We start from the raw sequence: 57,671 nt of genomic DNA on the forward strand, positions 1-57,671 counted from the left end.
CGTCGGGGACCATCCCCGGCGGCGGAGCTCGACCAGCGCCGGGCACAGGCGCGGTTGCGCACCCGTAGGGCCGCAGCGGAGCGGAGGACGGCAACGCCGTTGCGCCAGCGCGCCGACCGGCGCAGAGCCTCCGCCGTCAGCCGGGGATGGCCTCCGGCGGCGCGGGACCGATGGCGTCGATCACGGTAGTGAGCCGGTTGATCTCGGTGGCGAGTGCATGGCGTTGAAGATCCGACAGACGTCGTTCGCGCAGCAATGCCCTGGCATCATCGGCCGCGCGTTCCCAAGCTGGCCTGTGACGGGCGGTGATGCAGGCGTTGGGACAGCGGGTCGGCTCGCACAGCGCCGTGAGCGGCTGCTTGGGATCGGGGGTGGTCACGCGCTTGAGGCAGAGCGCGGTGGCGGGATCGAAGAAGCAATCCGCGAGGAGGCCGACATGGAGGGTTCGCGCGACGCTGGCGAGCATGACACGTAGCCGGGAGCGGTCGGCGATCATGGCGGGCAAGGGCCCGAGCTGCGTGGCCGCATCGTCGAGCGTCCGCGCGATGCGTGGTCCCGCCGGCCCCGCGAGTGAGGCACCGCCCTGCCGCCGGTCGAAATAGTCCAGCAGGTCGCCCTGCTGACCGAGCCGGCGCTGCGCCTCGACCTCGGCGCGAAACCCCGATGCGCTGGTTCCGGCATAGCCCTCGAAAGCGGCGACCGAGGCGTGCTTATACTGGATCATGCCGGCGATGGTGCCGAACGGACGGTTGGCGATGTGCCATGCGATGGTGCGGCGGAACTGCCGCGTCGTTATGCGCCACGGCTTGCCACCGGGTCCGGACGGGATGACCGGCACATCAGGGCTGCCGAAGGCAGCGTTGAGGTGGTCGCGGAAGGCGTTGAGTTGGCGGACCACCTCGCTCGACAGATGCGTCTTGGTGGCGGCGCCGGGGCGTAGCACCGGCCAGAGCGTATCGCTGCCGCTGGCGCGCGTCGGTCTTGCCGACAGGCGTTCCAGCACCGCTATCGCGTCTGCGACCGGCTCGATCGTCACCCAGCTCGCCGCCTCGCCCATGGTCGACCGACGCTTGTAGATGGTCGATCGAATGCGATGCCGCTCGATCAGGCCGTCCTCGCTGCGCGCGATCGAGAGGCACCCCCGCCGCATCGCCTGCACCTCGCAGTCGCGCATGCCGGTCAGATAGGCGCACACTATATAGGCGGCCGCCTGAAGCATCCGTTCCTCTTGTGCGAGCGTCTTCGCATCGAAGCGTGCGCGCCATGGCCGACCGCTATCGGGATCAATCGAGATCGGCGTGTCCATGCCGCCCACTTCGACGCCCAGGTCGGCGGCAGCGGCTTCGATCAGGGCGGAGACGCCCTTGGCGAGTCCGAAATGCATGGCCGGTTCCGCCTCAGCATCGACACCGGCATGAAGATGGAGAAGATGGACGTTGATCGGCGGCGTCGCTTCTCCGGTGCGGGGATCGGTGCGCGTGACGCCGTTATGCGCGGTCGTCCAGATCGGCACGCCGCGGCCTTGCCGGGCTCGACGCGCGATATGGCGCTCGAGGCGCGCGCGCTGCCGCAGGCGGCGCTCTGCGCCAGGCAGTCCGCGCTCGGCGGCAAGCAGCCGGGCGCGGCGCGCCTCGAGCCGATCCAGCGCGGCCCGAGCCGATAGAATATCGTGCGCGAAGACGGTGACGTAGCGCAATGACCAGGCGAGCAGTGCGGCGATGACATCTTCTGGAAACCGCGGGGTACGGTTCTCAACGACGTGCCGATAGCCTGCGACGCGGGCGGGTGCCTGTCCGGCCCAGGGCTCGAACGCGAGGCCTCCGCCAGCGAGGTGGTCACGATAGTGATAGAGATCGGAGACCACTTCGAGGAGGTGGCCGACTATGACGGGTCGCCGGGCAGAATCGTCGCGAAGATGCCGGGCATAGGCATGGGCCAGCGCCTGATCGATGCGGCCAAGGTCGAGCCGTCCAAGCGTCAGGCGCGCGAAGGCGAAGAACCGGCGTGCGCGGTTGAATGCGTGGCGGATGCTCGCCGGCGGCAGCTTCGGGCGGTAGCCGGGAAGATCGACGTTGAGGCGGGCGTAGAGATAGGCACGCATCGCCGCCTGCACATCGGCATGTTCGAGCACGTCGAAATGCACGGTGGCGTGGCAGCGCCGGGCGTTCTCGCGGAAGACGGCGGGACCGAGATCCCAGCTTGGGTCGCCGACCCGCGACAGCTCTTCGCGGACGTGGCCCGCCTTGAGCGGCGCAGTGGCCAGCACGGGCCGATCGTCGAACGCGGGTGCGCGGGCATGGGCGGGCGTGATCATGCGCGTGCCTCCGGCGGCAGATAGAGCCGCTCCCTCTCCATCTGCCGGCGCGCATCGGCGATAACGGCATCGGAGAAGACCGGCAGGACCTGGGTCGTGATGCGGGAATGGACGCGGCCGAACTTGGCCGCCCAGTCGCTCGCCGGCAGGCTCGGTCGCTGCTCTTCGATGAACGCGAGGAAGGCGAGGATCGCGGGAAGCTTGCGCGCGGTGATGACGGCGTTGGGGCAATCGAGGCAGCCCCAGAAGGGCTGCGCGCAAGGTGAGCCGGCCTCGGCGAAGGGGCTGCTATGGAAGCCCGCGCAGGCGGCGAGCCAGACATCCTGTTCGCCGTCGAGCAACGGACCCACCGTATCGGCCGACATCAACGGCGCGGCCTGCTCGGGCGCTTCGCGCAGCGCCTGCTCGGCCGTGGGCGCGAGGACGGTGGGAATCGCCGCGGCGACCGCCTCGCGAAAGGCATCGGCGACGGCCGCCTCGTGCAGGGGCCGGAGCGACGGCAGGTCGGCATAATGGCGCGCCGCGACCTCGCGCGTGTGACCGACCGCGAAGCGGGCCATGTGCCCCTCGGTCTTGGTGTACCACAGCGCCTTGTGGGTCTTGCGCAGCCGGGAAAGCAGCAGATGCAGCGGCTTGCCGTTATCGTCGACAATGCCATGGCGGCGAGCCCAGGCGGGGAGCTGATACTTGAGGTCGACTATGCCGGCGCGAAGGCCGCCGACGTTGTGATAGGCCCACAGACAATCGCCGGGCAGGTGCTCGCAGGCAGCCGCCGTGGCGTCGATCAGGCGGCGGATCAGCCCGCCCGGCGTGCCGCCACCGCCGTCGCGGATGCGCATGCTCTTGTGCTCGGCGCCGCGAGCCCGGCGCTTCAGATAGCGCAGCTCCACCGTGCCGGCATGGGCGTTGGCGAGACAATCCACGGTCAGCGTCTTCATGCACTCGGGCTCAAGGCCGGTATCGAGCGTGAGCAGCACGAGCAGCGCCGGCAGGTCGCACGCGAGCAGATGATGCCGGCCATGCAGGTCGTCGATGAGCGTCGCGGTTGGCAGGTTGCGGCGCACGCGCATGAAATAAAGGCTCTTCAGCTCGGGCTGGTCTGCGACGATAAAGCCCTGCCGAGCGATGATCGCTTCGACATCGGCGCGCGCGGTGGCGATGGCCGGATCGCCCTCGTCGGTACGATCGTCGGCGCCGAGACGACGGAACATCGCTTCGACATCGGCTCGCGCCGCGTCGCGCAGCGCGCGGGCGACGAAGGGGCTGTAGGCATCGCGCGGGGTCGAGCGGCCCGCCGAAGTGGCCAGCGTGTAGCGCAGCCGCTCATGCAGCTCGGGCGCGATCCGATCGGGCCGGTCTGCTTCGATCGCGCGCAGTGTGTTGATGATCTTGCTGACCGTCATGTGGCGGTGGATCGCGCCCATCCCACGCCGTTCGAGCGCGGATGCGAAACCATCGATATGGGCCGCGCGCAGGTCGCTGACGCCAACCACCTTCAGTCCTTCGTCGGCAAGCCAGGCGAAGAAGTGACGATAGACCTGGACATACTGCTTGATGACGCTGGCCGCACCGATCGATCCCCCGAGCGCGGCCGACCGACGCAGCGCACCGGCAAAGGCGATGGCGAGCGGGCGAGGATCGAGCGCGGTCATATCGACCAGGACCGTCCCGCCATGCCGCGCCTCGATGGTGAACTTGAGGCCGAACACCGGATCGGCCTGCGGTCGCTCCGGCGTGATGGGCGCGAAGGCGACAGGCCGGCCCTTGCGGGGACGCTCGCTCATGCGCCCTGCGGTCCCGGCAACAGCGCCAGCAGCTCCTCGACGGCCGCATCCACCGTATCGGCGCGGGTCGCGATATGGTCGAGATAGACATAGGTGGTGGCGAGGCTCGCGTGGCCGAGCAGGCGTTGCACCTGTTGCAGCGGGTCGCCCAGGATCAGCCGATAGCTCTCCACCGGCCCCACCGGCAGTGCGGCCTCGCGCAGTCGCTGCTGGATCAGCAGAGCGAGCATATGGACTGCGAAGGTGTGGCGAAGCTGGTGCGGGCTGATCGACAGCGGGAAGCCGTTCTCTTCGCACCGCTTGCAGGCCCGGGTGAAGATCACCTCCCACGAGTTGGGGCGGACAGGCTGCCCGACCTCGGTCAGCCATAGCGCCACCGGCTCGCGGGGCGTTCCATCCTCGTCGCACAGGATCAGGCGGCATCGTTCCTCCGGGGTGCAGACATCGCGCATGCGGTCGAGACCGGCGCGGGTGACGTGGATCGGTCGCTCGAAGCTGGCCGCACCGTCGCGCGCGGCGAACTTGGTCACGCCCGCGGCGCGCTCGACGGCGACATAGGCGGTGATCTGACGAAGGAGCCGGCGCGGGACCAGGACGCTGCGTCCGCGGTCGCCCTTGGTGAGCGGCGGCGGCAGGCGCAGCCAAAGCTGCTGAGCCTGATCGTGGTCGTGATCGATGGCCGCAAGCTCATCGGCGAGCAGGCCCGACGCCTCTTCGAGACGCAGGCCGGTTGTGACGAGAAGATCGGCGAACAGCGCGTTGCGCAGCCCGTTGCGATCGCGAGCGCCGGGGCGTTCCGTACCGTCAAGGGCGAGGCCGCGCAGACCGACCTCGCGGAAAATGCGGTAGTCGTCCATCGTGACGAACCGCACATCCGATCGCTTGGCAGTGCGTTCATAGGCGTCGTTGCGCGCGGCGATCATGCCCCGACGGCCCCCATGCGCCGGTCGCCATATAGCGCGCCGACTGAACGGCGCTTCGGCGATCAGCCCTTGGCTCTCACCCCAGCGGTAGAGGCGATCGAGGCTGGCGACTGCCCGGTTCCAGCTTGCCGCGCTGATCCGCTGGGCGGCGTCGCCGCGCCGCCGCGCGCGGTGATAGGCGGTCACATCGTCGCGGGCCGCGTCCCATATCGTCGTGCCGCAGGCATCGAGGAAGCGAAGCCACACCGCAACGTCATAGGCGTAGGCGCGCAGCGAATGGCGCGAGCGGATCCCCGCTAGCGGCAGGTCGAGAAAGAAGCGGTCGAGATCGGGATCATAGAGAGCGTCTCCCCGCAGGATCAGCGGCACATGCGCGTCGAGCCCCCTGGCGTCGCGGCGCTCGCAAACGGTAATGATCGACACCGGCACGAAACCCTCCCCCCGGACCCCCCACCCGGAAGCTGACCTCACACCGATGCGCCCCATGGCCCGGTAGTTATCAGGCTGGCCTCCGCCAGCTCTTGGGTCAGCGCTACGGCCAGCCTGATAACTACCTACCGTGGGCGTCCATCGCCGACCTTACTGCAATGTTGCGGGCGGCGCAGACTGTCCAGATAAGGCAACAAGCTCCTCGCGGGCATAGCCTTCATCGCCCCATTTCTCGCGGCCAAACCTGCGATCAAGGCGGCTCTCGTGGCGAGTCCAATGCACGGTTTCATGGCCCCTCGTGGTGTAATATCCGTGGGCATCGTGGAACGCGGCAAACGACGGAAGCTGGATGCGGTCGGCTGACGGAATATAATATGCCTTGTCGCCGCCGTGGTTCACGGTTGCCGGAATGCTGGCAAAGAACGCCTCCGCTGCTTCAATGCGCTCCGCCTCCGGCGCGGGCGCCGGCACGATATGAAATCGCTCGGGCAATCCGTCGATCTGAACCACGTTGAACACAGTGTAGGTTTTCAGGAAACGAAACGCCTGCGCCCGATCCTCGCCGCTGGCCTCGTCGCGGACTGTCTTGCTGCTGTCGCCATAGTAGACCACGGTTGCGCCATGCTCGCCCTTGCGGACCTGCGCGCCCAAGGCTTGCGCCTGCTTGTAGGTCATCCATGAGGGACTGATAAAACCGGACGCCTGCGCCTCGATCCACAGTAGCAGCACATTGATCCCGCGATAGGGCTGGCCGGTGGCGCGCAAGGGGCGGGTCTGGCCTGATGCAGCCATGTCGCCGCCACTCCACGGTTTGAGCCACGGGCGAGTGCCTTCCTCAAGCTCCGCCAAGATGCGGTCCGTGATGCGGCTGTGAGGGTCTTGCTTGGTCACGATGTTCACTCCCTTCCAATCCGCGCAGCGGGTCATGCCGCGCATGACCCCTGCCGACCCGGCGAGGGGCGGAGAGAGTGGGGGCAAGGTCCGGTGCCGGGGGTGGTGCGGGCGCAGCGCAGCGAGCCACGGCCCCAAGGCGGCACCTTGCAGGGAGAGAGAGGCAGAGCTTCTTTCTCCCTCGAAACAGGGAAAGGGTCGCGCCGCTTTCAGCGCTCAATGACCGGAGGGCTTGCCCGCCCTATTCCGCGTCAGGGATGTCAACCCGCATGGGCGGAAACGGCATGCCGGTTCCGTTGCGCCAGCGATACAGCCCGGCCCGAAGGGGATGCCAAAGTGATAAATGGACATTAAGCAAGCCGTTGGCACCATAGGTAAACTGAATCGACTTTTCCGAAATCCGCCGGGATGAAGGCGGCACGCCGGGCAAACCAATGACGGGGGCAAACATCACATGGCGGGATCAACCTTCCAGACCAATCCTATCGATCTTCACCGGCTGCTCGACGAGTGCCATCGGGGCATCATCCAGTTGCCGGATTTTCAGCGGAGCTGGGTCTGGGACGAAGATCGGATCAAGAGCCTGATTGCTTCGATTTCGCGCGCGTTTCCCGTAGGCGCGCTTATGTCTCTGGACACTGGCGGGCCGGTCAATTTCAAGCCGCGCCCCGTCGAGGGCGCACCGGCGGAAGCCCGTCAGACTGCACCGCAATCTCTACTGCTCGACGGGCAGCAGCGCATGACCTCGCTCTATCAGGTGACGTTGCGCGGCAAGGTCGTGGAAACCGTCACTCCGAAGAAGAAGCGCGTGAAACGCTGGTTTTACCTCGATATTCGCAAGGCGGTTGACGATAGCGTTGACCGTGAGGAAGCCGTGATCGGCGTGCCTGAGGATCGCGTGGAGCGCACGGATTTCGGGCGCGAAGTCGCCCTTGATCTCTCCACGCCGGAAATGGAATACGCGGCGCTGATGTATCCGGTTAGCCAGGTATTCGATTGGGACAAATGGCAGGACGGATTTGACGAATACTGGTCAGGGGACGAGCATAAGGCGGTGCGCGAACAATTCCGAGTGTTCAAGCGCGAGGTGCTGGAAAACTTCAAATACTACCGCGTGCCGGTGATCGCGCTCGACCGCTCGACCTCCAAGGAAGCCGTCTGCGTGGTGTTCGAGAAGGTCAACACGGGCGGCAAGCCGCTCGACGCCTTCGAACTGGTCACGGCAATGTATGCGGCTTCGGGTCACGAGCTGCGCAAGGACTGGTATGGCGATGAAGGTATCAAGGGTCGCCACCAGCGACTTGCCGATACCCTACGCCCTGCGGATTCCGATGCAGGTATTCTGACGGGTGTCGGCAACACCGATTTCTTGCAAGCCATTTCCCTCTTTTTCACCCGGGACCGGCGGCGCGCCACCGAACAGGCGGGCAAGGAAGGCAAGGAATTGCCTGCCGTATCGGGCAATCGTCAGGCGCTGCTCGATCTTCCGCTGGAAGCCTACAAGCAATATGAAACGCAGGTAGAGCGCGGTTTCATGCAGGCCGCCAAGTTCCTGCACATGCTCCATATCTATCGCATCTTCGATCTGCCCTATCAGTCGCAGATTGTGCCGCTGGCGGCGATCCTTGCGGACATTGGCGATGCGTGGGAGCATGAGGCCAACCGAGCAAAACTGGTACAGTGGTATTGGAACGGGGTGTTTGGGGAGCTCTACGGTTCCGCCGTGGAAACGCGCATCGCCAAAGACTTCATGGAAGTGCCGCGCTGGCTGAGCGGCGGGCCGGAACCTTCGACGGTCAGTGAAACCATCTTCCGTGCCGACCGCCTGAAAACCATGCGGATGCGGCTTTCAGCGGCCTACAAGGGGATGAATGCCCTGCTGATGAAGGAGGGCGCGCAGGATTTCCGGTCGGGCCAGAAGTTCGACCATACAGTGTTCTTCGGGGAGAACGTGGATATTCACCACATCTTTCCGCAGGACTGGTGCAAGGCGCAAGGCATCACGCCTGCCGTGTTCGACTCCATCATCAACAAAACGCCGTTATCCTATCGCACCAACCGGATCATCGGTGGCGTCGCCCCGAGCGAATATCTGGCCAAGCTGGAAAACGGCAACAGCTCGACGCCACCGATCGCCGGTGAGAAGCTCGACGGCTATCTGCAATCGCACCTTATCGACCCCGCCCTGCTCCGTACCGACCAGTTCAAAGCGTTCATGGAAGATCGGCAAAAGCGCCTGCTTGGCCTGATCGAACAGGCGATGGGCAAGGCCGCCTACAGCGGCAGCGTGGCGGAAGAAGGGGAGGATATCGAAGAAAGCGAGGATTCCGCAGAAGCCGTTTTCACCGTCGCGGCTGACTGAAGCGGAACAGCGTCGCAGCGGATGTTGAAGCCCTTGCCGTCGCGGTTAGGCCAGCCGCGCCGATTTTGCTCCAGCTCGCATTCTCGCCCCTCTAGGGCAACCGTGCCGCATTCTGCCGCTGGCGGAGATTATCGGCCCAAGTGGTCAGCGCGTTGATTTCGTCGGTAAGGGCATCCGGCCTCGGTAGTGGCCGGTTCAATGCCGGTGCGGCGCTGTGCAGCAGCTCGGAACACCGCTGGAAACCGTCGCGCATGGCTTCGCAATCGGCAACGGTGATTGCCGTCAGCTTGACAAGGCCTGGCGTTTTGACCTCGTTGGACAGGCGGCGGATGACGTGGCCGACCGCCTCCTCCACCGCGATTTCCCACGTATCGCGCAGCGATCCGGCAATGGATTTCACCGTATCGCGCCACTTGTCCTGATCGCCCTGATCGAAGTGGAAGCGTTCGTTGGCAAGCTGGTTGGTTAGACTGGCGGTGATGTCAGCAACTCGCCGAGCCTTGAAGGGCGGCTCGCTGCGGCAAAAGCCTGCCTTGTCGCTGCCGCGACTGACGGAACTGACGGCAACCTGCGGCTTCGGGTCCACCTCTTTCGCAGCCCGATCCAGCTCGAACAGGAAAGCTAGATCATGCGTGAACACGATGACCTGCCGAATCGCCGCTTCCGCGATCAGCCGCTTGGCGACCGCCTCGCGGTGCATGTGATCGAGCGAGGACACGGGATCGTCAAAGACGATGCCGGATTTGTTCTCGGTCGTGGCGAGTTCGGCCATGAACGCGGCCAAGGCGACACAGCGATGCTCGCCCTCGCTCAAGACCTGTCCAACCGATGCCGTGGGCTTGCGGGTCAGCGCGACCTTGAAGCGCGGCACGCCCTGCACGCTGTTCTGCTGGCGCAGCTCCACGGCAAGACCTGCGATCTCGAAGCTCGCCACCTCACGCGCAAACTGCGCACGCAGCGCGTCCGTCACCAATGCCTGCGCGATTTCCGTGCTCTTGGTGGTGATGCGGTTGGTGGTAGTGTCGCGCTGCGCCGTCTCAATCGCCTTGATCTGTTTCAGGCGTCCAATCTGCGCCAGTACGTCGGCCTTGATGCCGTTGAGCCATTGGCGGTCGGCCAGCTCGGTGCGCTCGGCGATCAACGCGGCGCGCGCCGGTGAATCGGCCTCGGCGACAAGCCCCTCGCCGCGCGCCTCAAGGTCCGCGACCTGATCGGCCAGCGCCTGACGTGGCAAAGCGACCAACTCCGCGCCGATGACGGCGGCGGGATTTGCATGACGGCGGCTGATCTGGCGATGACGCCAGAGGGCGTGCAGGCCCGCGCGCCTGACCTCGGTTGCCAGCGCATCCTGACGCAAATCGTCACGGATGGTCGCCACGATGGCGTCAAGCTCGGCCAGCGTCAGGCCGCTTTCGGCGAAAGCGGCAACGGCTTCGTCATAAGCCGCGCGCGCAGCATCGGCCCGCAGCTGGCTGTCGTCGCGCACGAAAGCCTCGAAGCGATTGAGGCGGTCGGCGGCTTGCGGTGACAGCTCCTGCTGGCACAGGACGCAAACGCTGCCAGGTTCGGTGACGGGAAAATTCCGCTCGGGATAGGCCGCCTCTACCGAAAAGGCCCGCGCGCTGTCCCACAGCGACTGCCATACCTCGGAGCCGATATAGGGCAGCGGCTCGCCCGCAAACAGCGCGCCGGACGCAGCCTCCGCCGCCCGCCGCGTTGCATCGCTCTCGGTCGCCAGTCGGCGCAGAGCGGCGGCGCTATCATTACCGATGGCGGCAATCAGCCGGTCCAGCCGCGCAATGTGTCCCTCGACCTTGGTTTTGAGGGCGGCGAGTTGGCGGGCCGCACGCGAGGGATCACCGGCCAGATCGGCAGTGAGTTGCGCCAGCCGGTCCCGTTCGGCCTGCGTGAGCGTCGCCAGCGCCTCCACGGCGGCGGGATCGGTGTTGGCGGCGAGACGCGCGAGAAGCTGGCCGACCTTGCTGAGCGGGCTGCATGTCGGGGCTTTGATGCTCTGCGGCGTCTGCGCCTGTAGCTGGGTGATTTCAGCGGCGAGCTTGTCTTTAATCAACTTGCAGAGCTGGGCCAGCGAACCCAGCAGTTTGAGCGGAAACGGCGTGTAGGCCACGTCGTTGGTTTCATCGACGTGGATATTGGCGGTGCGGGAATCAAAGACGCTGACGGCGGACAGCGCCGTGTCGGCCGGCTGGCCCAGCTGCCATGCGCAGGTGCGGTTCTGGCCGCTGATGGCATACTCTATATTGGCGCTCGGCGTGCCGGGCTGCGCCTCGTAGATGTCGGGGATGATTTCCTCGCCTCGGCCCGACATGCGCGCGCGGCACGCCCTTTTCAGGATGCGTGCGTAGCCGGATTTTCCTGAACCATTGTCGCCATAGATGATGGTCAGGCCGACTCGGTGCAGGGTCAGCCGCTGGTCGGGGGCAAGGGCATTGACGTGGCGCACGCCATGCACCTGCCGCAAATAAACTTCGCCCTGCTCGCGGTTGGGATCGCGCAGATGTGCGGCTTCCAGCGGCACGGCTGGGCTGTCGCCCTTGCAAATGGCCACAAGCTCCTCGAGTCCGGCTGCATCGACACCACCCTGTGTCGCCAGCCTACGCAGCGCGTCACTCTGCCAGCCCGCACAATCGGCGGACCATGTAAGGATCGTGGCCAGCGCCTCGGCTTCGGTTGTCATGCTGCTGCCCCCCAGCCCGCTCAATCGCGCCGCACGAGCCGGGCAGCGCTCGGGTCGTATATATAATGCGTGATCGTGCCGTCCCTGATCTTCTCCACCGCGTCATCTATGACGAACACCGGCACGAGGAACCATTCGCGCGGGATGACGGGATTGCCGAACCTGTCCTTGATCTTGATGTCGAGGCGGGCCGGATCGAAGATGCGGTGGATCAGGTTTTCGAGCTTGGTGCGGTTGATGTTGTAGAGCGTGTAGGTGGCGACGATCTCGACGTCCGCCAGCAAAAAGGTCGCGTCCAGCTTGGCATTGGCGATGCGCTTGGCGACATCGCCGCCGGTGACGCCGATCTTGTGCAGCACCTCGCGGTTGGCCGCGACGGTCGGGTTGTCGGACTTGCTGCGCAACACATAGATGGTGCCGCTGGCCAGGTCGCCATCGTCGCTCTCCCCTGCGAACAAGGGTCCGGCGCTGGGTTCGGACACGCGGCGGCTGGTATCGTCCTTGTAGAGCGCGCGTTGCAGGGAACGGAGCAACAGGTTGCTCTCGGTGCCATTGGAATAGATGACGCGCAGGCGGGCATCGCTTTCGCCATTGGGCGCTTTGAAAGGTTCGCCGACTTCGGCGACATAGGCGATCTGGCCGCCAAGGATGAAAAACTCCCCCGCCCTGATGTCGGTTTTCAGGAATCCGGCATCTTTGCGGATAGGTTGAGTGATGCGCGCGCCGCTGTCGATGTCCGCCTGCACGGCATCGAACAGCGGCTTGAAGCGCTCGAAGTCGTCGCAACGCTCGCGGTTGGCTATTTCTTCGGCGGCGCGTTTTTCGGCGGCGGAACGGACATGGCGCAACGCGGTGATGTCATCCGCCTCGGCGTCAACGCCAAGCTGCGCCAGAAGCTCGTCATCGCTGATGTCCTCGGGGGTTTCGGCGATGGCCGGAGCCGCGCCGCCGAGCAATTCCTGATAGTCGAGCGGTTCCAGCAAGGCGCGACTTTCCGGCTGGGCGCGCAGCCGGTCGAGCCGCACGGCATACAGGCGCTGGAAGATGTCGAGTCCCTCGCCGTGGCGGGGGCTGTGACCGTGCTGTTCGACAAATCGCTGGATCTCCTCAAATCCAGAGATGATGCGTTCCTCGCGCGGAGTGCGGGCGGACTCTTTCTTCGCCTCGACCTCAACGCCAAGCTCGGCCAGCAGGGCGTCATCGTCGTCGGTAAAAGCATTAGCCACGCGCGGCCTCCGCCTTCATGCGGGCAAGGAAGGCGACACCTTCGGCCATGCGCTTTTCCCAAGCGTCGGGCGACGTGATGGACGGAAGGCGTCCGCGCTCCTGCTTGAACTTCAATGCGCGCTTGGCCAGCTCGCGCGCTTCCTCCGGCGTCAGGCTGGTGCGCTTGGCGGCGATGGCGGCAGCCACGGTTTTCAGGCTGTCCTCGCTCATGGTTTTGGCGAGGATGGCATAAGCCTCGCCAAAGGGATTGATGCGGTCGATCAGGTCGATGTCGAGTTCGCGCACGTCCATCGCAAACCGGCGCACGCCGTCGATCAGCGCGGTGTTAGCGCTCGGTTCCCCACCGTCGTCGCCAAGAACGACCTTCTTGGCCTGCTGGGTGAGATTGATGGCGGCGATGGCGTGCTGGCGCACGGCCTCCTGATCTTCCTCGTCCAGCTCGGGGTATTTGTCCTTGATGATCTTGCCAAGGCGCACCTGTGTCAATTCCTCGGGGATCAGCTCCTCATCGAACAGGCCGCGCTCGATGCTCGGCTTGTCCTGAACGAAGGTGGCGATCACCTCGTTCAAATCCTCGCGGCAGATGCGCGCGGCCTCGGGGGACTTGGGTTCGGCCAAGCCCTTAATCTCGATTTGGAAGACTCCGCGCTCCTCGTGGAATCCGACATTGCACTTGTCGGGATCGTAGCCGCCGTCGCCATAGTCGAAGCCCGGCGTGGCGGTGCTGGTGGCGGGATTCTTGGGCTTGAACTCGAAGCGCGGGGCCAGCACTTGTTCCATCAGCAGGCTGGCGGCGATGGCTTTGAGGGTGTCGTTCACGGCCTCTGTCACGGCGGATTCCACCGCGTCTGGCTCCGCGATAAGGTTGGTGAAGCGCGCGCGGGTCTTGCCCGGTGCGTCGCGGGTCGCACGCCCGATGATCTGCACGATCTCGGTCAGGCTGGCGCGATAGCCGACGGTCAGCGCGTGTTCGCACCAAATCCAGTCAAAGCCCTCTTTGGCCATGCCAAGGGCGATGATGATGTCCACATGATCGCGGTTGTTCTTCTGCGCGGGGTCTTTGAGCGCGGCGGCAACGCGGTCGCGCTTGGCGGAATCGTCGTCAACAAGGTCGGCGATGCGCAGGGTGCGGCCTTCCGGCGTCCTGACCAACTGAAATCCAGTCGTGGGATCGGTCCCCTGCCAGTCGCCCAGCGCCTCAATGATAAGCTCCACCTCCCTGATCTTGTCCTTCGTGCTTTCGCGCGAATTTACGTTGGGGATGTGGATTATGGTCTTTTCGGCGGGATCAAGCACGGCGAGGATGTCGTCGGCATAGGCACCGGAATAGAAGAAATAACCGATGTCGAGCTGTTTCAGATACTCGTAGCCGTTAAGCTGCTCGTAGTAGGTATAGGTGACGCTATCGAACTTGGACTCGTCCTGCGGGGCAAGGACAGCCTCGGCGTCACCCCGAAAATACGAGCCCGTCATGGCTACGATATGCACCTTGTCGCGGGCGATGAACTGGCCCAGGTGAAGGCCCAGCTTATTGTCGGGGTTGGCGGAAACGTGGTGGAACTCATCCACCGCGATCAGGCGGTTATCGAATGCCTCCACGCCGAACTTGTCGACGGCAAAGCGGAAGGTGGCGTGGGTGCAAACTAGCACCGCATCGTCGCTGTCCAGAAACGCGCCAACGGAATTGACCTTGCCGCCGTTGTCGGAACCGGGTGCGTTGCACAGGTTCCATTTTGGCTGAACCTCCCAGTCAGCCCAAAAGCCGAATTTGGACAGCGGTTCATCCGCGAAGGAAGATCCGATGGTTTTTTCCGGCACGACGATGATGGCCTGTTTCAATCCCTGATTGGCGAGCTTGTCGAGCGCGATGAACATGAGAGCGCGGCTTTTGCCGGACGCAGGCGGCGACTTGATAAGCAAGTATTGCTCGCCGCGCTTCTCATAGGCGCGTTCCTGCATCGGCCTCATGCCAAGGGCGTTGGCCTTGGTGGAATTGCCGTTGCGGGCATAGGAAACCGATACCGAAGGAACCTGTCTTGTCTCGTCCGTCACGCGCTCGCCCCCGCCTTCTGCTTCCGCGCCGCTCCCGCGCCTGCGGTCATTTTGTTGTATAGCTCGAACAGCTTTTCGAGCCGTTCGGTGTCGTTCCTGAATCGCCGCCCGAGGTAGATGCGCTCCAACACTTCGTCGTTGCGCTCGTGTGCTTCGCGCAAGTCGTCGGGCATCGCCTCGGGATCATAGAGGTCGGCAATGGTGGAGGGGAAATGCGCTTCCCGCGCCAACAGGATGTCCTCGGCGCAGCGGGTCAGGTCATCCTTGTTCTTCTCGGTCAGCGTCGGCACCGGGAAGGTGTTCCAACCCAGCGTGTTGGAATAAGAAAAGTCCGTGCGCAGGCGCACGCAGACCGTGGCAATCCAGACAAGGTGAAGGCGCGAAGCGATCAGCGCCATATTCCACAGCGGCGCGTCATAGAGGGCGAAAGCCTTGTTATGCACAACGGCGTTCGGCTCAACGAGGCCAACAGGAAGGTAGGGGCGGTTCTCAGAGCTGACTATGGGGACAACGAGAAGGTCGGAAACCGCCTCATATTGGTCACGAAACCGATAGGGCATATCCACCAGTTTCTGCGCCTGAGCGTCCGAGGACTTTTCAAGCCGCGCAGCCCGCACACCGTCGATCCTCCGTTCAATCGCCGGGATGGCACTCGCTTCCTCAAGAGTGTCGCGCGTAATCCACAGGCAGGCTCGCGGCGAACCGGAGATAAACTCCTTCGACCCATATAGAGGACGGATAAATTGAGCCGCCTGCGGTTCCGATGCGACCAACTGCCTTGCTTCGTCAGGCCGAAGCATGAGGTCGTTCGCATAGTATGGATGGTTTCCGAACTGCATGGCAGTCCGTTTATCGGGAACCTTGCTGCGGGGGGACACAAACACATCGCCCGCCGCCACTAGGTAGGCATTTATATTGTCTGTTTCCCTGACGGTCGTAGTGCCGTCATCCTCAATGGAAAATATCTTGCGGGTGGCTCCCTTGCGCTTGGTCAAGCCGACAATGGAAACGGTGACACCTGCGTTAAAGCTGGCAAGGTTTGCCCATTTGAACGACTGGTAAGCGAACGAAATTGATACCTCGCGCGCGAAAATTACCGGCCAAAGCGAGGAAACCTGTATGCCTTGGCAAATGGAATTGGTGGAAACGAAAGCCGCGTCGGCCAAGGTTGCCGACATAAAATCGGCCGCCTTCATGAACCAGCCGGATACATAGTCGAGGGAAAGCGTGTCCTTGCACCGTCCGGCAAAAACAGCCTTCAGCTCCGCCTTCTGTTCGTCCGACTGATACTTTCGACCGAGATACGGCGGGTTGCCGCAGATGTGGGTTTCGCCACCTTCGTTCTCGAAGTCGATCAGCGCCTGATCGAGCGGCGTGCGAAACAGGTCATCGCCAACCAGCTTCACGCCAGTTCCGGTCGGCGGGCAGATGCTCAACCAGTCGAGCCGCAGCGCGTTGCCGCAGGTGATCCAGTTCTGCGCATTGAGCGGTAGAAACTCGGCCAGGGCGAGCCGCTCGCCGCGATACATCACATCGCACTGAAACTCCGCGATGATAAGCGCGAGGCGTGCGATCTCGGCGGGAAAGTCGCGCAGCTCGATGCCGCGAAAATTGGTGAGCGGAATATCGGACGCCCGGCTTTCCTCGCCGCGCCGCCGGTTGATCTCGGCTTCGATGGCCCGCATTTCCTTGTAGGCGATGACAAGGAAATTGCCGCTGCCGCACGCGGGGTCGAACACGCGGATTTTCGCCATGCGGTTGCGCAGGTTCAACAGCTTGCGCGGGTTGTCGTCGGCTTCGGCCAGATGCGCGCGCAGGTCGTCCAGAAAGAGTGGGTTCAGTACTTTCAGGATGTTGGGAACGCTGGTGTAGTGCATCCCCAGCGCGCCGCGCTCCTCGTCATCGGCGACGGCCTGAATCATCGACCCGAAGATGTCGGGGTTGATCTTGGTCCAATCGAGACTGCCGATATGCAGCAGATAGGACCGCGCGATGCGGCTGAATCGCGGCACGTCGAGACTGCCAGAAAACAGCCCGCCGTTCACATAGGGGAAGGGTCGCGCCCAGTTGCGGATATTCGCGGCTTCGTGATCCTCCTTGCGCGTGTTCATAGCGCGGAACAGTTCGCCGATCACCTCATGGGTGTTGGAGCTATCCCGGTCACTCATCTTTTCAATGGTGCCGGTGAAGGGATAGCTGCGATGAAAGATGTCCGTATCCTCCGCGAAAAAGCAGAAGATCAGCCGGGCCATAAAATGATTCATGTCGGGGCGGCGTTCGGCGCTGCCCCATTCGGGGTTGTCTTTCAGCAGTTCCACATACAGCCGGTTGAGGCGGCCGGTGGCGCGGATGTCGAAACTGCTTTCGCGCACCTGTCGGACGGTGGTGATGCCAGCAAGCGGCAAGAAAAACCCGAAATGGTCAGGAAACTCGGCGAAGGTGCAGGCGACGGTTTCGCCGGAATCGGCGTCCTCGGCTTCAAAGGTGTCGCCGTCCGTGGCGAGGATGAACTTGGCTTTTGCCTTGGCGGTCGCGGGACTGGCTTTGAGCGCGGCGAAGGCCGTAGAAACCTCCCCGGGCGCGGCAACGGCGATATGGATATTGTTGCGCTGCAAGACCGCGCCGGGAAGATCAGAGGCGTTGCTCGAACCTTTGATGGCGCGCAGGCGCTTAATTGTTGTCGCCTTGTTCCCGAAGGCTTCAAGGAACTGAAACGGAAATTCCGCTGCATCGAACGGGCGTTCCGCCAGAGCGGAAACAGCTTCTTCAATCTCAACGGCGTTCATTACTCAACCATAGTCCAGTTTTATTTGGGTGGGCGTGCGGCGCGTGGCGAATGCCAAGCTGCGTTTCCCCTGATGGAGAACTAGAGGGACGGACTACGAATGTCATCCCAAACCATGTGGGGCAGCGACATATTTCCCGGCTTTACCCTATTCCGGCCCCCATCGCCTTTTCGGCAACTGGCGTCGGCATGGCGGCCTGCGCGATGGCGGTCTGCAACTGACCGGCGCGCTCGTTGATGGCGGACACCAACTTGCCGCGATCATTGGTGAAGATGGTGGCGGATTCCTTCGCGCGAGATATGCCCACGTAAAAGGATTTCTGATCGACAAGGTTGGTCGCCTTACTGTCCGCGTGGATTATCACATGATCGGCGGTGCGGCCTTGGGCGGCAAAGGCGGTGTCAACATAGGCATGGGCGATATGCCGGTCGCGGGCGGAATCGAGATTGAGCGTCTCGGTCTTGCCGTCCGGGGTCTGGATGATGGCGGTGCGGGTCTGCTTGTACACGGCGACCACCTCGCCGCGCCCGCCGTTGACGCGACCCGCCTCGCGATCGTTGCGGGTGAACCTAATGCTATCGCCGGTTTTCAGGTCTAGCGCCTGCGGCGCGAAAGCTTGGCTTTTGCCCGCACCCCATTGCCGCAACCGCCAATCCACCTCGCGCCCATCCTCCGATTTGAGCGCGACGGCAGCCTTGACCGGATCGATGGATTCGACCCGATAGGCCTCGCCGCGCGTCACCCCCTTGTCGGCATAATCGCGGGTAAAGCGCACCACATCGCCTCTGTCATAGCTCATCGGGTCGCGCGCCTCAACGCGGGTCAGCCCCTTGTTGGCAAGGCTCTCCACGGTGACGGCGAGGCCGGTTAGCGCCCCCGATCTGGTGAGCGCAGCACGAATATCAGCCGTCAACGCATCGCGCCCCTCACGCGACGGCTCGATAACAAGGGTGCGGGCGCGGCTGGTCTTGTCCAGTCCGGCATATCGCTCGGCGATAGCGGTGAACCGTTCCGCGCGATCGGCGCTCTCGATGATCTGGCCGCCACCGCGATCAAGCGCCGCGAGCGCCTTCTTGGCATCCCCCTCGATCGACGCCAGCACGGCTTCCTTGGTCGCCACGTTGGTCTGCCGAACGATCTCGCCAAGTTTCGCGGTTTCCATGCCTGCACCCCGCAACTGCGCGAACGCCGCGCCCGCCTCGACCGACCCAAGCTGCTTCACGTCGCCGACAAGGATGATGCGGGCGTCGTGCTTGTCGGCCAGGTCGAACAGCCGCGCGGTATCGCGGGCCGATAGAAGCGATGCCTCGTCCACGATCCATACGGCGGCCTGACCCTGACTTGGGCGCTCGGGGACAAGCAGATGGCGCGCCACGGTATCGCTACGCGCGCCCAGCGCCTCGCCCAATACCAACGCCGCCGATGCCGTGGGCGCGAGCGCAACGACCGACACGCCCCGCGCCTCGGTCTCGCTGGCAAAAGTCGCGAGGACTGTCGTCGTCTTGGCGGTGCCCGCATAGCCCTGAACGGCGGTGACGCGATTGCGGCTGGTCAGAAGCTGCTCGGTGGCGGAACGTTGGTCGGCGTTCCAGCCAAGGCCCGCCCGCTCGGCCTGCATCGCGGCGCTGGCAACGGCCTTGGCGGCGGCGAGCGGGGAGGCAATGGGGGCAAGCGCGCTGCGACCCTCGGCCTCGATCCGCAGCATCTTGGCTTCGGTTTCGACATTCTGGCGCGTGGTGATCCCGGCGAACTCCGCACCGCGCCGGTCGAGATAGGTCCGGTCGATCAACTCTCCCTGTTTCATGGCAGCGTCGATGGCAGCGCCAATCTCAGCGTAACCGACCTTGCCCAGCCCGATCCGCCCGGCTTCCTCCTGCAAGGCAGCGGCAGAGAAGACCGACTGCCGTTCACCGAGCTTGTCGGCAGCATGGGCAACAGCGCGGTCAGCCATCGTGGACCCTGCGGCCATATCGACACGATGTCCGGCGCTGCTCGCTCGGGTCTCGGCCTCGCGCACCATCGCCAGCCGCGCCTCCGGGCCGAACCCGGCGGCGCTCGCCGTCTCCCGCCAATCGGCAACAAAGGCGGCATGGTCCGTCGCGACCTTCGCTTGCCGGGTGTTGAGCGCGGCGACCTGCTTTTCGGCGGCACTGGCGGCATCGCGCGAAGTGCCGCGTCCCGCCAGTGCAGCCTCGATCTCGGCGCTGCGGGTGCTGAATGCCCCGATGACCTCGCCGGACACGCCCTTGATCTCGAACTGCGAGTCCTTGCCCACCTCGATCTCATAACCGAGTTCGCGGACCTTCAACGCCAGTTCCTGCCGGTAAATCGCGCCGATCTGCTTCTGAAACTGGTAGATGGCGCGCGGTTCAAGACTACGCCATGTGCCGTCCTCGCCGCGCGTCGCGTTCATGATAACATTATGGGTATGAAGCTGCGGGTCCTGCGCCCGGCTGGTGCCGTGCTGGAAGCTGGCGACGACCAGATTTCCGGTCGCCTCGCGGGTCACGGTGCCGCCGTCTCGGACGCGAGTGGCGGCCATATGCGTCTCGACATGCGCCATCGCGGTTTTGACGGCCTCGCCATGCGCCGCGATCAATCGCCGGTCGCCCGCGACCTCGGCCATGATCGATACCGACTTGGGCGCGCTCAAGGTCACGTCCCAGCCGGGACGATGCTCCAACTGCCCGTCGCGATATGTGCCAAGCTGCTGCTCGCCGATCCTGCCGTCCAGCAATTCGCGGAAATGGTCGCGATCGACCTCGCCGGACAAGCCTAGCGCCTCCGCGCCAGCGCCCTGCCACTCGGACGGCGATAAGCCGCCCTCTGCATAATAGTCATCGGCCTCATAATAGCTGCTGGCCTGCGCCGAACTGGTCAGCGCCGAAACGGACGCGACCATCAGACCGGCCCCCGGCTCTTGGGCGTCGGCGGCGAGAGCCGCGGCGATGGGGACGGAGACGGAGACGACGGCGCGGTCCGCACCGCCTGCTGCCAAAGCGTGGTCTTCGGATCGCCCGCGACGAACCCCAGCTGGCGGGCCTTCCCGCGCCGAGCGATATGATCGGCGGTAAGCTTAATCCGCGCGACCGGCAAGCCGTCGGGGAACAGCAAATAGCCCTCATATTTCGGCAGGCGGAGTTCGCTTTCGAGAATCGCGGGCCGCATCTTCCGCATCCGGCCCAAGGTCGTGCGCGCCGCATCGTCGCCTTCGGCGAGCGCGTCGGTCATGGTTTGGATCTCGACTTCGCATTCGCCGATCGTCTGGCTGGCCCAGATGCGCGTCTCGCTGTCGATGGTCTGGAGGAACAACTTGGTGTTGCAGCACCCCAACATCGATTCCGCGATCTGCGGCCCATAGCGGTGCCGCATCTGGCCGAGCGCCTGAAAGGTCAGCACGACCGCCGCGCCGAACTTGCGACCCTCGGGCAAAAGCCGCGCAAGATTATCCACGCGCGGCAGGTCGGCCAACTCGTCGAGCACAAACCAGATGCGCCGGTCGGGTGATGGGGAAAGCCCCAGCACGGCGCTCGCCGCGCATTCGAGCCAGCAGGAGAGAAGCGGCTTCGACGCCTCGAAATAGTCCTCTTTGCGCGGCACGAATATCCAAGCACGCGCCCCCTCGCACTTGTCGAGGCCCGCGATGAAATCGCGGAAGGCGAAGGCATTCTCACCCTCCTTCGGCATTCGCAGAAACTGGATGAGGTTCGCAGCTTTCGCGAGCATGAAGAGCACACTGCCGGTAGCCCGGTCGGCATCGTCGGAGAATGTCCGGGCCGACGATGTGTCTTTCAGCCAGCTCTTAAGCTTGTCCTTGTCCCACTTCTGAAGCGCTTCGAGCAGGTCCGGCAGCGTGCATTTCTTCTCCTTCCACAATTCCCGGATCATGTTGGCGACGAGGATGCGGCTGGTTTCCAGCCAGACATCGCGATCGTGCTGGCCGGTCTCCGTGATAAGCTGCTGCGCGATACGGTCGGCATCGGCGGGATGCGCGATCTCGGCGAACGGCGACCAAAAGGCGCAGCGGCCATCGAAGGAGTTCAAGATGATGTCGCCGCGCGTGGGATCGTAATAATGCGCGATAAACTCGCCGCTGGTATCGTAGACCAGCGCCGCTTCTCCGCGCCCTTCGATCCCATCGAGCATCTGGCGCAGCGCCGTGGTCTTGCCGCTGCCGGTCGTGCCGATCATCGCCATATGGCGCGTCTCGAGCCGCGACGGAATCGGCACCGAGCCGATGGCGAGCGCGTGGGACCCGGCTTCGGCGGCGGTCAGTGCCGCGAGCTGCTTCTCGGTGGTGACGAGGGTTCCGGCGATGACGCGATCGCGCAAGTCGCGCTCGCGACGGCGCGCCCTGACGCCACGCAAGAGAAGCAGACCGGACAGCCAGCCCACGAAACCGACAAGCCCGCCTTTGACCGATAGCGCCAAGAGGCGCGAGACCGATCCGCGATAATATGGGTGGGCGACCACATCACCGGCCGGGACGCGATATTGCCGTCCCTCATATGTGACATTGATTGCCGGATCGGGGCTGAAGGCGATCCATAGCGCTCCACGCGCATAGGCATAAACGCCGATCGCCCATTGCTCATCCTTGTCGATCATCGCGTAGGGCGCGCCGATCGCGCCCAGGGCGACCGATGCGAGCATGATACCAATCTGTCGCTTGAACCGCTGCCACTGGCTCAGCCGATGATGACGGCGCAAGGCGTCGGCATGGATGCGGCGATCGTTGGATTGGGTCATGGCCGCTTCCCCTGCGAAAGCCGCCGCTGGCGATCATAGGCCTCGTTGATCTCGGCGACAGCGATTTCGTCGGTGGTGCGCTCGCCCAGTCCCGCGCTGCGGGCGTAGCAATAAGCGGCGCAAGCCGTGAACAACGCCCGGTCCAGCATATGTTCGACATCGACAATGCGGTTGCTGATCGACGCCAGTTCGGAGACCAGTTCCCCCGATATGGCATCGCGCCCAGTCGGATCGGCGAGCGTCGCGACGCCCGTCTTCACGCTGCGCTGGAGCATCGCGTAGACGCTGATGCCTCGGCGCTCGGCGAGCGCGCGAAGCGCTTTGTCGAGCGATACCGGCACGCGCACGGTGTGGCGGACGAGTTTCATCGGCCGCCTCCCATGCGACAGCGATCCGCTGTCTCATCCAAGGGCGGAAATCCGCGCTTTCCCAGATCGCGGTAAGAGCCGCTGTCGGATCGCCGCCTCCAAAAGTGGCGGAAAAGCTGGATGCACCCGTGCGTGAGGTGTGTATCTGAATTGCTGGCTCGATGCGTAGCATCGCAGCCCTGAAACCCTGCGATAAGGGAGGTCGGTTCAGGCATGGTCCGTCCCCCCCGCGTCGGTCGCGGCGTTCGGCCGTGACCTGCCTCGTCGCGCCGCCCAATCCGCGATCATCACCTTTGCTTTACGGTCGGCATATTGGCGATCGAACTCGATCGGGACGCGCGGCCAATTCCGAAGTCCATAATCTGTAATCCATGACCGGATGGCTCGTTCGATTGCCGCTTTCATATGGTCGTGAAGCGCGTTCGCCTCGAACGGGTCGAGGTGCGCGGTCACGCCGGAACTGAGGATCAGACCGCCGAGCGGGAAGCGGCGATCACCAGCCCATTGAAGAGGACCGTCGATCCGACAGAAGCTCGCTTCGCCATCATAGAGTGCGATTGGCGGACGCTCGGCCCGGTGCCAGTCGATCAGTGCGGTGCGATAGGTCTCGCCGTCCTCATCATCGGCGATCAGCTTCTCAATGAGCGGAAGCACGTAACACGCCCGGTCAAAGTCGGCGGTGACGTGCAGTGTGACCTTCCGGCCGGTCCAGAGGGTATCGGCAAGCCAGTCCAAGGCGCGGTCAAAAATAGACATGGGACATCCTTTCGTGAATCTCACGATCGCAAGGGTGTGATGCGGAGGTGGCGCAGGCGGCGCCGAGCGGCCCGCCAATTCAAAAGGCTGGGGCCGTGGAGCGCCTGCGGGTCAGATGGCGGTGCGGGATTGGGCCAAGCGCCGGATGGATTCGGTGGTCAGCAAGGTTCGCCTGCCGATCTTGATGGCGTCGAGGCCGCCGGATTTTATCAGCGCGTAAACCGACGACCGCCCGACGCCGAGCGCCTTCGCGGTGTCATTGATAGAAATGGCAATGGGTTCCATGGGCGTGTCTCCGTAGATGCCGATTCGCGGCGAGAGACATGCCAAATTGCACATGATTGCCTGTGGGCCGTCCAGTAATGGGAAGGCCGCAGAAATCCGCCAATGGCGTGGTGGCCGGAAAACAGATGGCGCGCGGCAAAAATGCCCCGCCGATTCGCAAAAAAAGGAAAACGGCTGTCAGCGCCCGTCGATTGAAGGACGATTCTGCAAATGGCCGAAAATTTTTTTGGCATAGGGGGCCAACAGGCTGCGTTTCGGTATCTCGCCGGACACATTGGCCGCGCTGTCGAACCATTCATCGAGCCAATCGGTGATGGAATGGATCGCCGCCGCCTCATCGTTCAGGTCTAGCCTCTCTAACCTTGGATCGGCGCGTAAATCGAAAACGGCTTCGATATATGCGTATTTGACCTTCCGGCCCGGTCCTCCCGCCCGCTTCGGCTTAATGTCGAGCTCCTTGATAACCTCGTCGGGGTCCGCCTCGATCCTGATCGCTTCCGAAATGCGCTTGCCACCGGGCAAGAGACAAAGCGACCGGAACGCTCCAAACTCCGAGAGCAACAGAACGCGCAATTTCCCAAATGAGTAGCGGCGATCCAGATAATGCTTTTTGCCTCTGCGATCCCGGTAATATGCCTTTGGCCCGCCCTCGCGCTGGATATAGGAGAAGAATTTCTCCAGCGCCTCCTTCGTCTCGTCGCTGGCATTCATATAGACGGCTTCGCGCGGCTTCCAAAGCCAGCCGCGCCCATATTGAAACCGGCCCCATTTCCATATGGCGTATAACGGGATGAGACATGATAGCTGGGCCGCTCCAAAAAGAATATTTCCAGCCGTTTTCGAGAATGGCCAAGTTATCAAGAACGCTGTCAGGAGAATAGGCGGAATGGTGAGGAGGAGCGGAACAGCCCACGTATAAAGGGAAGATTCCCGTCCGATATATTCCGCTACCGCGCGGATAAGGTCGTCCAGTTCCCTTCGTGCTTCATCTTCATCCTCATGGAGAAGCCGTAAGACAATTCTCCGAAGGGAGCGGGCGTCGTCGTCGTGCTCCATCGCTCAATCTTCTCCTGTTGGCGGGGAACATTGGCGCTATCCCGCAATTCGTCCAGATAGTCGCTCCACCATTGCGCCATTGCAACGCGTTCGCGCCAATAGGCCGATTGGTTGTAGATGCGCCGGACACTGCCCGCGACCATATGCGCAAGCGCCCGCTCGATGGCGTCGGGGTTCCATTTGCCGGATTCGTTCAAAAGCGAAGATGCGGACGTGCGGAAACCGTGAGCGGTCATCTGGTCCTTGGGAAAGCCCATGCGGCGCAAGGCAGCGTTGATCGTATTCTCGCTGAGCGGCCTTTCGCGTGTCCTGACCGATGGGAACACGTAAAGTCCAGAGCCGGACAGGGAGCGCATATCGGCGAGGATGGCGAGTGACTGCCGGGATAGCGGCACTGAATGGGGCTGGCGCATCTTCATCTTCCCTTCCGGGATGATCCAGACCGCCTTTTCAAAATCCACCTCCGTCCATTCCATATGCCGAATTTCGCCGGGACGCTGGAAAACGTGGGGCGTGAGTTTCAAGGCATACATGACGGCGGGATCGCCCTGATAATCCTCAATAGCCCGGAGCAACGCGCCGAAAGCCACCGGATCGGTGATTGCGGGGAAATGCTTGACCCTCGCTGTCGTCAGCGCGCCTATCAGCAGTTGGGCCGGATCGCGTTCGGCCCGCGCTGTCGCTACCCCATAGCGAAACACTCGGCTGGCGAACGCCCGGAGAAGATTCGCCGTTTCCAACCGGCCCCGCCGTTCATGCTTACGCAGTTCGTGCAACAGTTCCTGCGGCGTGATCTCCGCGATGGGGCGCTTACCAAAATCGCTGCCAAGCAGCTTCACGAACCAGCGCATCTTTTTCAGCGTCGGCTCTGCCAACCCCTCCCGCGTTTTCTTCTCAATTAGTTCCTCGGCCACGCTGGCGAAACTGTTGTTGGCGCGGATGCTCGCCTCAATTCGCGCCTGACGCTTGGCGGCGTTAGGATCAATCGCATGGGCAAGTTGCCTTCGGGCCGCATCACGCGCCGAACGCGCCTCCGCCAGCGTGATTTCGGGATACGACCCCAACGCCAGCTTTCGCTCCATGCCGTTGATCCGATATTTGACGCGCCAGAGCTTACTACCGCTCGGATTGACCAGCAGGTAAAGCCCTTGCCCGTCCGTGATCTTGTAGGGCTTGCTCTTGGGCTTCGCTTTGCGGACTGCGGTGTCGGTCAGCGCCATTTGGGGGCCTCGCTTCTGGGAGGGGCCTGGCGAGGCCCCCAAATTTGCCCCCATCAGCCACATTTACAGGCAATCAGAGGCAATCGCCGACGATCAGCGAATGCCCATAAACTAGCGGAAATCTAAGGTTTTTTCAACCATCAGCACACTTCTGCTGACAGGATTCTGGAGGCCCGAGCCGGAATCGAACCGGCGTATACGGATTTGCAGTCTATCGGGAGCAAATTCCGGCTAATGCTGAACGATGCTATTTAATGCTATAATTCAGTATCTTACGACAAATTCGATCATTCCGATTTGCCGTAAGATGCCCGCTTTTTCCGGCTATTTCCCTGCACGATTACACAGGAATTACACGCATCTCGGGGTGGCAGACGAGCGCCGCCCCCTCCAGGATAGTTCCGGGGTCATACTCGGACCCGGTTCACGAAAGGTCCTGCTCCGCAAGTTCCAGGTAGCGAGCCAGAATTGAAAAACGCTCCTTGATACTCGATGCATCGTTAGTGCCCTGCTGATTCAATCTGTCGAATTCCAACAACTCAAAAGATGATGCTGCATATTCCGTTTCCGCCAACTCGCGATTCTCCGCGATATCGTTACGGAAATCCAACAAATGCCTTCGGGTGATTTTATGGAGTTCTCCATGATCCGCCGCAGATCGGAACAATAGATAATAAAGCACCATCGATCCCTGTGCCATCAACAGTTCATCTCGATCAGAGAATGCTGAGAGCATGTCGTCGAGAACCGAAGAAACCTTTGCCTCTAGCTCATCTACAACCTCTTTCTGGCTTCGTCTGTAATTCATAGCCATCTTATCAAGATATACCTTCTTTGTATCAATTATCCTTCCATGCGTTTTTAGACTTTCCTCGACTAACAAGAATCTAGCTGCTACTTCTTTATGCTGATATCTGGTATTTGGGAATTTTACACAGCGGCGGAAAAAGGCATGGGCCGATACATTATTGATTGCAGTAACCATGTCCCCGCCAAAAGCGTTTCTTTTCTCAGCAGCATTAAGGGGAACTGCTTCGTTTAATCGAGAAAACATGTCTTCGATCAAGTCAATTTCGTCGCCCTCGATTGAGACAGTCACCACAGGTAAAATAAAAGAATCAAACTTTATTCTTATCTTTGGGTGAGTCTTGGCTATATCGTCATAAGAAAGCCCAGCAAGGTTAATAGAAGGATCCCTTTGATATTCGAAATCAGAAGCAAGAGTGAATTCATTATCCAGGAAAGACCATATCGTCTCTAATCTCTGCCGTCCGTCAATAACAGCATATCGACGTCCCGTTTCGGAGATACGATCATTCGAATATGAATGAAAATATATCTTAGGAATGTCGTAGTCATTGAGTATGGAATCAATTAACAGTCGTCTTTTTTCAAGTGTCCAGACCCCGCCCATTCTCTGATATGATGGAGACAGGAGAATTTCATCCCTATCTGAGTACAAGAGCATGATGGTGCTGTTTTTAAGCAGTGATGTCTCAACAAAGCTCATGATAGCGATTCCGACAAAATGCGACCAACGCTGGCCAGTTCTGGAAACAAACTAAAACGGTTTATACCCAGAGATCGAAGTTCCTCGAATATCATTGGCTTTTGGACATGAGGGATCAAATATTTTACTACATGATCCTTGTCACCAATATCTTCGATTGGGATAATTAAGCTGTGATGGACAGTGAATGTACCAGACTGAGCTTGAATTCTAGAATTATTTCTAGTGGCTATAGTTGCAGCAGGCGAAAGCTCTAGACGCCTCTGCCTACTAACGCTTTCCGGTGTATAACCCTTCATTTCTTCATCTTCAAATGATGGAATATAGTATTCTTCATCAGGGCTTTTTATATTTGCCTTTTTATTCAACTTGTGTGGGTTTAAGCACCAGAGAGCGCCATCGACCGCTGATAGTTCAGCCTGAGGCTCGACTGCGAAATACAGTGCCACAAGCGGGCTTTCTGACCAATCAAGCAGCCTGGTAGGCACGCCATAATGCTGCATTAGGAACAGCCAGTCGAATTCAGAATTTGGCAAGCGTTCCGTCAACATGGCGGCGCTTTGACGAAAGCGCGCCATCAGCGTGGTCTCTGATACAGTTCGTTGTGATCGAATGTATCCTGGCACGAGTTGCCACTTCGCATCAGCGTGCCCCCTGTACCAAATTGCGCCCGGAAAGTGCTCTGCGTCGGCTTGCCTCGCCGCTAAGAAGTCACCAATCGAGCCGATTTCCCGCTCTATCACTGTTCCCCCTGGAGTTGTTGCATGATCGTAATAGCTGATTGCAACGTCTTTTTACTACTGAGTTTTTTGAATGCTGCGATTCATACCAATCCAACGTAGCAGGAAGTCGCCCATATCAGATCAAAACCGTCCGATTCCGATACAACCTCCAAAGGTGTATTGAAAATTAGACTCCACATATTTTCGTTACCTTGCTAGTTTCGATGCACTGATTCGATACAAGGATGACGAAATGAGCCGTGCCTTTGCCTATTGCCGGGTCAGTACCGGCGATCAAACAACCAACAATCAGATTAGGGAAATTGCAGCGGCTGGTTTTGCCGTCGATCCCAAGCGCATTGTAACAGAAACCGTATCTGGTTCGGTCGCCGCTATGGAGCGCAAGGGCTTTGCCAAGTTGGTAGATCGGTTAGAAGCTGGCGATATTCTGATAGTGACCAAATTAGACCGCCTTGGGCGCAATGCCATGGACCTAAGAGCAACAGTTGAACGGCTGGCAGCAGAAGGGGTCAAGGTTCATTGCCTTGCTCTTGGAGGCGTCGATCTTACTTCTGCCGCCGGAAAGATGACTATGAGCGTCATCGCTGCTGTTGCTGAATTTGAACGTGACCTGCTGATCGAACGGACCCAAGCAGGGTTGCGGCGGGCCAAAGCAGAAGGCAAGGCTCTAGGACGTCCACAAGCACTTACAGATGATCAGCAGCGCACCATTATAGAGAAGCGTCGGCAGGGCATGTCCCTTGGGGCCTTGGCAAAGGAATATGCTGTGAGCAGGGCAGCTATTCAGCGGGTAGAAAAGCGGGCCGCATAAAGGCATCATGTGGAGCGCTATGGAACGCAGGGGGCGACATGGCTGATATTCGACCATTCCGAACTGAACGGCGCTTGAAGTCATTGGATGAATGCGCAGGCCCACGCCTGAGGTTCGATCCGATGCCCAAGCCGTCCATCAGCGCCTATATCATTGTCCCTATCGGATTGATGGTGGGTGTCGGGCTTGGCTATCTACTGTTCTTCTGATGGGGAACGATCAGGAAGCATTCCTGTCAACAGAGTAGAATGATGCTTTTGATTAATACGAAGTCTTAGAAAAAAGCCCAAATTTGGGTAATCCGGTGCCGCCTGACTGCACTATCGACACATCGAATGCTCACACCTTTGATTTTCCGAACCTAACAAGCGACAAGGAAGCTGACATTCTGCAAGCGACCAGTTTTGGCCATTCGTTCCCACCTTTGAGTTGCCCGTAAGCCGCCGTTCGTGCAGACTCCGCGCCATGACAATGTTCGTTTTGTGGAACTTCGCAGCCTTGGGAGCCGCCCTATTTTGTATCACCCGAGGCGTGATCGATCTACGTCAGCGAAAGTATGCGTGGGGTATCTTGGGTGTTGGCAGCGCAACCATTTTCATGCTCACGCCGGTTCAAACGCATGCCGTGAAGATTAACGTTCCCACGTCATCGTCGCGATAACGACCATTTTTTGCCATTCCGAGCCACATTTAACTGCCGGAGAAACGGTCACTTAAGCCGTCCATTTTTTGCCAGCTGCCAACCACGCCTCATAGAAAATAAGCTCGTCGTCGCCACGGAGAATTGACCAGCCTGCCTTTTGGAGAAAAGAATCTGGCTCCATAGAAATAGCATCTTTGTGGCAACCAAGTATGAACATGAAAAATAAACAGTTTTCGGATCTCTCCCGGAGATTTGCTAGCATTTGACCAATGGCATCACTAGACAAATCCAGAAATTTTGGAGAGTTTAAGTTGCGCACTACGCTATTTATCATGGCGTGACCGAGATGAAACGACATACAGTCATCTTTCAATAAATCTGCAAGCCCCGGCACCGCACGTATGTCACGCTCTAAATCATCGGCGGACTCATTGAGGGCAATATCATCAGATGACCGGATGCCGAATTTCTGTAGGCCATTCATTTCTATGGGCACCTTTCGAATGATCGGCCGATAATGGCAGGTATAGCTTACACGATAGTTTAAACCCGCCCGTCCGCTAACCAGCCGGCATCGTCGATCCCGGCGCACGAATCATTCTGCACCGCCGTTATCCCGCTGGTCCGGTTCAGGATTGGAAAGCTGCACAGCGGCAGGCGACCAATTTAAGACACTGCAAAAACCAACGGAACTCGCCTCTAGCAGACGTTAGCCGGTGAAGTCTTCTTTCATGCGAGGACGGATAAACAAAGTGGCATGACGCGCCCAATCATCGAGGTACATGCGCCATTTGAACTTGCCTTCGGCCGGTATGGCGGCATTCGAGAATATGAATGATCGCATTGTTGTATGAATTAAATCGACATGATAACAATATATTTTATCGGTATAGCTAATGTAGCATAAGGATTTCGCCATTTTTATTGTTTTTGGAAAATATGAAGAAAACATTTTTACTATCATATCTACAACGTAATTATTTTGTAATTCTTTAATTTTATCTTCCGTTATTCTTATATCAAAATCGTCAAACGGGTAAATTGATAGCTCTCTATCTCTCTGGGATTTATCAAACCCATTTGTAGTAAATCTGGTAAAAAGGTCACTCATCGCTGATGGTGGGATGCCACCATCACAATATCGTTCCAAATTTGCGAGATCGCTATCAATTCTATCCAATAATGATCTTGCGTATGATGCTATATTAATACTTTTCGCGTTGGATAATATAAGGCCGAGATAGTCTTCTAACAAAGGAAGAGATAATGCGTTCCTTTCCTCGACGGTGGGGTCATAATCTAGGCCGTCCCAAGGGAAGGCGGGGTGAATATCATGTCGACAACACCAAAGGACCGCATCATCGAGCGTACTGCATTCACGTGGAACCATACCACGACGGATATTAAGCTGATCAGCGATTTCTGCATGAAGTTTCATTTTGCTCTCTGGACAGCCACGCCGTAGCTATTCTCTCAAGCCAATGTAAACAGCAGGTTACGGCAGCTATCCAAAAAATTTGCCCAAGAGCGGATCATCTGGAATCCACCATGGATCGCTGTTCCCTGCGCGCGAATCGATCCGCGCCGCCGGTAAGCGGATCGTCGGGTTCGCGGTTCGGAAGCCGCCCAGCGGCAGGCGACCATTGCCGTTCGTATCGGATGAAACCGCAATCAAAACCTGCCCGAATTTGCCTACTCCCAAGAGAAGATGGTGCGTAATTTGCAGTTGGATGGGGACTGACCTTCCTCAAATAGTTCTACTCGATCAATTGCATCCAATTGAGGACGGGTAAACGATTTTGGCGATGTGAAATAGGCAGCGCCGTGCTCGCCATTCCAGATTGCTATATGGTAAAAGGCCTTCCACTCGCTTTTGTGCAAATCGTGCGAGATTGTTAGAAGAGCGGGCCTTAACAATCCGACCCCTCGGACGACTGGCCCATCCTACTCCATGCACTTCGAGGGTCCCGAAAGCACCTTCCCAGCGGAAGCTGCCCCCGTGTATCCCGCCCTCCAAAGTCGTGACCTTCTCACCATCTCGCAGGTCGATAATCGGTGAATAGCCGCAAAACCGTCCCGGCCCTACAATGCTGCTGGCGTTCGCTGAACTAGTAACTGATGCCAATAGTCCCATCACTGCTGCGATCATTATTCTCACGCTGGCCTCATTGGAAAATTCGGATGTCCGGTATAGCGCTTTACCAACCGATAGCGGAAGGTCCCGGATCCACCCATGTTAGCCATTAAGCCCAACATGCCTACCGATGAATAGGGTAGGATTGACCCCGGCGGGGCTTTGGGAACCAGATGCCGGGGTCATCCTGCCCCCCGTGGACAGGAAGTCGCACGTTATAGGCTGATAGGGCCAAGAGACAGCCCCAATTTCATTACAAAACAGCAACTTCGTCATAGCAGAGGGTAAAAGACCTACCCTGCCCCACTAGAATGCCTCTATTTTGCCCTGGAAGGGGCTGCCAGACAACGAAATCAAATTTTAGCTACCTACCTAGCCAAATAGAAAATCGACGCTCTACGAGGCTTAAAATCGCCTATTTTGAAGTATAGGTTGATAAGAATGAAATATAAAAATAAACTCTGAAAAATAGTTTTCCGCTTAATGAAGCAGATCTTCTAAATCTGGAAACAAAGGCATCGGCTTTGGTTGGCTTGGTTCTACAACATTAGCATCATATATGCCGATAGTGGCCCACTCTACACGCCAATCTACATAAGCTGCTCCGCTTTCAAAGCGAACTATTCCTGCACCATCACGCGCAACGTCAAACTTACAGCGTAGGTCTTCATCATAGGAACCGACAAGCAGGGTGCCATCGCTGAGCGCCACAAGGAAGCGGTCATCATCCTCATAGGGGACGGATAGGGTTGTTTCCACATCACCACTGATCCGAACGCGAACAGAATCTGGAATGGGTTCAATGCGCACGCCCATGAGAATCACCTTTCCTATTTGAGAACAAAAAGAGAACATGTCTCATAGGAAAGGATTCGGCACATGGTCAATATCGATGGTTCGTTTTTGATGGGCGTGGCAGCGATCGTCACCAGTCTTGTCGCCTTGGTGAAGGCATTTCGGTTACGAAACAGATAGAAGAACAAATAGGGATTTACCCCAACGCCCTGTTTTGCCATCAGGAACATGCAGCTTTGCCAAATCGAAGCTGTGGGGCGTCGTAACCCCAAGAAGAGTCAGCCGGTCGAGTTTTCTCGGCCGGGTGGCATGCGCGCATGTCCAACCCGCAAGGGTAAAGGCGCATGCGCCTGTCGGACTCCTTCAGGTTACGAACGCCCGGCTTCGGGCCGGGCTACGCCTCCATGTTGAATAGGGGGCGTAATGAAGATCAGTCGAATAGTATCATCCATGCTGATTGTCGCTTTGGCGGCGGGTCACTCACCGGCTGCGTTTGCGCGGGCCAAGGAAATCGAGCGACATAAGGTCAGCATCGATGGCCAGTCCTTCCGGGTCATCCGCTATGATAACGGTAGCGTGAAGGTCGTTGACGGCGGCATCTTCGGTGACGGGGTCAGCTATAATCTTCGGGAACGAATGAGGAAGGCCGCCAAGCAGGGCACAGGCTGCGAATTGGCCGATGACTTCTGGCTTGATGGCAAGCTGATCGGCACCTTGCGATGCCCCGGTGAAGGGGCGGCATCATGAACGCTGACGAAACTACCTGCCCAGATTGTGCAGAAACGATCAAAGCCGCTGCAAAGGTCTGCAAGCATTGCGGGTATCGATTTCAGTCAACCGCTTTGGAGGGGAAGGAGCCAGAACCGACGCTCCCTACAGAGGGCGGAGCGGCCACTGCCGAAGATAACGCAAAATGGGGTGGTAACCCCGTTGGGGCATTAATCTTCGGTGGCTTGGCAGTCGCGTTCATTGTGGCCGCCGTCATCAAATTTTCTTCAGGTCCGATGGAACAGGCACAGTCGATCAACGAATCCGTTGAAGCGGCAATGAATGCATCCAACGCCGCCGACGCCGCGATGAACGATGCCATGGCGGCGGCAGATGCAGCGATGAATATCAAAGCATCGGTTTCTAGCGCTGATCTGGTGCGAGTGTGCCGCGCTGCCGTGGCCCATATGATGGGTAAAAGCCCCTCTATCATGAAGGTAGTCAGCAATCGGGGTGGTATTGTTCGCATCCAGTACAAGCGGCCCGATGATGGCACGATCTGGAAAGATGATTGCCGCTTGGAAGGCCAGCGGGTCATGTGGCGCTCTGTTGATGCCTTCGGAGCGTCAGGAGCGGGACGCTGGCGAAACGATCCGAATGATGAAGTGATCACCTACAGCATCGACGGCAGCACGATCAGAATTGGCCAAAAATATTCTGATGGCACCTATGACGCGGCGGACTACACCGTAGCCGGATAGCCAGCATTGATTACATAAAAGGACAGGAGCGTTTATGCGCTGTTCAGGATGCGGGAAAGATATTCCTTTTGCAGGGCAAGTCTGCCCCTATTGTCAGCGTGACAAGTCGAGCGACCAAGCTGCGCATGGATGCATTGGCGTTGCCCTCTTTATCGGCGGCGGGCTTGGGTATGCCGTTGGAGGTTTTACCGGACTTCTTACTGGCGGCTTCATTTTTGGCATCATCGCAGCAATAGCGTCGATGCCCCAGGCTAAGAAGAAAGCCAAGACTCCGCCCAAGGTTGTAGTCGCCAATCTGCCGAAAACTGCTCCAAAGCCTGTAGAAAAGGCTGACAGTAACCCGACACCAGAAGAAAGATTGATGCGGCTCGATACGCTGCGGGCTAACGGCATCATCAATCAGCAAGAATATGATGAGCAAAGGAAGGCGATCATCTCTTCCTTGTAGAGCCGGGGCGGCATGCTGCCGCCCTGATATCACTTGACGGTCAATATTGGCCTTAGAGCCTGAACCGGAATAGGATCTGAAAGAAAGGTGGGCGATATCAGCGACATGTGATTCAGTCGGAGTTGCGAGACACCGACGGAGTATCCCATGTGGACCGATACCACCCGCGCGCAGCATGCGCGCAAAGGGCTGCGTTTGCCAAGTGACACGACCGATGCCGAATGGCGTGTGCTGGAGCCGATGATGCCTGGCGATCTGCCGCTTGGTCGGCGTCGCAAATGGGATTGGCGCCAGCTTGTTGATGCTATGCTGTATCTTCTGCGAGGCGGGCTTCCGTGGCGGATGTTGCCGCCTGGGTTGTTTCCGCCCGCCACAACCGTTCAGCGGTGGTTTTATCGGTTTCGCGACATGGGATTGTGGCGGGCAATCAACCACAGGCTGGTGATGGTAGCGCGTGAACTGGAGGCCCGCGAGGCGAGCCCGAGCGCATGTATTATCGACAGCCAGTCGGTCAAAACGACGGAAAGCGGAGGGCCTCGCGGCTACGACGCGGGCAAGCGCATCAAGGGACGCAAGCGCCATATCCTCACAGACACTCTCGGTCTGTTGCTCGACGTGATCGTCCACACCGCTGACATTCAGGATCGGGATGGCGGGCCGCTGCTCCTGAAGCGAATACATCGGCGCTTCCCATGGCTGTCCCACATATTTGCCGATGGCGGTTATGCCGGGCCGAAATTCAGCAAGAAAGCCATGAAGACCGGCAACTGGACGATCGAGATCGTCAAACGGTCAGACACCGCCCGTGGCTTTCTCGTGTTGCCACGCCGTTGGGTCGTCGAACGAACATTGGCGTGGCTCAATCGTAATCGAAGGCTGGCGAAAGACTTTGAGCGCACGATTGAGAGCGCGATCGCGTGGATCTTCCTTGCTTCCGTTCAGTTCATCACTCGCAAAATCGCAAGGCTTTGATTTTACTTGCATTCCGATTCCGAGTCAGACTCTTACCCCCACATGCTTCAAAAACATGTCGGATAAGACCTGCTCCACTATGGCCTGCTGGCTCTTCGGCGCGATCAGGCTGTCATGGACAGGAAGCGCGGGTATGTCATGGACCATAGCCAGATGATGCACGGCATCGATCACAGCATTGCTTTCAAGAAACTGGAAATCACCCCATCGCCAAGGGCTTGTGGCCCAATCATCAAGGATAGGGAAATGCGGGGCGATATTTGGCCCGACTTCGCTCATCGGATGGAATTTTTGCAGGCAACGAGCCTTGCAGACTGATTCGCAGAAGAATTGGAAAAACCCGCCTCGCTGCCTGATATCGCATTGCTTTTTGGCATAGGCCTTTTTGGCCGAGGGAGACCATTTATTCCCCGGCAGCTTGTCATGGCCCAAAGTCATCGCCACCCAAGATTTTACAATGGCACGAGGATATCCTGTCCCTTCATATGGATCACCGGCGGGCATCGGCTCCTTCTTTAAGGCATGTAAGATGGTCAGGTGACTGGCCCTGATATCGATTTCAACCACAGGTTCGCTATTAATGGTCATCGCAAGGCGGGTTTTCTTATCTTCCTGCTGATATCCGCCGCCGATGTTGTAGAGCCTGCCGCCAACGTTCCAGTTGAAGCCGGGTTTATCGCCATCGCTAAAAATCCGCTGGAAGCCGCCCAACAGGTAAGCGGGCTGAATATCCTGTGCGGCGAAATAGGCATTCAGTTCATTGACCCGGCCGCCTTCCACAACAGCGAAGGGATCGGTCAAAGAAACGGCCATCGAGTCCTTTGGCCGTTTTATCTTCCGCCCTTTTCCATAATCGATCCAAGGCGATTCAGTCCGCAGCAGAATAGGTTTAGCAACCTCTTTTGGACGGGGCAGCGGTTCAAAATGCTCCTTCCATTCAGCAGGCTTGATCCCATGCTTCCCGACAAGAGCTATGAACTTGGAGGTAGGTCTGTATCTGTTGGTTCTTGCTGGATTGCCGGGTGAAGGGACAGCAGGTTTGCACCCCTCTTTGACTGTGACATATTTCAAGGCGATCAGGCCATCCATGGCGCTTTTAAAAGGTCCATGACTAACGGGCATTCCGGTGAAATCAGCCGTTGCCATAGGTCTGTAAGCGTAGCGGCCACTACCTTTATGCACTGCCCGAAGTAGTCCAACACAGATGGGGGCCAAGGCTCTTACTAGTGTGTTTTTCCGGGAGTTAAAACCAAGGGTAAGAATTTCACCTATAAGTTCATCAATCAGATTTGTTAATGATGTACTTAATTCCTTAAAATACAAACAAATGTATATATCTTTTCTATCATAATATTTTGACATAATATTTCCATTTCATTTATCTTCATTCAATTCCCTTCTTTATTAATGAAAGAGAGAGAGGGAGAGAGAAGGTATACGAGAAGGTTTTTAGAGAGAAACCAACGTGAATAATTAAGTTTAATTATATTCAATTAAAATAAACTAATGAATCAATTTAAGATAACTCCTTTCAATATAGTAGAAATATGCTGGATAAATCCTGATATGTGAGTTGAAATCACAATCATAGAAGATTTTTCCTGCATTCTAGCGAAACCTGCAATTGAATTGCCTGATTTTTCCGCTGCAAGCCTCACCAGACGCCAAAATCATCTTTTGGCTAGGATGGTAGCCAAACGCCATTGAATGCGCTCTACGGGGCTTTATTTGGCTCTCCGCTAAAATATTCCAAGATCATGGCAAGCATCCTCATCCAGAGGTGGCAACGGCTCGGGTTTTATTAGGTTCGGTCGCCGCTTTCTCTGCTCAAGATACAAATCCACCCTCTTGCGCTGCTCTTGCTTGAAGAAGGCGGGCCAATCTTCTTTGATCGGTTCGGCGTGCGGGAACTTATACCATTTGACGTCAAAAGACTCCCATTCTTCGACTGCATGCAGAAGACCGGCAAGATCGTGGCCAAACCTCTCACGTTTAGAAGCGGTCATTTCTGTAATCCCGCTTGCTCACGAACGTATGCCCGAAGATCGTCGGTGTAATAGAAGCACATGCCACCGATTTTATGAGAAGGCGGACCTTTGCCCGTTCTCCTCCATTCGGCAAGCGTCTTACTGGTGACGCCGAGGTAGCGCCCGGCGTCGGTTCGATTGAGTCTGCCTGCCGCTCCAGTAGCGGCAGCGTCATAGGATATGCGTGGCATCATTGGTCCTCCAGTTGATGGGGACACGCCATATAGAACTGATTCGCGGATTTGGGAAATGAAAAATGAACTTAACTTTAAGTCTACTTTTTAATTCCATGAAATAAGACTTAATGTGTTTCGAGATATATAGAATAGGATAGGAAAATACAGAACATATCGTCAATTTGACTCTGAGAGATGGCGAACTATATTTGTGACCAGCAAGGAGTCGATATGACGGTCAAGATTTCTCTATCTCGAAAATCCATTCGTGCCCTGCGCAAGGGTGAGCGCATCACCGAAAAGGGGATCACCGCTGAAAAGCTAACTGATGGGGTGGAGGGCGAAGTCCGCTATTCCATCAACATCATGGTCGACGGCGAGCGCCATCATCGGATCATCGGTAAGGCAAGTGAGGGCGTGACTCTAACCCAAGCCCAAGAGGCAATAGAACTGCTGCGCACAAGGGCGAGGGAAGAGCGCCTGGACCTACCAAAGGGCAGGAAAATCGCCATGTCCTTCAAGGAGGCGGCTGATGGCTACATCAAGCGTATGGAAGAGGGAGGTGGCAAAAATATGAAGGCGAAGCGTCAGCACCTCACCATGCACCTTAAGCCATATTTCGCGCAGAACCGGCTAGACAAGCTCACTACCTTTGATCTCTCGCGGTATCGGGCTGTAAGAAGAGAGGCGGGGGCCTCCGATGCCACTATAAACAGGGAGTTCGCGACCCTATCGCATCTCTATCGGTCGGCGGTGTCATGGAAATGGATCAGTCGTGACAGATTGCCGGAATTCAAGAAAGAAGCCGAGGCGGTTAAACCTATATCCGTTCTGTCGGATGCGGACGCCGACGCGCTTATGAAATCCGCCTTGGAGGACGAAGATGATCGACTTTGGCTCTTTGTTGCGTTTGGATTAGGGGCGGCAATGAGGCATCGGGAGATTTTGCGGGCGCGCTATGATCAGGTTGACTTCGATACGCGCCGAATTTTCATACCTCAAGCCAAGGCTGGGGAACGGGAGCAGCCGATCACGCCATCATTGGCTCGCGCCATCAAGCGGCAGATGGAGAAGGAGGCTGATTCGCACGGCTGGATTTTCCCAGCCGTTAATGTTGATGATTCGAAAACGGGTTACCGCACCAACATGGGGCGGCAGTTTGCGCGGGCTGTAGTTAGGGCCAAGTTAGACCCCTCAAAGGTTACCCCTCATACAATGAGGCACACCGCCATCACCCGCCTTGTAAAAGCTGGTGTGGATTTGCCGACCATCCAGCGCATTAGTGCACATAAGACTTTGACTATGGTTTTGCGATATACGCATATCCATGGACAGCATGTGGATCGCGCGCTGGATGCGATGGATCGGTGTTTGCCCCGTCCCATTTCACAGGAATTACACAGAGGCTCTAGCCAAGCTACCGATCACGCCATAGCATAAAGAAAACTGCTTATTTTTCAATATGTTGCTGGAGGCCCGAGCCGGAATCGAACCGGCGTATACGGATTTGCAGTCCGCTGCGTCACCACTCCGCCATCGGGCCTCGGCATGGGTGGCCGCAAATGTGCGGCTTTTGATGCAAAGTCAAGCAGCGCTGTTATATTGGGGCGCAAGATTCTGGCGCCAGGGCGCGCAAAGCCGCTTGGCGTGGCTTGTCCGCTGATTTAGAGGTCCGATTATATCTTTGCTGTATTGCTTTCCTAATACAGCTTTTCTAAAAGCTATCCCAGTCGAGGAATTGTCGTGACCGAGCAGAATTTTTCATCGATGCGGACCGCCATGGTCGAAAGCCAGCTTCGCACCAGCGATGTGGATGATCAGCGCGTGATCGCGGCGATGGCGCATGTGGCGCGCGAGGAATTCGTGCCGGCCGAGCGGCGGGCGATGGCCTATGTCGACCGGCCGGTCCCGCTGGCGAATGGGCGTGCGCTCAATCCGCCGCTGGTGACGGGCCGCCTGCTCAAGGAAGCGCAGATCCTCAAGGGCGACAAGGTGCTGCTGATCGGCGCGGCGACCGGGTACAGCGCGGCGCTGCTCGCGGCGCTGGGCGCGCAGGTCACCGCCGTCGAGGAAGAGGGCGGGCCGCAGATCGCGGTCGACGGCATCACCCTTGTCCGCGGCCCGCTGAATGCCGGTTCCGCGGCCGGCGCGCCTTATGACGTGCTGTTTGTCGACGGCGCGGTGGAGGAAGTGCCCGCCGCGCTCGTTCAGCAGCTTGCCGATGGCGCGCGGGTGGTGACGGGTATCGTCGAGCGCGGCGTCACCCGTCTGTGCAGCGGCCGGGTGGTGTCGGGCGTGCTGGGTCTTTCCCGCCTCGCCGACATCGAAATGGTTGTGCTTCCGGGCTTCGCGGCGCCGGAAAGATTTGTGTTCTGAAAGGGCCTGTTGGGGGGGACATGACGGCAAAAGTTCAGCTTCCGGGGCGCGCCGCCCTCATCCTGTTGCTGTCGATGTCCTCCACGCTGGCGGGCGCGGCCCATGCGGAGACGTTGCAGGGGGCGTTGGCCAAGGCCTACCGGTCCAACCCGACGTTGACGGGCGCGCGTGCCGGGCAGCGGGCGACCGACGAGAATGTGCCGCTTCAGAAGGCGGCGGGTCGGCCCTCTCTGGGAGCGACCGGAACCTATACGGAGAGCATTCTCAAGCCGACGATCAGCTTCACCTCGCCGCAGCGGACGGTGGATGCGAACGCGCAATTGACCGTGCCGGTCTATTCCGGCGGCGCCGTGCGCAACGGCGTGAAGGCGGCGAAGACCCGCGTTGCCGCGGGCCAGGCCGATCTGCGCGGGACCGAGGCGAGCGTCTTCTCGCAGGTGGTGGCCGCCTATATGGACGTGATCCGCGACAGTGCGGTGGTCGCGCTCAACCAGGCCAATGTGAAGGCGCTGGAGGTCAATCTCCAGGCGACCAGCGACCGTTTCGAAGTGGGTGACGTGACCCGGACGGATGTCGCGCAGTCCGAGTCGCGGCTGGCGCTCGCCCGCTCCAATCTCCAGACGGCGGAAGCGAATCTGATCGCCAGCCGGGAAAATTACATCGCGCTGGTGGGTGAGGCGCCGGGCGATCTTCAGCCGCCGCCCGAACTGCCCGGACTGCCCGCTACGCCCGACGCCGCGGTGCAGGTCGCGCTGAAGGACAATCCGGACATCCTGGCCGCGGCCAAGAGCCGGGAAGCGACGGCCTATGATGTGAGGGCGGCGAAGGCGGCGGTGTCGCCCACGCTCTCCGCCTTCACCCAGGCGGGCTACACCAATTATCTCGACTCGCTCAACGCCGTGAACAGCGCCAACGGATCGCAGATCAACAAGCAGGCGTCCGCGGGCGTGCAGATCAGCGTTCCGCTCTACCAGGGCGGGCGTCCGGCCGCGCAGGTGCGGCAGCGGCAGGCGCTCGAATCGCAGGCCATGGAGCAGGAGATCGAGGTCGAGCGCGGCGTCATCGCGCAGACGCGATCCGCCTATGCGAGCTGGCAGGCCTCGCTGGAGAGCATCCAGTCGAACCAGAAGGCGGTGGACGCGGCGAACCTGTCGCTGGAAGGGGTGAGGGCGGAGAATTCCGTGGGCAGCCGCACCATCCTGGACATCTTGAATGCCGAGCAGGAGGCGGTGAACGCCAAGGTCCAACTGGTGACGGCGCGGCGCAATGCCTATGTCGCCGGCTTCAGCCTGCTGGCGGCCATGGGCCATGCGGAGGCCGACGACCTGAACCTTGAAACCGGCGCCCTCTATGATCCGATGGTTAATTATGAGCGGGTGAAGGGCAAGTGGTTCGATTGGGATTTCGACCCCGCACCGAAGGTCCAATCGACGCGGACCGTTGACTCCCCGGCGCAAAACGCCAATGTGGACCCCGGTTTGGCGCAGCCTTAACGCAATTTTAACCCCGAAGGCGTTCCTTTGGTGCTATGGCGTTAACGGGGACTGGAACAGGGATTGACCATGGGCGACATGAGCAAGGAACCCTCGATGGAGGACATCCTGTCGTCCATCAAGCGGATCATCGCTGAAGAGGGCGAGGAAGCGGTGCAGACCCTGCCGCGCCGCGTGCGCGGCGAGGCCGCGCAGAAGGTCAGGCCCGTGCCGGTCGTGGAGGCGATGTCCGACCCTGCCAGCGACGAAGTGCTGGAACTGACCGACGAGGTTGCTGTGGAGGAACCCATGCCCGCCCACCGAACGTCCCGCACGCCCCGGCCCGTTGCCGAACAGGAGGATGCGTCCATCCTGTCCGTCGAGAGCGAAGTGGCGGCGCGGCATTCGCTGTCCGCCTTGTCCTCCATGCTCGTGACGCCCAGGGAAGGCGAGGACAATACGCTGGACGGGCTGGTGCGTTCGATGCTGAAGCCGATGCTGAAGGAATGGCTGGACGCGCGGTTGCCGCAGATGGTCGAGGATATGGTGGCCAAGGAAATCGCCCGCATCACCGGCCGTTGAGCTGGCAGCGTGCGCTGATTCGCCTATTTGCGGCGAACGGTTGCCGGTCCTGGGCGCGTTGCGTGCCTTACGCATCATGATCCGGCGATCTTTGTTCTTTTGTTACGCTCCGGTGGTTGATCCTTGCGCCATGGCGGGACGCTGCCTACACCCTTGTCCATAGCTGTCGACGCCGCCCGCACGAGAGCGGCGCGATCCGATCCAAGGGTGTTCATCCATGAAATATCTTCTGCAGGCGGGACTTGGCGCTCTGGCCCTGGCCCAATCGGCGTTGGCCGTCGCGCCGGCCTCTGCCCGGCCATTCACGCCCAGCGACATGGTCGGCCTCCGCCGCGTGTCGGCGCCGGCGGTTTCGCCGGACGGGCAATGGCTGGCCTATCAGTTGCGCGTGACCGATCTTGCGGGGAACAGGGGGCGGACCGACCTGTACCTGCTGGACCTGAGTCAGGCGGGCGCGGCGCCCCGCATGATCGCCTCCGTCGCGGATAAGAATGAAAGCGCGCCTGCCTTTTCGGCGGACGGGAAATCGCTCTATTATCTCTCCAACCAGAGCGGCGACGACCAGCTTTGGCGAGTTGCCCTGACCGGCGGCAAAAGCGAGCAGGTGACGCAGGCGCCCGGCGGGATTTCCGGTTTCCTGCTGAGTCCGGCGGGCGATCGGGTCGCGCTGTGGGCGGACCGGCCCGTAGGCGCGAAGACATTGGACGATGTGAAGGCGGCCCCGCCGCCCGGCGCGGGCACGGGCCGGGTCTATGACCAACTGTTCGTACGCCATTGGGACATATGGGCGGACGGCCAGCGTTCCCGGATATTCGTGATGCCGCTTGGCGGCGGCAGGGCGGTGTCGGTCATGGGGGCGCTGGTCGGGGACAGCCCGTCCAAGCCCTTTGGCGGCGCAGAGGAGATTGCGTGGAGCGCGGACGGCAAGACCCTGTTCTTCGCGCTGCGTGAGGCCGGGCGGATCGAATCCCTTTCGACCAATCTCGACATTTTCGCGGTTCCCGCCGACGGCAGCGCGGCGCCGGTCAACCTGACGGATGGCAATGATGCGATGGACAGCATGCCCGCCGTCTCTCCGGACGGGAAATGGCTGGCCTATGCAGCGATGAAGCGGCCCGGTTATGAGAGCGACCGGCAGGTGCTGATGCTGCGCAACATCGCGACCGGGGAGACGAGGGCGCTGACCGAGGCGTGGGACCGGTCGGTCGCGTCGATCGTCTGGACGGCGGACGGGAAGGGCCTTCTGGTCACGGCGGACGATGTGCTGGATCATCCGGTGTTCCGGGTGGACGCTGCGTCGGGCAGGGTCGCGCGGCTGACCCGGACCGGGCATGTGGGCAGCGTCCTGCCCTTGCCCAAAGGCGGCTTCGTCTATTCGCTCGACAGCATCCAGGCGCCCGCCGATTTCTGGAAGATGCCCGGCAAGGGCAGGGCCGTGCGGCTGACCAGCGTGAATGCGGACAAGCTGGCCGGGATCGACGACGTGTCGGTGCAGCGCTTCAGCTTCAGGGGCGCCGATGGCGACACCGTCTGGGGCCAGATCGTGAAGCCGAAGGAGGGGGCGGGCAAGCTGCCGGTGGCTCTGCTGGTCCATGGCGGGCCGCAGGGCAGTTTCAACGATAGCTGGTCCTATCGCTGGAATCCCAAGGCGTTCGCCGCCCATGGCTATGCGGCGGTGATCGTCGATTTCCACGGCTCGACCGGCTATGGGCAGGCCTTTACCGACAGCATCAACAGGGATTGGGGCGGGAAGCCGCTGGAGGACCTGAAGCTGGGTCTGGCCGCCGCCGCGGCCAAGGATGCGCAGGTCGATGCGGGCAATGGCTGCGCGCTCGGCGCCAGCTATGGCGGCTATATGATGAACTGGATCGCAGGCAACTGGCCCGACGGGTTCAAATGCCTGGTTCAGCATGACGGCGTGTTCGACGCCCGCGCCATGGCCTATGAGACGGAGGAGCTGTGGTTCGACGAATGGGAACATGGCGGACCCTATTATGAAAATCCGCAGGAGTTCGAGAAATGGAACCCCGTCAACCATGTGACCCGGTGGAAGACGCCGATGCTGGTGGTGACGGGGGAGAAGGACTTCCGCATTCCCTATACGCAGGGACTGGCGGCCTTCACCGCGTTGCAGCGGCGCGGCGTGCCATCGAAGCTGCTGGTGTTTCCGGACGAGAATCACTGGGTGCTGAAGCCGCGCAACTCGCTGCAATGGTATGATGAGGCGCTGGGCTGGCTGGACCGGTGGACGAAGAAATAAGGTCCCCCCCGAGGCGGCGGAAAGTTGACGCCGCCGCCGCCTTGCGTAAAGGCCAGCCTATGACCGAACTGCCCAAGACCTTCGACCCCGCCGAAATCGAATCCCGCTGGTACGCCCATTGGGAGGAGAAGGGGCTTTTCCGCCCGGAACGGCCCGACGCAGAGCCTTTCACCATCGTCAACCCGCCGCCGAACGTGACGGGCAGCCTGCATATCGGCCATGCGCTCGACAACACGTTGCAGGACATCGCGATCCGCTACGAACGGTTGCGCGGCAAGGATGCGCTGTGGGTGGTGGGCACCGACCATGCCGGCATCGCGACGCAGATGGTGGTCGAGCGGCAGATGGAGGCGCGGCAGGACAAGCGCACCAACTACACGCGCGAGCAGTTCATCGAGAAGGTGTGGGAGTGGAAGGCGGAGAGCGGCGGCGCGATCACGCGCCAGCTTCGCCGCCTGGGATGCTCCATGGATTGGGCGAATGAGCGCTTCACCATGGATGAGGGCTTTTCCAAGGCCGTCATCAAGGTGTTCGTGGAACTGCACCGCCGTGGGCTGCTCTATCGCGACAAGAGGCTGGTGAACTGGGACCCGCGCTTCCGCTCGGCCATTTCCGATCTGGAGGTCGAGACGCAGGAGGTGAAGGGCGGCTTCTGGCATTTCCGCTATCCGCTGGCCGATGGCGTTCGCCTTGCCAATGGCGCGGACCATATCGTCGTGGCGACCACGCGGCCGGAAACGATGCTGGCCGACATGGCGGTCGCCGTTCATCCCGAAGACCCGCGCTACCGGGATGTGATCGGCAAGGACATCCTCCAGCCGATCACTGGCCGCCGCTTCAAGGTCGTCGCTGACGAGCATGCCGATCCGGAACTGGGGTCGGGTGCGGTCAAGATCACGCCCGGACATGATTTCAACGATTTCGAAGTGGGCAAGCGGGCGGGTTTCAGGCCGGCCGAAATGCTCAACATGTTCGATGCCGACGCCAATGTCGTCCAGACCGCCGACGGGCTGATCCCGGAACGGTTCCTGGGCCTGCACCGCTTCCGCAACGACGGCATGGACGGGGCGCGTGAACTGGTGGTGGCGGAGATGAAGGCACTTGGCCTGCTGGTTCCGCATGTCACCAGGAACAAGGAGGGTGAGGAGGTCGTCACCGACGCCGAGCCACGCACCATCCAGACGCCCTTTGGCGACCGGTCCGGCGTCGTGATCGAGCCCTGGCTGACCGACCAATGGTATGTCGATGCGCAGAAGCTCGCCGTCGCGCCGATGCAGGCGGTGCGCGACGGGCGGATCGAGATCGTGCCGAAGACCTGGGAAAAGACCTTCTTCAACTGGATGGAGAATATCCAGCCCTGGTGCGTGTCGCGCCAGCTCTGGTGGGGGCATCGGATTCCCGCCTGGTATGACGAGGACGGCAATCCCTATGTCGCGGAAAGCGAAGAGGAAGCGCAGGCTCTTGCCGGCAATAAAAGGCTGACCCGCGACCCCGATGTGCTGGACACCTGGTTCTCCTCCGCGCTTTGGCCCTTCGGCACGCTGGGCTGGCCGGAAGAGACGGAGACGCTCAAGCGCCACTATCCGAACGACCTGCTGATCTCCGGCTTCGACATCCTGTTCTTCTGGGATGCGCGCATGGCGATGATGGGGATGGAGTTCATGGGTCCGGAGCGGAGCGATCCGCGAGAGAAGGTGCCGTGGCGCAAGCTCTACCTCCACGGACTGGTGCGCGCCGCGGACGGACAGAAAATGTCCAAGTCCAAGGGCAATGTGGTCGATCCGCTGGGTCTGATCGACCGGTTCGGCGCGGATGCGCTGCGCTTCTTCATGGCGGCGATGGAAAGCCAGGGCCGCGACGTGAAGATGGATGAGAAGCGCGTCGAGGGCTATCGCAACTTCGCGACCAAGCTGTGGAACGCGGCCCGTTTCCTGCAATCGAACGGCGTCACGGCCTCGACCAGCCATGAGGCGCCCCATGCGGAGGCGCCGGTCAATCGCTGGATCGTCGCGGAAACGGTGGCGACCGTGCAGGCGATCGACACCGCCATGGCCGAACTGCGCTTCGATGCTGCGGCCAACGCCATCTACCACTTCATATGGGACCAGTTTTGCGACTGGTATATCGAGCTGACCAAAGGCTCCATGGATGAAGAAACAAGGGCGGTGGCCGGCTGGGCGTTCGACCAGATATTGGTGATGCTGCATCCCTTCATGCCCTTCATTACCGAAGAGTTATGGAATCTGACCGGAACGCGGGAAGGCGAACTGATCGTCGCGCGCTGGCCGCAGGCGCTCTATGCCGTCGACGGCGAGGCGCAGGCGGAGATCGACTGGCTGATCCGCCTGATCGGCGCGATGCGGACGGCGCGCACAGAACTCAACGTGCCGCCGGGCGCGAAGCTGGGCGTCGTCGTGCATGATGCGTCGGAGGAAACCCGCCGCCGTATCGACCGTCAGGGGGCCGCATTGGCGCGCCTGGGCCGGGTGGAAAGCCTGTCCTTCGGCGACAGCGTCACGGGCGGCGCGGCGCAGATCGTGGTGGACGAGGCGACATTCATCCTGCCGCTGGAGGGCGTGATCGACATCGCCGCCGAAAAGGCGCGGCTCGCCAAGGCGCTGGCGGCGGCGGAGAAGGAACGGGATTCGCTGTCCGCGCGTCTTTCCAATCCCAGCTTCGTCGAGAAGGCCAAGCCCGAGGCCGTAGCCAAGGCGCGGGAGGACCATGGCGAAAAGGCGGCCGAGGCGGAAAGATTGAAGGCGGCGCTGGAACGGCTCGCCTGAACGGCCGGCGCATCGGGCAGGGTGCGCCGGCAAAAGGACCGGAAGGGGTGCGCCGGAAGGATGCGGCGTCCCAACGGTCCCCATCCGCAAGGGGGCAGGAGGGATCATGGTTGCAGGGGAACATCGGGCCAGGGACCTGACGCAGGGACCGATCGCATCGGCGCTGCTGCTGTTCGCCGTCCCGACATTGGCGTCCAACATCCTCCAGTCGCTGAATGGATCGATCAACGCCATCTGGGTCGGCCGTTTCCTGGGCGCGCAGGCGCTGGCGGCGACCGCCAACGCCAACATCACCATGTTCCTGATGTTCTCCATCGTCTTCGGCTTCGGCATGGCGTCGACGGTGATGATCGCGCAGGCGGTGGGACGGAGCGATCTGGACGCGGCGCGCCGCGCCTTCGGTTCTGCCGTCGGCTTCTGCACCCTGCTGGGCCTGGTCGTCGCGACCGCCGGATGGATCGGCGCGCCCGCTTTGCTGCGGCTGCTGGCGACCCCGGCGGAGGCGTTCGACCTGGCGCTCGTCTATTTGCGGGTGATCTTCGTTGCCATGCCCGCCTCCCTGCTGAGCGTCATGATGATGATGGGCCTGCGCGGCACGGGGGATGCGCGAACGCCGCTGATCTTCATGTTCGTGAGCGTGGGCGTCGACCTGGTGCTCAACCCGGTGCTGATCCTGGGACTGGGGCCGATCCCGGCCATGGGCATAGGCGGGTCGGCCGCGGCAACGGCGGCGGCGGGCGTGGTCAGCCTGATCGGCCTTGTCCTCTACACCTATGCGAAGGATCTGCCGTTGCGCCTGCGCGGGCGGGAACTGGCTTATCTCCGCCCCGCGCCGGACCAGATGCGCGTCCTGTTCGGCAAGGGGCTGCCGATGGGATTGCAGATGATCGTCATGTCCGCATCCGGGCTGGTGATGATCGGCCTCGTCAACCGGGAGGGTTTTCTGGTCACCGCGGCCTATGGCGCGGCGCAGCAGATCTGGACCTATCTCCAGATGCCGGCCATGGCGATGGGCGCGGCGGTCAGCGCCATGGCGGCGCAGAATATCGGCGCCGGGCGATGGGACCGGATCAGCCGGATCACCGGCTATGGCATGGGTTATCTGCTGCTGATCACCGGCACGATGGTGGCGGTGATCCTGCTGTTCCACGCGCCGCTGCTGGCCTTGTTCCTGGGACGGAACGAGGCCGCCATCGCCGCCGCCTGGCACATGCAGCTTCTGGCGAGCTGGAGCTTCGTGCTGTTCGGCGGCACGATGATCCTGTTCGGCGTGATGCGGGCCAATGGCGTGGTGGTGCGGCCGCTGCTGATCCTGATCTTCACCCTCTTCGCGGTGCGGCTGGGCTTCTACCATCTGGGCTATCCGCATCTGGGGGCGGACGCGCTGTGGCTGAGCTTTCCCGTCGGTTCGGCGTCGTCCTTCCTGCTGGCGGGGCTGGTTTACCTGCAGGGCGGCTGGCGCAAGGCGAAGCTGCTCGTCCCCGTGGACGAGGAGGAGTGCCGCGAAAGCATCAATGCGGAGAGCGAGCCCGCCGGACGGATCGTCCCGGCGGGATAATCGCTTACCGGCCCTGGCTGCGCCAGCGCGTGATGGTGCGGTCGAGGATGTCCGCTTCGCCGCCGGACTGCCGCCAGAGTTCCGTGAAGCTCGGATCGCCCGAGGCGGGACGCCGCTCCTCCTCCAGATTGTCGAGCGCGACGCGGATCGGCACGGCGACGCCTTCGCCGCAGATGATCGCCTCCCGGTTGCGCAGCGCGGGAATGGAATCGAGGAAGCCCCGTGCGCCTTCGGGCATGGCGGCCTTCACGAAGGCCTGGTCGCGGTCGTTGTTGAGGCGCATCGAGATGATCGTGCCGCATTGCGATAGCACGCCTTCGGCCAGATCGGACGGGCGTTGGGTGATGAGGCCCAACGACACGCCATATTTGCGGCCTTCCTTGGCGATCCGTTCCAGGATGCGGCGAACCGCCTGACCGCCGCCGGTCGTGCTGCTGGGGATGTAACGATGCGCTTCCTCGCAGACGAGCAGGATCGGGCGCTGCGGCTCGTCCCGCGCCCAGAGGGCATAGTCGAACACCAGCCGCGACAGCACCGACACCACGACGGACGTGATGTCGGACGGCATGGACGACACGTCGATGATCGAGATCGGCTTGCCGCCGGAGGGCAGGCGGAAGATCTTGGCGAGGAATTCCTGCATCGAATCCGCGACCAGCATGCCGGAGAACATGAAGCTGTAGCGCGGATCGCTCTTGATCTCGTCGATCTTGGTCTTGAGCCGCATATAGGGCAGCGATCCGGTGCCCTTGTCCAGCTTCCCCATCTCGTTCTGGAGGATGTTGGTGAGGTCGGACAGCAGATAGGGGACGGGCGAATCGACGGTCAGCCGGCCGATGCTCTCCGCCAGCCGGTTCTTGGACCGCGCGGCCAGCAGGCATTTGGCGAGGATGTCACAGTCCACCGTCCGCTCCGACCCTTCGGAGGTGACGAACACCTCGCAATGCTCCTCGAAATTCATCAGCCAATAGGGGAGGGCGAGGTTGTTGACGTCATAGACGGCGCCATTCTGCTGGAAGGCGGCGCCATATTCGCCATGGGGATCGATCATCACGATATGCCCCTGCGGCGACAGGTCGCAGATGCGGTGCAGGATGAGCGCGGCGCTGGTCGACTTGCCGGTGCCGGTCGAACCCAGCAGCGCGAAATGCTTGCCCAGCATCGAATCGACATAGAGCGCGGCGCGGGTGTCGGACGTGGGATAGACGGTGCCGATCTGCACATGGGGGCGGTCGTCGGCCGAATATATCTGCTGCATGTCCGCGCTCGATACCGGATAGACCTCCGTCCCCGGCGTCGGGTAACGGGTCACGCCCCGGCGGAAGCGGTAGATGCGCCCCGTCAGCTTTTCCTCATCGCCTTCGCCCAGAAAGTCGATGTCGACGATGATGCTGTTGCTGTCCTGCCGGTCCATGGTCATGGCGCGGACGCTGGCGATCAGCCAGACCTGGCCGACGCGCATCTTCACCTGGCTGCCGACCTGCCCCGCCATGGCGAGCGAAGGATCGGAATCGTGCGACAGCGCGGCAATGCGCGAGGCGTCGATGATCAATTGCGAACTGGACCCGGAAATCTGGAAAACCATTCCCATGGCATCGACCGGAGCCTGAAAGACATGCGGCTGCGCGCCGGCGAAATGGTCTGCACCGTGCATCTGGGTCATGAACCTGTTTTCCTTCGACCGGACGGGATTCCGGCACGTCGGATCGATTTAACCGGCGACTGGTAAAGAATCTGCTTATCGCTCACCCATGTTAATGGTGCGGCCACGCCCGGCGCCGCGATGGTCAGAGGAAATGCGTGTCAGGCTTGGCTGTTGAAACATTGGCCGAAAATCGGGAAAATCCTGTGTCGCGGGTGCTGACGACGGATGCGGCGCGGCGCTCCGACGCGATCTCCATCGCGCGGGTGATCTGCATTCTGGGCGTGGTCTATGTCCATGCGTGGACGGGCCTGAACGGCCATGATCTGGAAAGCCTGAGGGGCACGTCGCAGGACAGTTTGCGCTGGGGCCTGATGGAGGTTTTCGGGCGCAGCGCCGTGCCGTTGCTGGGCCTGATTTCCGGCTGGCTGGTCGAGGGGTCGTCGCGGACCCACGACTGGTTGCGCCATGTCGGGCGGAAGGCGCGGACGATCCTGTTGCCGATGATCCTGTGGAATGCGCTGGCGATCCTGTTCGTTTCGGGTGCGGCCTGGATGCTGGGCCTGTCCGCGCCCGTGCCCTCGTCCACCGGCTGGATGTTCGAGGAGCTATTCATCGTCAGCCGCAATCCGGACATCAACGTGCAGATGCCGTTCCTGCGCGACCTGTTCCTGTGCATGCTCGCCGCGCCCCTGTTCGTCCGCCTGCCGGGCTGGGCGCTGGGGGCGGTCGCCGCGATGGCGGCTCTGTGCCAGATCATGGGCTGGGGGCCGCCGGTGCTGATGCGCGCGTCGATCCTGTTCTTCTTCATCATGGGCATCGTCGCCCGGCGCGAGGGGTTGGCCGATCGGGTGGCGGCGCTGCCCTGGATGGTCGCGGCGCCGCCCTTTGCGCTGTTGATGACCGCGCAGCTCTATATTTCCCTGCATCCGGGCGCCTTGCCGCCGGGCATCGGCACGGCGGTGCTTGACATGGCGGTGCGGGTCGCGGCGGCGTTGTTCTTCTGGCGGCTGGCCTGGTCGTTGGCGGCCAGCGCGGCGCGGGGCATGTTGTTGCGGATCGAGCCTTTCGCCTTCTTCCTCTTCTGCTCCCACCTCATCCTGATCTGGCTGGGCGGCCCGGTGCTGGGGGTCGTGTTCGGCAAGCTGGGCTCACCCTTCTATCCCGCCTATCTGCTGGTGCAGCCGCTGCTGGTGCTGGTCGCCGTGGTGCTGCTGGGATCGCTGCTCAGCCGCGCCGCGCCGGGGCTTGCGAAGCTATTGAGCGGGGGCCGCCTGATGGCTGTCTGACGATATTCGGCCGGCCACCGCCTGGCCTGCCGCCATGGCGATTTCCAGACTGCGCTTGCGCGCCTCGAAATCGTGGATCTGGCCGCCGATGATGATCTCGTCCACCTGCGTGCGGCGGATGAAGGCGGCCAGGTCGCGCTCGACATCGGCCCGGGTGCCGATGCTCGACGCGCTCAGCACATCGGCCAGCATCGCCTGCGCCTGCGGCGGCAGGCTTTCATAATAGCCCGGCACAGGCGGTTGCAGCTTGCCCGGTTGCCCGGTGCGCAGCCGGACGAAGGCCTGCTGCATGGAGGTGGCGATGAGCCGCGCCTCCTCCGCCGTGTCGGCGGCGAAGACATTGTAGCCCGCCATCACATAGGGATATTCGAGCTGCGCCGACGGACGGAAATCACGGCGGTAGATGGCGATGGCCTCATCCAGCGCGCCCGGCGCGAAATGGGAGGCGAAGGCATAGGGAAGGCCCAGTGCGGCGGCCAGTTGCGCGCCATAGAGGCTGGAGCCGAGAATCCAGAGCGGCACGTCCTCGCCCGCGCCGGGGGTCGCCTGAAAGCCGAGGCGGCTGTCGCCCGCGAAATAGGCCTGCAACTCCATCACGTCGCGAGGGAATTCGTCCGGGCCGCCCGTCAGTGTCCGCCGCATCGCCTGCGCCACGCGCTGGTCGGAGCCGGGAGCGCGGCCGAGACCCAGGTCGACGCGGCCGGGAAAGAGCGCCGCGAGCGTGCCGAACTGCTCCGCGATCAGCAGCGGCGCATGATTGGGCAACATGATGCCGCCCGCGCCGATGCGGATGCGGCTGGTGGCCTGCCCGATATGCGCCAGGACCACGGCGGTCGCCGCCGAGGCGATCCCCGGCATGCCATGATGTTCCGCCACCCAATAGCGGTGGAAGCCAAGGCTTTCGGCATGGGCGGCAAAGGCGGCGGCGCGGCCAAGCGCCTCACTGGCGCTACTGCCTTCGTTGACGGGGACAAGGTCCAGAACGGAGAAACGGGTCATGACCCGCATATGGGGGGATGACCGGTTTTATTTCAATACTAATTCGGAGGGATGGGAAGCGGACGTCTTCGGAGAGATTTGCGTGCTCCTGCCTGCGCGGGAGCGCGGCACGCTTTATGCCCACAAATCCCTGGCGCGCATTTAACTGGCGGCGCGGCCGAATCCCTGGACCGGATTGTCGACGCGGCGGCCGAAGCCCTGCGGCCTGCGGGCGACCAGCGGATTGGCGTCGCGGTCGAGCAGGGCCATCGTCTCGGTGAAGCAGGGGCGCAGCGCGACCACGTCCTCGATCAGTTCGTCCGGGCCTTCGCGGCTTTCGACGCAGCGGCGGGCGACCATCTCGATCTTCTCGGCCATGCCGCTCAGCCGATAGGCGCCGAACTGGGCCGACTCGCCCTTCAGCGTGTGGGCCGGGGTGACCAGCGCAGCGGCGTTGCGGGCGCGGAAGGCTTCCTCGATCGCGCTGATCGCCTTTGCGCCGTCCTCGCGGAAATAGCCCAGAATCCGGAGGAAGGCAGTGCCCAGCTCCGAACGGGACTTGGCAAAATCGGTCCAGTTGACCAGTTCGGCCTCTTGATATGACACCCTGACACTCCCTGTTCTGCCGGGGGAATATAGAAGAGGAGCGTAAATAGGGGGTTAAGTTGCGGCGCGAGGGGAGAAGGCGCCATGTCACCCCATCGTCATGCTGAACTTGGTTCAGCATCCATTTCTCCTCCAGGTCCAGTTCAAGAGGCACGATGGATGCTGAACCAAGTTCAGCATGACGGTGGGAGGAGGATCGTTAGAGCGATCGAGCGAGAGCAAAGAGATGCGGCCTCTCGGCAATGAAGGTCCAACCCTGCTGCCGGGCCAAGGCTTCCAGTTCCACTGGCGCAATCGGATCATCCGCCTCGATCGTCACTGCATCGGCGGACCGCATCGCCCGCGCCACGCGCAGCGCGGGCCAGGGGCATTTCATGCCCCTGGCGTCGATGTGAACCGCTTCACTTGCTGGCATAGGGGTTTTTGGCGCTGCGCAGCGTCAACCGCACCGGCACCGCGCCGAAGCCCAATTCCTTGCGGATGCCGTTCACCAGATAGCGGCGATAGCTTTCCGGCAGCTCGTCCAGCCGCGTGCCGAACAGCACGAAGGTCGGCGGGCGGGTCTTGTTCTGGGTGATGTAGCGCAGCTTGATCCGCTTGCCGCCGGGGGCGGGAGGCGGATTGGCCTCCAGCGCGCGTTCGAACCAGCGGTTGAGGATGCCGGTCGACACGCGCTGCGACCAGGCGGTGCGGGTTTCGAAGGCGACGCGGATCAGGTCGTCCAGCCCCTTGCCGGTGGCGGCCGAGACGGTCATGATCGGCACGCCGCGTATCTGCGCGAGACCGTCGGACAGCGCCTGCTTGATGCCCTGATAGAGCGCCGAGCCGTTTTCCACCGTGTCCCATTTGTTGAGCGCGACGACGAGGGCGCGGCCTTCCTCGATCACCTTGTCCGCGATGCGCAGGTCCTGCGCCTCCAGCCCGCGGGTGGAATCTAGCAGCAGCACGACGACTTCGGCAAAGTTCACAGCGTTCAGGCCGTCCGAAACCGCCAGCTTTTCCAGCTTGTCCTGCACCTTCGCGCGCTTGCGCATGCCTGCCGTGTCGATCAGGCGGACGGGGCGTTCTTCGCCGTCAGGGCTGGTCCAGCTCCAGTCGACGGCGATGGAGTCGCGGGTGATGCCCGCTTCGGGGCCGGTCAGCAGGCGGTTTTCGCCCAGCAGCCGGTTGATGAGGGTCGACTTGCCCGCATTGGGGCGGCCGACGATGGCGAGCTTCAGCGGCGCGGATTCGAGGTCGGCCTCTTCGGGTTCGGCCTCCTCTTCCTCCTCCTCACGGTCGATATAGGGGAGCAGCGCCTGGAATAGGTCGGCCAGCCCCTGGCCATGTTCGGCGGAGAAGGGAACCGGGTCGCCCAGGCCCAGGCTGAACGCCTCCATCACGCCGTCGTCGCCTGCCCTGCCCTCGGCCTTGTTGGCCATCAGCACGACGGGGGCGTCGCCTTCGCGCAGCCAGCGGGCGATTTCCTCGTCCAGCGGGGTGATGCCCGCGCGAGCGTCCACGACGAACAGCGCGACATCGGCATTTTCCACCGCCGCCTGCGTCTGCATGCGCATGCGGCCGGGCAGGGTCTGCGGGTCTTCATCCTCATAACCGGCGGTGTCGATGATGGTGAAATCGACGCCCAGCAGGTTCGCCTGCCCCTCCCGCCGGTCGCGGGTCACGCCGGGCTGGTCGTCGACCAGCGCCAGCTTCTTGCCGACGAGCCGGTTGAAAAGGGTGGACTTGCCCACATTGGGGCGTCCGACAATCGCAACGGTGGGCAGCATGAGAGGCCCGTATCCTTTAAAAAATGGGTGCTCCTGCGAAGGCAGGAGCCCAGTTCCACCGCTTGGACTGGGCTCCTGCCTTCGCAGGAGCACGTTTACCTGAAATCGCCGGTGGCGTCAGCGGAATGCCGTCAGCTTTCCGTCATCGGCCAGGATATAAAGCGTGTTGTTCGCGACGATCGGCGACAGCGACATCGACCGGTCGAGATCGATTTCCGCCTGGATCTTGCCGGTCGTCGGATCGACATAGTTGAGGTCGCCATGGGTCGACACCAGCACCAGCCGCCCGCCAGCCAGCACCGGGCCGGTCCAGCGGATCGCCTTGTCCTTCTTCTTTTCCTTCTGCCAGCGGCGGAGCTGGCTGATCCAGCGGATCTTGCCCGTGGCGCGGGCGACGCACAGCAGCTTGGCGTCGCTGGTGACGGCGAACACCCATTCGCCCACGACCGAAGGGGTGGAAATGCCGGCGATGTTGATTTCCCACAGACGCTGGCCGCTCACCAGTTCATAGCTCGCCATGCGGCCGCCCTGGCCAATCGCGAACACCCGGCCGCGATCGATGACCGGATCGGCGTCGATGTCGGTCAGCGACGCCACGGCGGTCGAGATGCTGGTGCGCGAGAGCGCGTCGCCCCACAGCGTCCGGCCATTTTCATAGCGATAGGCGGTCAGCTCGCCCGAACTGTAGCCCGCGATCACCGTGCCCTGCGCGGCGGCGGGGGCGGCCACGCCGAAAATGCCGGTGACTTGCAGCGTGCCGCTGTCGGTCCACTGCACTTCGCCGTCGCTCTGGTTGAGGGCGAAAATCTGATTGTCCTGCCCCATCACATAGACATGGCCATTGGCGAGCGTCGGCGCGCCGCGCAGCGGGCCGCCGGGGCGCTTCTTCCACAGGATCGCGCCGCTGTTCGCATCCATCGCGGCGACATCGCCCACGCCGGTGCTGGCATAGAGCTTGCCGTCGATCACGCTCACGCCGCCGCCGAACAGGGCCCGGCCGCTGCCTTCGGCGGGCAGGGGCGTCTGCCACAGCTTCGCACCGCTGTTGGCGTCGAAGGCGATGACCCGCGCATCGGCGTCGATGACATAAAGCTTGCCGCCGACCACCACCGGAGCGGAGGCGAGGCGGGCCTGCGGCGTGCTGCCCGAAATGGAGGCGGTCCACGCCTGAGAGGGGGACGCGCCCAGCGCCAGATTGCCCATCGTCTTGGCGGGGCTGCCGCCCGGCTGCGACCATTGGTCGTTCACATAGGGTTCGGGCAGGGTCACGGGCACGTCGGCGAGCGTCGGGTCGACCTCCACCCCCTGTTCATTGCTGAGGATCGAGGTGCGCTTGCCGACCACCGGGGTCTTGGGGCCGCCCTTCTTGCCGCCCACGATGCCGCAACCCGCCAGCAGGGCGATCATCATGGCCACGGTCAGGGCGCGGCCGGCGCCCGAAAATTTCGTCATGCTGTGCATTCCCATGCGCCCAATCATTCCTGTCCCGCCGCGACCGGCGTTTCGACTGCATCCACACCCAATAAGCCTGCCATCTGTCGCGCGCGTGAACGGATCGACTGGGGCACGTTCCTGTCCTTCGCCATGGCGGCGAACAGCGGCCCCGCAAGATCGGGCTTGCGCATCTTCATATAGGCGATGGCGACCAGTTCCCCGGCGCTGCCGAACCAGGGCGCGCCCTCGACGGCCAGGGGTTTCAGCCGGTCGACCACCTGCTGCGGAGCGAGGCTTTCATATTCCAGCGTGGTCTGGCGGATCAGCGCCAGGTCGCGATAGGGGCGGTCGAGCGAACCGTCATCCGCCATCGCCTTATAGGCGGCGATGGCGGCCTTGCTGTCGCCCTTGCGCGCGGCGGTGCCGGCCTTCACCAGCAGGGCGGAGGCGCGGAAGCCGGGCTGGCTCGCCTGGGTCAGCTTGTCCAGTTCCTTCGCATCGGGGGTGCCGCCGCCGACCGCCGTGGCGATCACCTTGTCCATTTCTTCCGACACGGCCTGCGACTGCGTCTTCGTATAATGCTGCCAATAGAGCCAGCCGGCGAAGGCCGCGAGGCCGATGACCACCGCCGCCACGATCCAGCGGCCGAAGCGCTGCCAGAAGGTCAGCAACTGGTCCTGCCGGACGGCTTCGTCGACCTCACGCATGAAGGCTTCGCTGTTTTGCGGCGTCAGGGCCACTTGGGTCTCCAGAAATTCGTCAGTTACGGCACGCGGAAGGCGCGATCATTAGCGGGGCTCTTGGCTCACGCAAATCACTTTTTGGGCCGATAGACCTGATCTTCGGTCGGAAAGTGCCGGTTCCGGACATCTTGCGCATAGCGGGCGGCGGCATTGCCGATGGTTTCCGCGATATTTTCATAACGCTTCACGAAACGGGGCACGCGCTCGAACATGCCCAGCATGTCCTCCGCCACCAGCACCTGCCCGTCGCAATGGGCCGAAGCGCCGATGCCGATCACCGGCACGTCGACGCTGTCGGTGACGGTGACGGCGATGTCCTCCATCACCCCCTCCAACACCATGCCGAAGGCGCCCGCCTGCGCGACGGCGCGGGCGTCGGAGATGATCTTCGCATGTTCCTCCTGGCTCTTGCCGCGCGCGCCATAGCCGCCCAGCGCGTTCACCGCCTGCGGCGTCAGGCCGATATGGGCCATCACCGGAATGCCGCGCTGGCTCAAGAAGCCGATGGTTTCGGCCATGGCGACGCCGCCCTCCAGCTTCACGCCCGCGCAG

General features: G+C 61.2%; 46 protein-coding genes and 1 tRNA gene (1 of these 47 cut by a window edge). 15 read left to right on the plus strand and 32 right to left on the minus strand.

What is annotated here, in order from left to right; all coding sequences use genetic code 11:
- Positions 1-136 precede the first annotated feature (136 nt).
- The 4 genes from H5V43_RS01325 to H5V43_RS01340 form a co-directional block, all read right to left on the minus strand.
- The gene (locus tag H5V43_RS01325; RefSeq protein ID WP_193666727.1) at positions 137-2,314 is read right to left on the minus strand and encodes an integrase; all 2,178 of its coding nucleotides are present in this window, start codon (positions 2,312-2,314) and stop codon (positions 137-139) included.
- Positions 2,311-4,098: a hypothetical protein gene (locus H5V43_RS01330; RefSeq protein WP_025549107.1), complete on the minus strand. Its 1,788-nt coding sequence runs from the start codon at positions 4,096-4,098 to the stop codon at positions 2,311-2,313. Before H5V43_RS01330 ends, H5V43_RS01325 begins: the two co-directional genes overlap by 4 nt.
- On the minus strand, positions 4,095-5,444 hold the full coding sequence (locus tag H5V43_RS01335; protein ID WP_025549129.1) for a tyrosine-type recombinase/integrase: 1,350 nt from the start codon (positions 5,442-5,444) through the stop codon (positions 4,095-4,097). The genes H5V43_RS01330 and H5V43_RS01335 overlap by 4 nt, the downstream gene beginning before the upstream one ends.
- A gap of 156 nt (positions 5,445-5,600) precedes the next feature.
- Positions 5,601-6,386, minus strand: coding sequence for an ArdC family protein (locus H5V43_RS01340; protein WP_244968644.1), 786 nt, complete (start codon positions 6,384-6,386; stop codon positions 5,601-5,603).
- Between the two features lie 409 nt (positions 6,387-6,795).
- On the opposite strand from H5V43_RS01340, the gene H5V43_RS01345 reads away from it, so the two are divergent.
- Complete coding sequence (locus H5V43_RS01345; protein ID WP_193666728.1) at positions 6,796-8,703, plus strand: GmrSD restriction endonuclease domain-containing protein; 1,908 nt, start codon at positions 6,796-6,798, stop codon at positions 8,701-8,703.
- 91 nt (positions 8,704-8,794) lie between these two features.
- Here H5V43_RS01345 and H5V43_RS01350 read toward each other — a convergent pair whose 3' ends face one another.
- From H5V43_RS01350 to H5V43_RS01410, 13 genes are all read right to left on the minus strand, one after another.
- Positions 8,795-11,401 (minus strand): AAA family ATPase, encoded by a 2,607-nt coding sequence (locus tag H5V43_RS01350; protein ID WP_025549106.1) that lies wholly within the window; start codon positions 11,399-11,401, stop codon positions 8,795-8,797.
- 20 nt (positions 11,402-11,421) lie between these two features.
- Complete coding sequence (locus H5V43_RS01355) at positions 11,422-12,627, minus strand: GIY-YIG nuclease family protein (RefSeq protein WP_025549105.1); 1,206 nt, start codon at positions 12,625-12,627, stop codon at positions 11,422-11,424.
- Entirely contained in the window at positions 12,620-14,680 is a 2,061-nt protein-coding gene (locus H5V43_RS01360) for a DEAD/DEAH box helicase (RefSeq protein WP_025549103.1), read from the minus strand. The genes H5V43_RS01355 and H5V43_RS01360 overlap by 8 nt, the downstream gene beginning before the upstream one ends.
- The gene (locus H5V43_RS01365) at positions 14,677-17,466 is read right to left on the minus strand and encodes a class I SAM-dependent DNA methyltransferase (RefSeq protein ID WP_025549102.1); all 2,790 of its coding nucleotides are present in this window, start codon (positions 17,464-17,466) and stop codon (positions 14,677-14,679) included. The genes H5V43_RS01360 and H5V43_RS01365 overlap by 4 nt, the downstream gene beginning before the upstream one ends.
- 142 nt (positions 17,467-17,608) lie before the next feature.
- Positions 17,609-20,464: a MobF family relaxase gene (gene mobF / locus H5V43_RS01370; protein ID WP_306303085.1), complete on the minus strand. Its 2,856-nt coding sequence runs from the start codon at positions 20,462-20,464 to the stop codon at positions 17,609-17,611.
- A complete protein-coding gene (locus H5V43_RS01375) occupies positions 20,368-21,897 on the minus strand; it encodes a type IV secretion system DNA-binding domain-containing protein (RefSeq protein ID WP_338055790.1) in 1,530 nt (509 codons plus the stop codon). Before H5V43_RS01375 ends, mobF begins: the two co-directional genes overlap by 97 nt.
- A 314-nt stretch (positions 21,898-22,211) precedes the next feature.
- Entirely contained in the window at positions 22,212-22,583 is a 372-nt protein-coding gene (locus tag H5V43_RS01380; RefSeq protein ID WP_025549098.1) for a hypothetical protein, read from the minus strand.
- Between the two features lie 207 nt (positions 22,584-22,790).
- Positions 22,791-23,339 carry a hypothetical protein gene (locus H5V43_RS01385; RefSeq protein ID WP_025549097.1) on the minus strand — a complete coding sequence of 183 codons (549 nt, stop codon included), beginning with the start codon at positions 23,337-23,339 and terminating at the stop codon, positions 22,791-22,793.
- 111 nt (positions 23,340-23,450) lie between these two features.
- Positions 23,451-23,624, minus strand: a complete 174-nt coding sequence (locus tag H5V43_RS01390; RefSeq protein WP_004210706.1) for a helix-turn-helix domain-containing protein — start codon at positions 23,622-23,624, stop codon at positions 23,451-23,453.
- A 177-nt stretch (positions 23,625-23,801) separates the two neighbouring features.
- A complete protein-coding gene (locus H5V43_RS01395; protein ID WP_162195977.1) occupies positions 23,802-24,680 on the minus strand; it encodes a hypothetical protein in 879 nt (292 codons plus the stop codon).
- Complete coding sequence (locus H5V43_RS01400) at positions 24,572-25,900, minus strand: tyrosine-type recombinase/integrase (protein ID WP_193666803.1); 1,329 nt, start codon at positions 25,898-25,900, stop codon at positions 24,572-24,574. The genes H5V43_RS01395 and H5V43_RS01400 overlap by 109 nt, the downstream gene beginning before the upstream one ends.
- 424 nt (positions 25,901-26,324) lie before the next feature.
- The gene (locus tag H5V43_RS01405) at positions 26,325-27,410 is read right to left on the minus strand and encodes a DUF262 domain-containing protein (protein WP_025549093.1); all 1,086 of its coding nucleotides are present in this window, start codon (positions 27,408-27,410) and stop codon (positions 26,325-26,327) included.
- Positions 27,407-28,153: an FRG domain-containing protein gene (locus H5V43_RS01410; RefSeq protein ID WP_128830741.1), complete on the minus strand. Its 747-nt coding sequence runs from the start codon at positions 28,151-28,153 to the stop codon at positions 27,407-27,409. The genes H5V43_RS01405 and H5V43_RS01410 overlap by 4 nt, the downstream gene beginning before the upstream one ends.
- Before the next feature lie 232 nt (positions 28,154-28,385).
- Here H5V43_RS01410 and H5V43_RS01415 point away from each other — a divergent pair, with 232 nt between their 5' ends.
- Together H5V43_RS01415 and H5V43_RS01420 are read left to right on the plus strand one after the other, a co-directional pair.
- Positions 28,386-28,964 carry a recombinase family protein gene (locus tag H5V43_RS01415; protein ID WP_025549091.1) on the plus strand — a complete coding sequence of 193 codons (579 nt, stop codon included), beginning with the start codon at positions 28,386-28,388 and terminating at the stop codon, positions 28,962-28,964.
- A 38-nt stretch (positions 28,965-29,002) separates the two neighbouring features.
- Positions 29,003-29,173: a hypothetical protein gene (locus tag H5V43_RS01420; RefSeq protein ID WP_157846851.1), complete on the plus strand. Its 171-nt coding sequence runs from the start codon at positions 29,003-29,005 to the stop codon at positions 29,171-29,173.
- A gap of 503 nt (positions 29,174-29,676) precedes the next feature.
- On the opposite strand, the gene H5V43_RS01425 is transcribed toward H5V43_RS01420, so the two are convergent.
- The 3 genes from H5V43_RS01425 to H5V43_RS01435 form a co-directional block, all read right to left on the minus strand.
- Positions 29,677-30,090, minus strand: a complete 414-nt coding sequence (locus H5V43_RS01425; RefSeq protein WP_040261443.1) for a hypothetical protein — start codon at positions 30,088-30,090, stop codon at positions 29,677-29,679.
- Positions 30,091-30,315: 225 nt separating this feature from the next.
- Positions 30,316-31,044, minus strand: a complete 729-nt coding sequence (locus tag H5V43_RS01430) for a hypothetical protein (RefSeq protein WP_193666729.1) — start codon at positions 31,042-31,044, stop codon at positions 30,316-30,318.
- A gap of 1,176 nt (positions 31,045-32,220) precedes the next feature.
- Positions 32,221-32,556: a hypothetical protein gene (locus H5V43_RS01435; protein ID WP_128830738.1), complete on the minus strand. Its 336-nt coding sequence runs from the start codon at positions 32,554-32,556 to the stop codon at positions 32,221-32,223.
- Positions 32,557-32,958: 402 nt separating this feature from the next.
- Between H5V43_RS01435 and H5V43_RS01440 the strand changes: the two genes are divergently transcribed.
- From H5V43_RS01440 to H5V43_RS01455, 4 genes are all read left to right on the plus strand, one after another.
- Positions 32,959-33,282: a hypothetical protein gene (locus tag H5V43_RS01440; protein WP_210769461.1), complete on the plus strand. Its 324-nt coding sequence runs from the start codon at positions 32,959-32,961 to the stop codon at positions 33,280-33,282.
- The gene (locus H5V43_RS01445; protein ID WP_128830737.1) at positions 33,279-34,004 is read left to right on the plus strand and encodes a zinc ribbon domain-containing protein; all 726 of its coding nucleotides are present in this window, start codon (positions 33,279-33,281) and stop codon (positions 34,002-34,004) included. The genes H5V43_RS01440 and H5V43_RS01445 overlap by 4 nt, the downstream gene beginning before the upstream one ends.
- A 34-nt stretch (positions 34,005-34,038) precedes the next feature.
- A complete protein-coding gene (locus tag H5V43_RS01450; RefSeq protein WP_128830736.1) occupies positions 34,039-34,452 on the plus strand; it encodes an SHOCT domain-containing protein in 414 nt (137 codons plus the stop codon).
- 147 nt (positions 34,453-34,599) lie between these two features.
- Positions 34,600-35,424: an IS5 family transposase gene (locus H5V43_RS01455; RefSeq protein WP_025552332.1), complete on the plus strand. Its 825-nt coding sequence runs from the start codon at positions 34,600-34,602 to the stop codon at positions 35,422-35,424.
- Between the two features lie 24 nt (positions 35,425-35,448).
- Here H5V43_RS01455 and H5V43_RS01460 read toward each other — a convergent pair whose 3' ends face one another.
- From H5V43_RS01460 to H5V43_RS23840, 3 genes are all read right to left on the minus strand, one after another.
- Complete coding sequence (locus H5V43_RS01460) at positions 35,449-36,786, minus strand: hypothetical protein (RefSeq protein ID WP_128830778.1); 1,338 nt, start codon at positions 36,784-36,786, stop codon at positions 35,449-35,451.
- A gap of 377 nt (positions 36,787-37,163) precedes the next feature.
- Positions 37,164-37,430: a hypothetical protein gene (locus H5V43_RS01465; protein WP_128830779.1), complete on the minus strand. Its 267-nt coding sequence runs from the start codon at positions 37,428-37,430 to the stop codon at positions 37,164-37,166.
- Positions 37,427-37,645: a helix-turn-helix domain-containing protein gene (locus tag H5V43_RS23840; protein ID WP_308417379.1), complete on the minus strand. Its 219-nt coding sequence runs from the start codon at positions 37,643-37,645 to the stop codon at positions 37,427-37,429. The genes H5V43_RS01465 and H5V43_RS23840 overlap by 4 nt, the downstream gene beginning before the upstream one ends.
- A gap of 213 nt (positions 37,646-37,858) precedes the next feature.
- Between H5V43_RS23840 and H5V43_RS01475 the strand changes: the two genes are divergently transcribed.
- Positions 37,859-39,067, plus strand: a complete 1,209-nt coding sequence (locus H5V43_RS01475) for a tyrosine-type recombinase/integrase (protein ID WP_025549897.1) — start codon at positions 37,859-37,861, stop codon at positions 39,065-39,067.
- A 29-nt stretch (positions 39,068-39,096) separates the two neighbouring features.
- On the opposite strand, the gene H5V43_RS01480 is transcribed toward H5V43_RS01475, so the two are convergent.
- Positions 39,097-39,170, minus strand: a tRNA-Cys gene (locus tag H5V43_RS01480).
- Between the two features lie 200 nt (positions 39,171-39,370).
- Between H5V43_RS01480 and H5V43_RS01485 the strand changes: the two genes are divergently transcribed.
- The 6 genes from H5V43_RS01485 to H5V43_RS01510 all read left to right on the plus strand — a co-directional run bounded on the left by H5V43_RS01485 (position 39,371) and on the right by H5V43_RS01510 (position 48,658).
- Entirely contained in the window at positions 39,371-40,003 is a 633-nt protein-coding gene (locus tag H5V43_RS01485; protein ID WP_044661744.1) for a protein-L-isoaspartate O-methyltransferase family protein, read from the plus strand.
- A gap of 20 nt (positions 40,004-40,023) precedes the next feature.
- Positions 40,024-41,496 (plus strand): TolC family outer membrane protein, encoded by a 1,473-nt coding sequence (locus tag H5V43_RS01490; RefSeq protein WP_025549899.1) that lies wholly within the window; start codon positions 40,024-40,026, stop codon positions 41,494-41,496.
- 69 nt (positions 41,497-41,565) lie between these two features.
- Positions 41,566-42,057, plus strand: a complete 492-nt coding sequence (locus H5V43_RS01495; protein ID WP_025549900.1) for a DUF2497 domain-containing protein — start codon at positions 41,566-41,568, stop codon at positions 42,055-42,057.
- Between the two features lie 217 nt (positions 42,058-42,274).
- Positions 42,275-44,317, plus strand: coding sequence for an alpha/beta hydrolase family protein (locus H5V43_RS01500; protein WP_099186352.1), 2,043 nt, complete (start codon positions 42,275-42,277; stop codon positions 44,315-44,317).
- Between the two features lie 59 nt (positions 44,318-44,376).
- Positions 44,377-47,100: a valine--tRNA ligase gene (locus H5V43_RS01505; protein WP_193666730.1), complete on the plus strand. Its 2,724-nt coding sequence runs from the start codon at positions 44,377-44,379 to the stop codon at positions 47,098-47,100.
- A gap of 106 nt (positions 47,101-47,206) precedes the next feature.
- Positions 47,207-48,658 (plus strand): MATE family efflux transporter, encoded by a 1,452-nt coding sequence (locus tag H5V43_RS01510; RefSeq protein ID WP_025549901.1) that lies wholly within the window; start codon positions 47,207-47,209, stop codon positions 48,656-48,658.
- 4 nt (positions 48,659-48,662) lie between these two features.
- Here the strand turns inward: H5V43_RS01510 and H5V43_RS01515 are convergent, their stop codons facing one another.
- The gene (locus H5V43_RS01515) at positions 48,663-50,321 is read right to left on the minus strand and encodes an ATP-binding protein (protein ID WP_025549902.1); all 1,659 of its coding nucleotides are present in this window, start codon (positions 50,319-50,321) and stop codon (positions 48,663-48,665) included.
- 146 nt (positions 50,322-50,467) lie between these two features.
- Here H5V43_RS01515 and H5V43_RS01520 point away from each other — a divergent pair, with 146 nt between their 5' ends.
- Positions 50,468-51,589, plus strand: a complete 1,122-nt coding sequence (locus tag H5V43_RS01520) for an acyltransferase family protein (RefSeq protein WP_052816723.1) — start codon at positions 50,468-50,470, stop codon at positions 51,587-51,589.
- Here the strand turns inward: H5V43_RS01520 and H5V43_RS01525 are convergent.
- From H5V43_RS01525 to panB, 7 genes are all read right to left on the minus strand, one after another.
- Complete coding sequence (locus tag H5V43_RS01525) at positions 51,557-52,588, minus strand: LLM class flavin-dependent oxidoreductase (protein WP_025549904.1); 1,032 nt, start codon at positions 52,586-52,588, stop codon at positions 51,557-51,559. The two genes, H5V43_RS01520 and H5V43_RS01525, sit on opposite strands and share 33 nt — an antisense overlap.
- A gap of 141 nt (positions 52,589-52,729) precedes the next feature.
- The gene (locus tag H5V43_RS01530; protein ID WP_025549905.1) at positions 52,730-53,173 is read right to left on the minus strand and encodes an Hpt domain-containing protein; all 444 of its coding nucleotides are present in this window, start codon (positions 53,171-53,173) and stop codon (positions 52,730-52,732) included.
- A gap of 199 nt (positions 53,174-53,372) precedes the next feature.
- The gene (locus H5V43_RS01535; protein ID WP_025549906.1) at positions 53,373-53,588 is read right to left on the minus strand and encodes a sulfurtransferase TusA family protein; all 216 of its coding nucleotides are present in this window, start codon (positions 53,586-53,588) and stop codon (positions 53,373-53,375) included.
- Entirely contained in the window at positions 53,575-54,942 is a 1,368-nt protein-coding gene (gene der, locus H5V43_RS01540) for a ribosome biogenesis GTPase Der (RefSeq protein WP_099186348.1), read from the minus strand. Before der ends, H5V43_RS01535 begins: the two co-directional genes overlap by 14 nt.
- A 117-nt stretch (positions 54,943-55,059) precedes the next feature.
- A complete protein-coding gene (locus H5V43_RS01545; protein WP_371873079.1) occupies positions 55,060-56,403 on the minus strand; it encodes an outer membrane protein assembly factor BamB family protein in 1,344 nt (447 codons plus the stop codon).
- Between the two features lie 14 nt (positions 56,404-56,417).
- Entirely contained in the window at positions 56,418-57,116 is a 699-nt protein-coding gene (locus H5V43_RS01550) for a tetratricopeptide repeat protein (RefSeq protein ID WP_025549908.1), read from the minus strand.
- A 74-nt stretch (positions 57,117-57,190) separates the two neighbouring features.
- Positions 57,191-57,671, minus strand: the 3' portion of a protein-coding gene (panB, locus tag H5V43_RS01555; protein WP_025549909.1) for a 3-methyl-2-oxobutanoate hydroxymethyltransferase. The gene runs 392 nt beyond the window's last position; 481 of the gene's 873 nt are visible here — the last part of the coding sequence; its start codon lies off the right edge, out of view; the stop codon is at positions 57,191-57,193.

It is taken from the genome of Sphingobium fuliginis (assembly GCF_015074805.1).
Taxonomy (GTDB): Bacteria; Pseudomonadota; Alphaproteobacteria; order Sphingomonadales; family Sphingomonadaceae; genus Sphingobium; species Sphingobium fuliginis.

Coding starts and splice junctions, on each gene's coding strand:
- H5V43_RS01325 (WP_193666727.1), bottom strand. CDS start 2,314: ATGATCACGCCCGCCCATGCCCGCGCACCCGCGTTCGACGATCGGCCC.
- H5V43_RS01330 (WP_025549107.1), bottom strand. CDS start 4,098: ATGAGCGAGCGTCCCCGCAAGGGCCGGCCTGTCGCCTTCGCGCCCATC.
- H5V43_RS01340 (WP_244968644.1), bottom strand. CDS start 6,386: ATGCGCGGCATGACCCGCTGCGCGGATTGGAAGGGAGTGAACATCGTG.
- H5V43_RS01345 (WP_193666728.1), top strand. CDS start 6,796: ATGGCGGGATCAACCTTCCAGACCAATCCTATCGATCTTCACCGGCTG.
- H5V43_RS01350 (WP_025549106.1), bottom strand. CDS start 11,401: ATGACAACCGAAGCCGAGGCGCTGGCCACGATCCTTACATGGTCCGCC.
- H5V43_RS01365 (WP_025549102.1), bottom strand. CDS start 17,466: ATGAACGCCGTTGAGATTGAAGAAGCTGTTTCCGCTCTGGCGGAACGC.
- H5V43_RS01380 (WP_025549098.1), bottom strand. CDS start 22,583: ATGAAACTCGTCCGCCACACCGTGCGCGTGCCGGTATCGCTCGACAAA.
- H5V43_RS01385 (WP_025549097.1), bottom strand. CDS start 23,339: ATGTCTATTTTTGACCGCGCCTTGGACTGGCTTGCCGATACCCTCTGG.
- H5V43_RS01390 (WP_004210706.1), bottom strand. CDS start 23,624: ATGGAACCCATTGCCATTTCTATCAATGACACCGCGAAGGCGCTCGGC.
- H5V43_RS01395 (WP_162195977.1), bottom strand. CDS start 24,680: ATGGAGCACGACGACGACGCCCGCTCCCTTCGGAGAATTGTCTTACGG.
- H5V43_RS01400 (WP_193666803.1), bottom strand. CDS start 25,900: ATGGCGCTGACCGACACCGCAGTCCGCAAAGCGAAGCCCAAGAGCAAG.
- H5V43_RS01405 (WP_025549093.1), bottom strand. CDS start 27,410: ATGAGCTTTGTTGAGACATCACTGCTTAAAAACAGCACCATCATGCTC.
- H5V43_RS01415 (WP_025549091.1), top strand. CDS start 28,386: ATGAGCCGTGCCTTTGCCTATTGCCGGGTCAGTACCGGCGATCAAACA.
- H5V43_RS01420 (WP_157846851.1), top strand. CDS start 29,003: ATGGCTGATATTCGACCATTCCGAACTGAACGGCGCTTGAAGTCATTG.
- H5V43_RS01425 (WP_040261443.1), bottom strand. CDS start 30,090: ATGAATGGCCTACAGAAATTCGGCATCCGGTCATCTGATGATATTGCC.
- H5V43_RS01430 (WP_193666729.1), bottom strand. CDS start 31,044: ATGAAACTTCATGCAGAAATCGCTGATCAGCTTAATATCCGTCGTGGT.
- H5V43_RS01435 (WP_128830738.1), bottom strand. CDS start 32,556: ATGGGCGTGCGCATTGAACCCATTCCAGATTCTGTTCGCGTTCGGATC.
- H5V43_RS01440 (WP_210769461.1), top strand. CDS start 32,959: ATGAAGATCAGTCGAATAGTATCATCCATGCTGATTGTCGCTTTGGCG.
- H5V43_RS01445 (WP_128830737.1), top strand. CDS start 33,279: ATGAACGCTGACGAAACTACCTGCCCAGATTGTGCAGAAACGATCAAA.
- H5V43_RS01450 (WP_128830736.1), top strand. CDS start 34,039: ATGCGCTGTTCAGGATGCGGGAAAGATATTCCTTTTGCAGGGCAAGTC.
- H5V43_RS01455 (WP_025552332.1), top strand. CDS start 34,600: ATGTGGACCGATACCACCCGCGCGCAGCATGCGCGCAAAGGGCTGCGT.
- H5V43_RS01460 (WP_128830778.1), bottom strand. CDS start 36,786: ATGTCAAAATATTATGATAGAAAAGATATATACATTTGTTTGTATTTT.
- H5V43_RS01465 (WP_128830779.1), bottom strand. CDS start 37,430: ATGACCGCTTCTAAACGTGAGAGGTTTGGCCACGATCTTGCCGGTCTT.
- H5V43_RS23840 (WP_308417379.1), bottom strand. CDS start 37,645: ATGATGCCACGCATATCCTATGACGCTGCCGCTACTGGAGCGGCAGGC.
- H5V43_RS01475 (WP_025549897.1), top strand. CDS start 37,859: ATGACGGTCAAGATTTCTCTATCTCGAAAATCCATTCGTGCCCTGCGC.
- H5V43_RS01490 (WP_025549899.1), top strand. CDS start 40,024: ATGACGGCAAAAGTTCAGCTTCCGGGGCGCGCCGCCCTCATCCTGTTG.
- H5V43_RS01495 (WP_025549900.1), top strand. CDS start 41,566: ATGGGCGACATGAGCAAGGAACCCTCGATGGAGGACATCCTGTCGTCC.
- H5V43_RS01500 (WP_099186352.1), top strand. CDS start 42,275: ATGAAATATCTTCTGCAGGCGGGACTTGGCGCTCTGGCCCTGGCCCAA.
- H5V43_RS01505 (WP_193666730.1), top strand. CDS start 44,377: ATGACCGAACTGCCCAAGACCTTCGACCCCGCCGAAATCGAATCCCGC.
- H5V43_RS01510 (WP_025549901.1), top strand. CDS start 47,207: ATGGTTGCAGGGGAACATCGGGCCAGGGACCTGACGCAGGGACCGATC.
- H5V43_RS01515 (WP_025549902.1), bottom strand. CDS start 50,321: ATGACCCAGATGCACGGTGCAGACCATTTCGCCGGCGCGCAGCCGCAT.
- H5V43_RS01525 (WP_025549904.1), bottom strand. CDS start 52,588: ATGACCCGTTTCTCCGTTCTGGACCTTGTCCCCGTCAACGAAGGCAGT.
- H5V43_RS01535 (WP_025549906.1), bottom strand. CDS start 53,588: ATGCCAGCAAGTGAAGCGGTTCACATCGACGCCAGGGGCATGAAATGC.
- der (WP_099186348.1), bottom strand. CDS start 54,942: ATGCTGCCCACCGTTGCGATTGTCGGACGCCCCAATGTGGGCAAGTCC.
- H5V43_RS01545 (WP_371873079.1), bottom strand. CDS start 56,403: ATGCACAGCATGACGAAATTTTCGGGCGCCGGCCGCGCCCTGACCGTG.